Source organism: Candidatus Acidianus copahuensis, assembly GCF_000632495.1.
GTDB classification, from domain to species: Archaea; Thermoproteota; Thermoprotei_A; order Sulfolobales; family Sulfolobaceae; genus Acidianus; species Acidianus copahuensis.
The window spans coordinates 57672-115342 of sequence record NZ_JFZT01000015.1 but is presented as its reverse complement, the minus strand read 5'-3'; the positions used below and the strand labels follow the sequence as shown (position 1 = coordinate 115342).

Here is a 57671-nt window from a genome sequence, read left to right as displayed (position 1 = left end):
CCTCAAGTACTTTGTTAAGCTCTCTTGCGTCAATACCCATTAGCCTCTCGTCGTCAAAGTTAACCCTAGCATAGATCTTATTCCTTGATAGTAGGACAGCTAGTACGGACTTACCACTCCTTCTCAAGCCTGTTATTAGTAGGGTGTTAGGGTGATCAAGTATTTCTTGTAGTTCTCAGCATCCCTTCTGATTATCTTCTCTCCACTGAAGAGCTCCTTTAAAGCGTCTTCTTGATCGCTAGAATTTTCTTTATTTCTTCAACTTCCATAATTGAATGATTACCTAATGTTGTATAAAATGTTTGCAGTAGCAGTGCAAACTTTTACGGTAAAGTTTGCAGTAACAGTGAAAAAGCTTCAAGATTCCAATAGAATATTCACAGGTAACCGTGAATATTGGGCGCCTATGTTTTCAAAAGCCCCTTATATTAGAATAACACTTCATTATAACGATCTCCGACAACAGTATCACTTCACATTTATTAATATAAAAATTAGCTTAAAGATACTCCTTTCGTCTCAGGTATAACAATCAGAGTTATCAAAGAGGAGGATAGGGCTATTATTGCATATACAGCTAACAAAGCGCCCAAACCATAATTACTTAACAAAAGGGGGAAAGCAGTAATGCTTAACGCTGCGGACAGTCTGTCCGTAGCAACGCTTATAGCTTGTCCAGTTCCCCTTATTTTGGTTGGGACTAATTCTGGGGCCAACATAGCTGAACCTATAATTGATGCCGGCCCTATTGCTGCAAATAAGTAATTTAGTAAGTAAAAGGAAAAGCCGAGTATAGCACCTATTCCAGTGAGCGTTACGGACGAAATCTGACCAGTTCCAGAGAGATTTATTCCAAACAGAGATGGTCTCATTAAAAGAAGTGAATACATAAGAAGCCAAATGAAGACTCCTGCATAGCCTATGACTATTAAGGGCTTCCTCCCTATCCTATCGACTAAAGAGATACTAATAAATTGACCTGGCAAACCAGCAAATAACTGTGCGGCATAAGTAAAAGCTATTGGAGTTAACCCTAGATTAGCTGCTATAGTAATTGGACCATAAATTGCGAAAGTAGAAGAATACATATCGTAAAGTAACCACAATAAGGATGCAACGATTATGAAACCAGAAGAGGTCAATAATCTCTTCTTAAATGGCGTTCTATCAACCTCTACAACTACATTTCCTACTTCCTTCTCCAATCTTTCAAGTTCCTTCTTGATAGGCTTAATCTTTGTTAGGAATTTATACGTTTCTGGAATCTTTCTTCTCAGGTAAAACACTGAGAACGCAGGAATAGATCCCGCAAGGAAAACTAACCTCCAAACTAATGAAGGGCTTACATTAGCGATTAGAAGTATTTGCTCAACAAAGGCCGCTGCCACAGCTCCTAATCCCCAAAGAACTGCAAAAGTTACTATCATAACCTTTCCTCTATTCTTTGGGGACGAGTTTTCAGCGGCTATTATTGGGGATAAAACGTAATCTGCACCTATACCCATACCGAGAATTAATCTAAAGAGGAGAATCTGAGTGTAGTTCTGGGAGATCGATTGTCCTATAATTCCCAGAGTCATTAGAAAGACATCAAGCCCATACATGAACCTTCTTCCTAACCTATCTGAAAGAAATCCCATGATGATTGCTGATATTGCAGCTCCGTAATAAGATCCAGCGACAAGTACTCCTTCCTGAATCTTAGACATGTGAATTGATGATTCAAGTAGATAGAATACTAAAGATATGGCGTAAAGCTCATATCCGTCAGTAAACATTCCCATACCTGCAGTAAGAACATTTTTGATCTCAAAACTTCTAAAGCTCCACCCTCCCTTCATAGGAATATTAGTAAATACCCATAGCTAATAAGTGTATCTATTATAAGTAGCTACTATGAAATATTTTAACTATTATATAATTATTTATCATAGATTTTACGAGATCATTTTCAATTTAAGTTTAAAATACTTCCTTTGGAAACTACCCCATTTAAATAATATCGATAAAAATATCTATTATATATTAACAAATAATCTAAAACTACATCGAGTGTACAACACGAAAGTCACTTTAAATAATTTCTTTGTTTAACTTCTGAGGGAGTATATCCTCGCATTTTTTTAAGTGAGATTCTATATACTTTTTAGCTACAGGCATTAATGGACCTGAATACCATTCCTCCACTCTTATTTCTGAACCGTCTCTCATAGGAAGAATAACAAATCTCCATCCTATATTTATTCTAAAACTTACAAATTTATTATAGATCACGTATGATATTTCATATCCTTCTCCAATATTTTTCCAGTCTTGAATTGCTTCAACTGTCCACTTAAAGATTGCCCACTTAAGTTCAAACACGTATCCATTCTCTCCTTTCCTAATTCCCTTTAGCTGAGGGACAAAACTTTGAATTACTGATGGATCCTGAAGGATCCTAAACGAATCCTTTGAGGATAAATTAACGTCTATTCTTTTATACTTTGAATAACCTTCCTCTACTTTAATCTCAACATTTTTCTCTTTTACTATAATAAACTTTACATAATCTTTTTCTTTCTCAATAGTGTAATTAAGACCTAAGCTTTTACACAGGGAAGGTAGAGTGACATCAATGGCGGGTTCGTGATCTGTTAGCACTATAAGCTTTCCGTTTCTCATCTTTCGAAGCTCCTTCGAAGCCTTTAACTCAGGTATTGGACATTCATCACCTCTTACATCAATAACTTTTTCTTCACTCATTAATTAAAGATCTTTATTTGCTATAAAAATTTTTGTACTAAATATCTGATACTGAATAAATAACTAAAATGAGTTTTGATTAAATTTGCATATAAATCTTTAAACTGCTTCCTTCGATAGTTTTATTCACCTTATGTCTAAATACATCCTTCTGAAATATCATCTATTTGCTTATTTGGTGTATACGATATCATTTAAGAGTTCACCATGAACTATAACTGAAAACCTCTTCTTTTACCTTTAATTCCATAGGTTAAAGTCAATACGTCTACCTCTATTCAACGATTATTAATCAGGTTTTATGAAGCACTTATATTCGATTATGATATTGATTAAAAACGTTAGAAATGTCTTTCTCATTACCTATAACTCGAACTGGAAAGTCAAATATAGTTCCACCACCTCCATGGTATTATGGAGTTACGTATATAGGTGTTCACGTAAAGTTTTCATCAGTTAATGACATAGTTCCGGAGATGTTTGATCCTGAAGGGGAAGGTTGGATATACATTGCGGAGTTCATCTCTACCTCTGAACATACATGGGAATACATGTATGCCGATCCTGAATTAACGCAGTACATGGAAGGGGCTATAGGAGTAAAAGTAAATTTCAGAGGAAAGAGCTATCTTTATTATCCGTTTATGTGGGTAGATAAGGACTGGGCATTAGTAAGAGGTTGGATTGATGGCTATCCTAAGAAGATTGCTAAGATATCTATGACTAAACTTCATCCACTTCTACCTAAATACAACAAGCCAGTTCGTGAGTTAACGTTAGGAGGTTATGCAGTGAGAGGGAGCGCAATTATAAAACTACAGGTAAGCCTAACAGAAAAGGTAGATAAAACTCCAATCCAGTCCTTCGGACCCTTAATAAATATAAGGAGATTTCCATCGAGAGGAGATGGAGAAGACGATGTATATGAGATTGTCAGCCGTGTAAGAGACGAGAGTGTCATGGGAGAAATATGGAGGGGGGACGGCAAAGTAGAATTGAGAGGTTCGATAAATGATGAGATAAACCTTGAGCTTGACAAAGTTTACGGTGGTTACTATTTTACTCAATACTTTAAGGTTACTACGACTACCCTACTAGAGAAAATTCCTGCTAAAAAGGCCTAAATTTTGATTTAATATAGTGTAGTAAGAACGCATTAAGGAAACGCATTACAGGAGGAAATCAGCTAGTCGGCATCAAGATTTTTACCCATAATATATCTTGAATACATTCGCAATAAAGAAAAATATATAATCATTTCTCTCAATAGAGAAATATAAAAATAATACTTAATTAAAATCGATACAAATTTTACATACCACATATCAGTTTATTTTCTCAAAATTTATATTAAGTTATTCTATTTATTTACTTTCTTAATTAACTCAAAATACATCTTTACAGTTTCCCTTCCTTTATCCGTTATCTTTATTATAGTCCTGGGTCCCGCAACAGTAGGTACTTTCTTAACCACTATTAAGCCTGCCTCTTCCAATACTTGTATATGTAATGAGATGGAACCCTTTGACTGTCCAGTATATTCTGCTATTTCACTAAAAGTCATCTTCTCAAACACGTATAATCCTATCAATATACCCAGTCTTACAGAGTTTGAAAGCACTTTATTATTGAGAAATTCCATCAGCTTCTTCACATCTTCACTCAATTTCCTGCACCTCTAGTAGCGACATCACTCCAGCATAGATCCATGCTATGCTTACTACTAGATATATTGGCGTAAACAGACAACCAAAGGGCATAAAGATAAACGAAACTAACGCTATTACATCATAATATCTGGGTTCAGTATATCTATATCGAGAAAAAAGAGCTACATAGATGTTGTATGTAATTACTGCAACATAAATGTAGGAAAATATAAAGTAAAACTTTAGATTTCCACTAACCGAGGAGAGGAGAAATCCTGAAATTAATCCAATATAAATTAAGGTGTAAGCTAAAATAGTTATTCGAAACTTCTTTTTATCTATCTTTTTTCCATATATAAATGTTAAGTAATCTAGATCTATTTTATAAAATAATTTTATAGTCATATAAAAAAATGGAATCAATGGTATAGAAGTAATTAAAATATAAACTAGGCTAGTAAGTTGGACGTTAAGCAAACTAAGCGTTGAAAAGATTATATCGAGTATTAGGGTGTATATAGGCCATATAATATAATATAATCCAAAGTTTTTCCTCGCTTTCTTCTCGATAATTGTTTTAGCTATCCGTTTACTCTCCTCTATGAGATCTTTATTATTCTGACTAATCAGGAATCACCCTATAAATCCTGTTTAAACTCCCTAAACTATCAAATCTCAGGCCTTTATCTCCCTTAACTAGAGATATCTTTTTCCCGTTAATGTCGAAGGAAATTAGCGATTCAGGCATTTCTCCCTCAACAATAGAAGAGGAAAGTACATCATTGACCTTTACTGGACCGTATATTTTACCAAGAATTAGAAAATATAAATTGTAATTAGAAAAGGACTTTAACATATCTATTTCATGTGTTACGAAAAAGCCCTCTTCTCCATACTCCTTTATCCATCTTACTACTACAGACCTTCTGGGAGCATCGACATTCTCAAACGGTTCATCTAAGATAGCAATTTTAGGTCTTGATGCAAGAGCCAGAGCATTTCTTACGATGAGCGATTGCCCTGCTGATAATTTATAAAATTGCTTATTTAGGACATCCTTTATGTTGATTTCCTTTATCATACTCAAGAAAAGCTCTTCATCTATATCCTTGAACTCGGAGTAAAGGTAAAGTATATCCTTTACTCTTTCTCCAATCGAAAATGCTTCTGGAATATTCGTTGAGAGTTTTGTAAAACCTTTAATTTTTCTTAGCTCATTACCATCAATAAAAATTTCCCCTTCGTATGGCAACATTCCACAAATTGACTTTATTAGCGTTGTCTTACCCGAACCGTTTGGACCTAGAACAACTCCTTTTTCTTTAGTTATTGTCATACTTATGTTGTCAAGTATCTTTTCATCTAAGGTCACTGAAACGTTTTTTAACTCAAGCATACAGAGTTATATAACTTTAGAGTTTTAAATATAGAGTTGAGTTCAAAATCTGAACTTATTTTACAACTTAAATTATTGGAAGACTTAATCAAACCATGAAAAAATTAGTATTGTACATTGTGAAAAGGTTTCTCACATCTAAACCATTAATCGGATGGGGTATTCTATTTACCTTTTTTTGGATATTTGTTGGTGCGTATTTAGAGTCATCTTCCCTAAATAGTGTTCCAACTTCCATATTTAAGGAAGCGTATTATACTTATACAACTAGTTGGTTTATGTTCGCAATTATATATTCCTTAAGTGGACTGGCAACTACAGTATCGTATACTATAACTTATCAAACTGGTTCCCTTCCTTTCCTATTCAAATTTGGAAAGTTAACCCCACGTAAATACTTGGCATCAGTGTATGTTGGAATGGAAATAGTATCATTAGTTATTGGTTTATTAATGACAGCATTTACAACTATTTTATTTTCCACAAATGGTAAAGGTGTATTTGTCTATCCAGCCAATATACCAATAACAATTTTGGCAATACTCCTAGCCGGTTTCTTTATGACGTCTTTAGCCTTCCTTCTAGATATTGTAGTGATAAAATATTTGGGATTAAAAAATCAAAATTTTGTAAGTTTTATACCACTTATTCTTGGCTTTATTTTTTACTTCTTATACATATATTCAACGTTTAAGAGCGCAATACCAGACTACCTTTCACCATTTAATGCGTTGATGCTCATTGCAGGCATCGGATTTTACGGAAAGGCATTACCAGTTTCAATGGGACAGTTCACTGCAGGAATGGAAACAAGTGTTCCCTCAGTCTCTTTGACATACTTGGTTGCTTCCGCGTTGATTTGGGGAATAGTACTCTCTGTAATAGACACTGTCTTGATAAAGAAGATTACGTTAAGGAATATAAATGAAGGGAAAATATTCTAACCTTATTTTTTGACTTCCCTCTAATTTACTGCTTTTTTTGGTTGAAAATATGCCTATAAGAATTTCTTAGGTTCAACCTGTAGTAAAATTTACTTTACTATATATAGATCCTTTTAAGACATGTTTAAGCTGAAGTTATATATCCTATTAAGGATTCACACGTAGTTTTAAACCACTAATAATTAAACACTCCATATCTCCCTAGTGAAGAATACGGTATTACCGTGCAAATTAAAACATCCCGAGATAAGAAAAGTAACAAAAATAGAACGAAGTCAAACTATTTCAGCAATTTGCACTGTATAAAAATTCATAGTATATTATATTTTAAAGAAAAGTTTTGAAAAAATATTAAAATGTGAAATATGATTAATGTTTATGGAAACAGCTTCTCTCGAAAGGACAAACCTTTACGATCAACAGTTGAAGATTCTCAGGAGAATAGGAGAGATAATGGGACTTGATGGGGATATAGTTGAGTCCCTTTCTATTCCAGAAAGGGTCATACAAGTTAAAGTTCAATTAAAAGGAGATACGATAAAAACATTTATTGGATGGAGATCCCAACACAATTCAGCTCTAGGTCCTTATAAGGGAGGAATAAGATTTCATCCTCAAGTTACCAAGGAAGAAGTAATAGCTCTCTCCATGATAATGACGTGGAAGAACTCAATCATGGGACTTCCTTTCGGTGGAGGAAAGGGAGGTTTAAGGATAGACCCTTCAGTCCTAACTCTTCCAGAAACTGAGAGAGTAATAAGAGAATATGTAGCCCAAATGTACAAATATATGGGCGGTGATTTCGACGTTCCAGCTCCAGATCTGAACACAGATGGACAAATTATGGCGTGGGCTGTTGACGAATACATCAGACTTACAGGTAAGAACGATTTCTCTTCATTTACTGGAAAACCTACAGAACTTAACGGAATTTCAACTAGATCCTTTAGTACTGGGCTTGGAGTAGCTGAAGTAACGAAAATTTATGCCGAAAAATTTATGGGAGGAATTGAGGGAAAGAGGATAGCGATTCATGGGTTTGGTAACGTTGGATACAACTCCGCCAAATTTCTTCAGGAGATGGGAGGTAAAGTTGTTGCAATAAGCGACGTTAATGGAGGAATATTGGATTGGAATGGATTAGATGTAGGAAAGGTCAAAGAATTTTCTGATAGATATAAGACAGTAAAAGATTTTCCTGCAAAACAGATTAGTAACGAGGAATTACTAACTTTAGATGTGGATATACTTATACCAGCTTCAATAGAGGGAGTAATAAACGCTATGAACGCTCATAGTGTTAAGGCAAAGCTAATTGTAGAGGGAGCAAATGGCCCAATCTCAGTAAAAGCTGATGAAATTCTTAAAAAGAGAGGAGTGATTATAATCCCTGATATCATAGCTAACGCAGGTGGGGTTATAGGAAGCTACGTTGAATGGGCTAATAACAAAATAGGAGGGATTATTGAGGAAGAAGAGGTAAAGAGGATTATACGCAATAAGATGAGGGAAGCCATGGGAAGGGTGATGAAAACTACGGAAAAATACGAAAGTGATTATAGGACAGCAGCAATGATTAATGCTGTTGATAGAGTAGTTAAATCTGCAAAGCTAAGGATGTAGTTTTTATAGAAATTTAAGTTATTAAATAGTAACAGTTAAATATATCATGTTATCTTGACCAACCTATTTGCAATGGTGACGTAGTCCCACGATTTTTTATTCTATGTATCAGCAGTTTTATTAGGATAGAATTAATATGATCAACTTACATTTTTAAAATTTTACTATTTTAAAGTAATTCTTGTACAGTACCATCTCCTTTATATTATCCTCTATTTGTAGGGACATAAATTGATCTACGTTATCTTTGATACTCTTAATACCAGGGGATATCCAATCTGAACCAAATAGCGATCTGTCATAAATTTCCCTAAATCTTGGAAAATATTCTAATAGCTTTTTTGGAGGTATACCCGCAATGTCTAGGTAAATGTTCTTATGCCGTCTCAAAAGGAAAAACGCTTCCTCCATCCAAAATGGTCTACCACCGTGAGCCATGACAATCTTTAGTCTGGGAAAATCCACAGCTACGTCATCCAGAAAAATAGGATCACCGTACTTTATCCTTGCCCCGGGAAAGATGCTAGTCCCAGTATGAAAAGTTATTGGGAAACCGTTAGACTGGGCATAATCATAAATCTCTTCCAAAGCTTCAAGTTTTCCCTCCTCTTCCCTGTATGCGTTTGGTTTGAAAAGTTGGTGAACTGGGTGAAGTTTTATCCACGAAGAGTTATACTTACTCCTGTACTCCTCAAGTTTCTCCACTGGTTTTTTGTCTAAAAGGGGATTTGCTGACATTACCGGCATTAATCTATCTGGATAACTGGAACAATATTTTCCGACCCATTCAATTAGTTTATCGTCAAAACCCATAACATAGGGAGAGGAATAAGACATTACGTTAATCTTTTCTACTCCCCACTGATCCATAATTTTAACAAGTTCGTCAGGGGATGAAATGACCTTACGGTAGATGTCTAAGTTAAAGGCCTTATTTTCGAAGATTGTTTCCCCCACTTTTTCCTTCATCATCTCAGAGGGAATTAAATGTACGTGGACATCTATTACCTTCATGAATAGAGATTTGTATTAAGGTAAAAAATTTTATCTTCCTAACACAAGTTACGACAAGATATCAAATATTGGTAAAAATTTACCGTCTTTGTTCTCTACAACAAGTCTAACTTTATCTCCAATCTTAACTTCAGTCATAACGTTCGAGTATAGCCTAAATCCTTCGTTCACCTCAACTATGGCGTAAACGACGTTCTTATCCTTTCTGTGTAAAGTGGTCTTAGAGAATATTTTTCCTTCTCCTAAACTTTCCTTGACTTCTACTTCTCCCGAGCACTTAGGGCACAAATGTCTCGGATAATAAAAGGAATAGTTGCAGACCTTGCATTTAAGATATGGAAGATGTCCTCTCTTAAGGATATCTTGGTATTTTTCTTCTATTTCCCTTAACCTCATTTCTTCTCACCTAAAAGCAAAGACACGGAATGTGATCTATTCCACCCGCCTATTCCATTTATGAACACAGTCTTTGCCCCCTCTACTTGATGGCCCTTAGCCATTCCGTTTAATTGAAGAAGGGCTTCCTCTAGTATTACTCCTCCGCTCATATAAGCTGGCTGGCCTAAATTTAGACTACCCCCGCCTGTATTGACTGGGATATTCCCCTTGTAAGTTAAATCGTTTTCAGCAGATAATTTTCCTCCTTTTCCCTTTTCAGCTAGACCTATATCCTCAATTTGAAGCATAACAGTAACCGTGAACGAGTCATATAGCTCAAACGCATCCACTTTATTCAACTCTATTCCCTTAGAGCTTTCTATAGCAGGAGTGAACGTTATTTCCTCCCTTTCTGCTGGGATATCAGACCAGTGAGCCTCACCATATCCTAGTATGTCTACATCGTTCAAGTTTTTTGCCCTCTTTCCGACTATAAAGACGTGAAAACCATCGACTGGGTAAACGATCTCCAACAAGTGAAGGGGATCTGCTACTGCTGGAGAACCAAGTACATCTTCTACTTTAATTTTCTCCTTATATAACGCTTTCTCGTTCCCCGAAGCGTTATATCTTTGATGGACAGCAATTGATGCTCTTTCCTCGTCTGTTGAACCGTAAAGATGTTTATGCCTTTCTGCAACTAGCGCATAATCGGTAACTGGGTTTAGATCGTCGTAAACTCTGAAGTAATTGTCAAAAGGAGTTATTGCCACGTCAGGAAAAGCTTTGTCAATACTATCAACGGTTATTCCCTTTGTTCTTACATCAGATCCTTTACCTCCAACTATACAAATAACGTTGGTTGCATCTCCTGCCTTTATAGCCTTTTCTGCTCTATATACCATCGCTAACGCTGATGGACCTCCAAAATCAACAAACTCTAGGAAATTTCCTCTTATTCCTAGATATTGCCTAATCTCATCTAGGAAGAAGTGGTTGTGCGCTTTTCCGTCAAACGTACCTGTCAAGTACGTCGCTAATAGACCGTCAATGTCTTTCTTTTCTATTCCAGCAACATGAAGAGCGTCATCAACTACGTCAGCCATTAGCTCAAAAGTAGAACCTTCATATTTCTTGAATATTTTTGATGAAAAACCCGTTATCACCTCATCTCACCTTAAGGCTCTTTCCTTCCTCTTCGTAGATTCTTACCTCTCTTTTCCTGGTTTGGTTTAATGGACTTTTTAAATCGTCTATCTTCCAAGAACATTCTTGGCATTTTCCCTGAGATGTTGAAAACAGTACTCATACTTGTCACATTGTAAGACCTCCAGAGACACTAATTACTTCACCGGTTATGTACGAAGCCTCTTTGGATGCTAGGAAACCTACTAAATTAGAAACATCCTCAGGAGTTCCTATCCTACCCATAGCTATTCTTTCTATGAACTTCTGTCTCACTTTTTCTGGGACGGCCCTAGTCATTGGCGTATCAATAAATCCTGGGGCTATAGCGTTTACTGTAACGTTATATCTCGCGAGTTCTTTAGCCAAAGTCTTTGTAAATCCTATAACCCCAGACTTAGCTGCAGCGTAGTTAGCCTGACCTATATTTCCTAACCAGCTCATTGAAGAGACGTTGATTATCCTTCCGTAGTTTCTTTTTATCATTCCTTCTACAACCTGTTTTGTCATATTGAACATACTATACAAATCAACCTTAATTACTTCGTCCCATTGCTCATATGTCATTTTGACGAATAGTGAATCTCTATTTATGCCAGCATTATTGACAAGGATATCAATTCCTTCTATACCAAGGGATTTAGTTGCTTGAAGATAAAAGCTTTGACAAGACGAAAAGTCAGCAACATTCAATTGTAGGCCCAAGGCCTTTACGTTAAATCTTTCTGATATTTCCTTGGCAACTTTACTTACTTCGTCTCTGACATCGCCTAAAATTACATTTGAACCTAGTGAGGCCAATTTTTCTGCTATTCCTCTACCTATCCCGCTTGCGCTTCCCGTAATCACTGCGTATTTTCCGTCAAGTCTATAGGGAATTTCCATGGTAAATCCCGAGTATGGAAGAATTAAAATCTTTATATTTACATATCAGTCAAACAGGATGAAGCTACTACGGAATAAGTTTATAAATTAACGTTTTCTCTATATATTTTGTTAAGATTTGCATTTATAAGTATAATCGGTTATTTAGATTCATGATAAAGGAAATTAAAACCTACAAGTTATGTTATGAAGGGATAAACGAAGAAAGGGATGCATTAGCTATTAAAGGCTTAGCAGAACATCCCATGGAAATCGTAGTTTCAAAAATCGAGACTTCAGACGGTCATATAGGTTACGGCGAATCGCTAGCTTATGGTTGTTCAGATGCAGTTCAAGTTACAATAGAAAAAATATTGAAGCCTCTACTTCTTAAGGAAGATGAAGAGCTTATTGAACATCTATGGGATAAGATGTATAAGGCAACTTTAAGGTTTGGTAGAAGAGGAATTGTAATTGCGGGTATTAGCGGAGTTGACATAGCCCTTTGGGATATAATGGGGAAAAAGACAAAGAAGCCTATTTATAAATTGCTTGGTGGTTCTAAGAGAAAAATAAAGGCCTATATAACTGGGGGCTACTACTCAGAAAAGAAGGACATTGAGAAATTAAGGGAAGAGGAAGCGTATTACGTTAAAATGGGATTTAATGGAGTTAAAGTAAAGATAGGGGCTAAAAGCATGGAAGAGGATATGGAGAGATTAAGATCTGTAAGAGAAGCAGTTGGTGAGAACGTTAAAATTGCTGTAGATGCTAATAACGTTTACACCTTTTATGAGGCTCTAGAGATGGGGAGAAAACTAGAGAACTTGGGCATATGGTTCTTTGAGGAACCAATACAAACAGATTACCTCGACCTAAGCGCTAGATTAACTGAGGAGTTAGAAATTCCAATTGCTGGTTACGAAACTGCTTATACAAGATGGGAATTTTACGAGATAATGAGAAAGAGGGCGGTTGACATAGTCCAGACTGACGCTATGTGGACTGGAGGGATATCCGAGATGATAAAAATAGGCAACATGGCTAAGGTCATGGGATTTCCACTCATTCCACATTATTCAGCAGGTGGTATATCGCTTGTAGCAAACTTGCACGTAGCAGCTGCTCTAGGAACTGAATGGATAGAGATGCATCTAAGAAAAAATGATCTTAGAGATAAAATATTTGAGGAAAGTATAGAAATAGATAGTGGTAGATTAGTTGTTCCAGATAGACCAGGTTTAGGATTAACATTAAGGGAAGAAATATTTGACGAATATAGGTGTAACTCTTAAATCATTTTTATCTAATCCAAACGCTTCCTAACTGGATTTCTACAAGTATCAATAATGATTTTATATGTCACTTGGCGAGATTTCATTATTTTCAAGTACCTTACTATGTCCTCTGATCCTTACAAGTGCATGTGATGTTACTTTACATCCTGGAAATATATCCATGACGCTACCACACAAGGACTACCGCTAGGATCTCTGAGCTCCGGATACACCACAACACTTGTAAGCTCCAGGCTAATTATTATCCTTCTATCATCAGCCCTTATGATAGTCTCTGGCTTACTAACGACTTCCATATTCTCTAATACCTTCCCTTTATGACTAAGTATATTTTGTGGATTGCACATCTCTCCAGGTTTAATTTTATCGCTATCAGCAGTCACAATGGTATTAAACATGACACTGTAGTGATCATCCCTCTTTATTAAGTGAGTTGGTATAATAAATACTCTTATTTTGAGGTTCTCGTCATTAGTCCTACTTAAATATACACCTACCTTAATACTCTCTGTCTCGAAATCGAGTAAAGAGATACTCATGGCTCATCATAAAAGATATCTATGGCTACTATTCTACCATCCTTATCTCTCCAGATCTGTACATTAGCATCATGAGACTCTGCATTAAAAGGCTCTCCCCCAAAGCTTATGTAAACACCATCATCAAACTCCCTAATCTCAACTTGGTAAAAGTTAGAGCTCATGTTCATAGAATAATCTAGGTCTGCTGACGATGATACGTTACTTAAACTATACATAAGTTTTCCTCTGCAAAAACAATATTAAATGTTTTAACCCTCAAAACATTCGCTATATATATATATAGCTTTAGCGTCTATGACGCTATTGTATTTACGTTTGACCTTCCTTCTCATAGTGCTACCTTATCATGATTAACTAACTAGTCGGGACGTAATTAGCGCGATCTATTAAGATTTTATTAACAAGTGATAAAGTTAGGATGAAGAGAATCAAAAGTCTACCTCTTATGAACATTGATTTTTCTTTCTTTGAGGCGAACATATTATTTAGAGATATTTAAGTTAAGAATTGAAGACATAGTTAAAACTCTAAAGAGGACTAGGTATGAAGTTATCATTGTTAAAGAAATGAATAATAAGTCCCTTTTCATACCACTCTTTCCTAGACTTCTTATCTCCTTTGGTGGATTTACCTTTTTCAGCTTAAAGAACCTTATATGGATATATTGAAAGATAAGGAATATACTCAATCCTAGACCCGATGATAGTACACTATCTTACACATAAAAATCCATGATCTGGGATTTGGATATTAAGTTTTTACGGACATTTATTATCATGTTCGCAAAACTCAAACTACATTATTATCTAGTAATTTAAATTATTCAATAATATCAATATCATTTTTTAAATAATTTTACCTTTCATCGCCGTCAGGGAGTCTGTTCTAATAATTTTCATTTATCTAAATGAGTTTAAACATTTACTTTCATTTATCTCTCTACAGAATTATTTAGTATTTTTCAATAGTATATTTATGGGCAGAACACAACCCTCTTTCACTACTGCAGTAGACGCAGAATTAGAGAAGCTAATTAGATTAAGCAAGAGAGTGGGTAACCCCTGTTTTCAAAACGTAATTCTAGAGGCATCAAAAAGGGTTAGATATTTTCAGAACTCGATGTATGATGAAGTTACAGATCCACAGGAGGTCGTCCTCCTAGCAATTATTTCCGTGTTAGCTGAGGGACTATACAATGGAAGGTTACGTTGTTGATGCCCTTCCAATCCATGGAGGGGTAACGCTTGTCCTGGATGGGTTCAGAAAGTTAAAAGTGAAGACTACTTTTCCAATCTACGTTATTACACGTGATCCTGAAAAGGTGATGGAACATCCTGCAGTACTTTACTACGAGAAAGAGAAATGGAAGGATCTGGACGGAAAGGAAGTAGCGCTTTACAGGTTCGAACTCTCAGATATGGAAGCTTACTATTACATAAAGAAGAGATTACAAGTAGTTAACGAGATTCCAACTGTTATGTCTCAAACGTTGTCAAGGATAGGTGCCCTTCCATTTAGAAAAGTAAAAGTGGAAGGTAAAGTAGAGGAAATGTATCCGGAAGAATTTCCAACGATCTCTTACGCCTTTATTACGCCAACGAATTGGTACGGTCCATCTCCAGAAGGCAAGACGTATTTTGCCATAGTTAATGGTAAGAGAATACAAGGTAAGCTAGACGATCTTGATTTAAGGGTAGATGTGGCGGAATGTTATGGTATTGCTTGCGATAAAGTAACGGCATCAGTTAAGATAAAGAGCAAGAGCGCTCCAGTCTCGATAAAGGGACTAATAGAGTGGTCATTAGTTAGCAAAACCTTGCTGAGAGAATTGGAAGGCGCGACGATAGGTAAAGTGTTAACAACAAATGAGGCTTGGATAGCGTTAAAGAGAAAGGTTATAATACCTAAGGTGGTCCCGAGAGTTGAGAAATTGAGAACGTTAAACGATATAATAGCATCAGATAAAGGCGGACTTGTAGTGTTTCCAAAGCTCGGCTGTTATGACAATGTTTCACAACTTGACTTTTCATCAATGTATCCCTCTATCATAGTGAAGTATAACATTTCTGCAGAGACTGTAGATACTTGCGAAGATCTAAAGACAGAGATAGGTCATTCTATTTGCCTTAAAGAAAGGGGAATAGTCCCAGAAGCTTTGGAGTGGTTAGTCAAGAGGAAGGAGGATCTAAAGAGAGTAGATGAAGAGAGATCTGATGCGATTAAGTGGATACTCGTAGCGTCCTTTGGTTACCTAGGTTATAGGAACTCAAGGTTTGGAAAGATAGAGGCATATGAACTAGTTACCTACTTTGCTAGGAAAACTCTTAGAGAGGCTATAGAACTTGCCAGAGAACATAAAGTGGATGTCTTACATGGAATAGTTGACTCCATGATAGTTAAGGGCGATAGAGTTGAGGATCTAATAAACGATATAGAGAGTAAGACAGGATTGAGAATGAAGGAGGAAAAAATGGATTGGGTTATTCTATTCCCTAGAAAGGATGGGATGCCCTATCCAATGAGGTATTTAGGCAAACTAAATGGAGGAAAAATGAAGGTTAAGGGTTTAGTGAGAGAGAACATGCCTAACGTTATAAAGGACTTCCTAGAGGAGGCAGTGGATCGCATGTCTAAGGCTAGAAATTGTAAGGAAGTAGAGGAGATAAGATCGGAAGTCGAGGAGATCATGGAAAAGTATAAGACCAGGATAATTAATGGAAGGAAAAAGCAAGATTATGTAATGTGGGTTAAAGGTATCCCTTACATTAGAGGAGTTAGAGGATTTTACATTGCAGAAAGAGGATATCTAGGCAGAGATGTTAATTATTACTTAGACTTCTTGAGGAGACAGTTTGAGGTGCTTTATGGTGTTGTTAACGGGGTTCCCAATCCTAGATAGACTAATTAATAAGGATGAGATTGTTGAGTTCTATTCTGAGGACTATGAAACAATTTCGCAGTTCTATCATAGGGTTATAGTCATCTCTTCTCCAGTAAACGTAGTTATAGTCTCAGAGAGAGGAGGGCTAGATCCTCTTCTTATCAAGAGATTTCAACGCATATTCGGAAGGACAGATGAAATATACATTAGGAGAGCGTTTAAAGCTGAGGATGTGAAACCTACAATTGAGGCTATGAAAGGAGACTTAATTGTTATTGACCCTTTTCATCACAGAAAAAAGTACTCCGATATTGTCTCAGCAATAAGGCGGATTGCTGGAAGAAAGTTTATCTTTAGCGTTATGAACAGAGAAACTGAAGGATCGACTTTCGGTCTTCACTCCGATCATTCTGTCATAAAACTAGAAAGAACAAAGAGAGGCTTTAAAATCAAGATAATAAAAAGCGTAACTGTAGGGGAAATTGAAATCCCTTTTGGTACATGGGAAATTTACGGAAAGGCTGAGGAGGGATTAACCAAGTGGTTAGTATAGTTTCACCTTAAAGGATATAATGCGTTAAGAATTCGCTTTCTCTAGGGAAGAGTTTATCCATTTAAGACGCATTATTACTTTCTCTATAAGTTATAGCGAGTCACTTCACTCTTCATTAATTGACCACTTGATTAGGATCGAGGTGAAAGACTGTCTATGGGAGCGTTTACGTGTTATCCTCTTGGTAAAATGCTTAAGGGAGGATGTTACACGGTACCATTTAAGACACTTCAATACACACCTAGTCTTCAAGATAAAGTATTTAAATGTCGATAGAGTAATCTATTATCATGGTTATACTCGTTTCTCCCAAAGCCGATACAAGTGAGGTGCCCTATTCATTTTTCGGAATCGAGGGAATTCCCCTCGAGAAGAAGTCTAATGGAGCATATTCATAGAACGTCAGTAAATGAATGCCCAGTGTGCAATAAGCAGATTAAGGCAGGGACAATACAAGCAGTAATGAAGCACGCGTCAATGTGCAAAGATCAACAGCATATGGAATTCGTAGGCAAGATAAGATATATACTAGAAAGAAAGGAAGTAGTTGTTGAAAACTCTTAACCTATTTTTTCTACTTAACTTATGCAGGTTTCTTTGGATGAAGTTAAAAATCTCCTAGACGAACTTTTTTCTTCAAGAGGAGTTGAGAATTACGAAATAATCACCCTCCACTTTTTAGAGGCTGAGTTAAGGGGACACTCCTCTCATGGACTTCAGAGGGTAATACCTCTAATTAAGGGAATTGATCTTGGAACTATAAACAGGAAGTTGGAATTCTCAGTTGAGAAGAGGAGTAATACCACTTTATTGATTGATGCTAAACATAGCATAGGAATACTATTATGGTCGAAGCTAATAGAGGAGGAGAAGTTTGACACAGTCAAAGTTATTGCTGTTAGAAACGCATCGCATATAGGTTTTCTTGGATTTTATACAACAAGGCTAAACAGAAAAGGTTTAGTCTCATTAATGTTTGGTAACGCTGAGGCGGGAATAGTAAAACCTGGAAGTGGAAAACCTATACTTTCTACAGCTCCAATAAGCGTTGGAATCCCTCCAAACTATGTCTTAGATATGTCACTTGCATCTACCGCAAGAGGGAAGATATTGGAGGCAAAAAGGAAGGGAGAGAAGTTAAATAAAGGAATAGCTGTAAACGAGGAAGGTAAGGAAACGGAGGATCCAGACGAGGCCTTAAAAGGAGGTATCCTACCAATTGGCGGGTTTAAAGGTTTTCTATTGGCGTTAACTGTTGATCTCCTCACTTCATTTCTAACGGGATCAGCTATTGGTGAAGAAGTTACTGGCGTTCTTCACACAGAAAGGCCTCCTAATAAAGGAGAAGTCCTTATTGTTATAAATCCTAGTTGGTTCGAGCAGAACTCTTACGCGTTAGTAAATGTAAAGAAATTCATGGAGGAATTCCCAGGAGAACACGGCGAAGTTCTAATGAAAGAAAGGACTGAAAAAGGATCAATAGAGATTGATGATGGACTTTGGATATCTTTAAAAAATCTCAAAATGAGAGGGTGATTTTCTTTGAAAAGCTTAATATATTAAGATAGGGATTTTCTTCTCTAAAATGGGATAAATGATCCACATGTTGCTAATAGTAACTTATGATCAACATGATAATGCTGATCCGACAGAGGTAAAGATCTTTGTAAAACGAAGCGCTATAGTTAACGTTAAGTTGTTAAAAAAATTCTCTAACGAAGACAACATTTCAGAGATCGTATCTCTCACTCAAACCTTAGGATAACTAGGTAAACATAAGGAGTATTACCAAAAAACGAATCAGTTTCCTTTTATATCTATTTTTAAAAATTAATAAATATGGTTATTAAGGAAATAGTTTACAGGAACTTGACATCTTACGAGGTAAGGGAACCATTTGAAGGGGAGTATTGGCCATCTCAGATTTGGAAATGTTTAAGGGAACAGTATTACAACAGAGTTTATCCAACTCCCCTTGGAGTTGATTCAGCTAGATTTACAACTTTAGGTAACGTGTTGCATGATCTGATAGCGGAACTTTTATCAAAGGAGAATTCGATACAAGTTATAAGCGAAATACCGATAAGGATACCCCATCCAACAAACAACGAAATAGTTATTTCTGGAAGGGCAGACGATCTAATAGTTGTTATGGTCTCGAGGGATAGGTATCTCGTTGAGGTAAAAACTATAGATGACTTAAGAGAGAAACTAAGGAAGGGATATTTACCTAGACTAGATCATAAGGCGCAGATTAACCTTTACATGAAAGCCTTTCCAAAATCAAAGGGTATTCTACTCTACGTTGATAGGTCAGACTTTGACATGGAGGAAATCCCAGTTGAATTTGATCAAGAGCTTTACATAAAAACAATGGAAAGAGCTTCCCTACTTCATGAAGCTATAAAAAACAAGGCTTTACCCAAAGCGGAGGCAAAGGAAAAGGATGATATGAAATGGCAATGCAATTTCTGTATACATAAAGCTAGGTGTGATAGGGATCAAGGCTTGCCTTAAAATGCAAGGAAAATTTTGAGGCACAAATCTCGAAGTGTAACGTAATGGGTGTATTAACCATGGATTGCGTTTAGAGTTGGCCTAGAAATATTGAATTGAGATGACAGAAACGTCTGATCTTTTCTCTCTTTATTGGCAAAAAGATCATGAATCACTTCCGATATCGACTATAGGAAAAAATAAGATGTTCTGGATAACTTAACCATATGGATGTATATGAAGCAATAAAAAAGAGAAGAGATATTAGAAGTTCCTTTAAAAAAGAACCAATTCCTGATGAAGTACTGTCCAAAATATTGTTAGCAGCTCATCTAGCTCCTTCAGTTGGTTATTCCCAACCTTGGAATTTCATACTAATATATAGCGAAGATACAAGGAGAAGGATTTTAGAGGAGGTTATGCGACAGCGAGAAGTGTTTAAAAACAAACTTGAAGGAGAAAGAAAGGAACTTTTTTCTAACATTAAGATAGAGGGAATCCTAGATACTCCCCTTAATATAGCCATTACATGTGATCCATCAAGATTTGGACCAAACGTACTAGGTAGACATACAATGCCAGAAACATGCGAATTTAGCACTGTCCTAGGAATAGAAAATATGTGGTTAGCTGCGAGATCTGAGGGGATCGGGATAGGTTGGGTGAGCTTTATGGATAAAGAAACGATAAAGAGAATCTTAGGGATCCCAGAAAATGTAAAATTAATAGCGTATTTATGTATTGGATACGTGACTAGTTTCCCTGAAAAACCAGAGTTAGAGGAAAAAGGGTGGGGAAACAGATTAAGGCTATCCGACCTTGTTTATGTAGATAAGTGGGGAGAAGGAGTAAAAGAGGATCTTAGGAAATCCCTAGACAACGTGAAGATCTAGTTTTTCCTTTTTTTACAAATGGGGTTCTATGCTAGAGATTTTGAATATTTTTAGGCATACATCAGATATAATTTAAAGCTTTTCGGTCTAAATTGGTTAAGGATTTAAATTATTACTCCTCAAGTGTTTATTCATAGAGAGCATGACAAACAAAAAGAAAAAAATTAAGAAAAAATTATATCTTTAATTAATTTAATTATTATCAGAATAGTAGGATCTTTGAGAATAGGCCTACTCTTTTTTCGCCTGCATGGACACCTGTTGCATGCCCTGGATTAATAAATATGTATTATGCAGAAATGTTTACTGGGAGAAGGCTACTGAGATTATAGGAAATTGATTGGTTCAAACTATTTTAGAATAATTTACGTTCATGATATGGTAATCAAAAATGTCGAGATGTAAATGCAACTATCCAATCTCTTTAGGAGACTATGCGTCCATAGCTACGGCTAGGGTGAATAAGACCAAAGCTGTTTTAGAAAGGAGAAAGAATTAGAGAGACTCAATATAGATGGAGTGGAACTGGTTAAGTCTGAATTTCTAAAACTGTTTCTTTGAGGTAACTCTTCATTGAAAGCTTTAATTTCACAATTAAAGGTATCTAAATCGTTTGTCTCTAGAGGGCTAGGTTGTTCAGTGTATTTCAAGGTATCCTCTGAAACTTTCTCCTCACCCGCACCTTTCTAAGTAGTACATCTAACTCCTGAGCCGTTCGTAGGATGTCGAGATCAACTGCACGGATCACTTAGGTACTCTCCTCTCAACGTTAAAATCAAAATACTGATCATCGAATTATAATGAGGAAAAGATTTGTATTTTTAAGGGAACCTTCAATACTCGATCTTCCTCTTTCTTAACTTCAGAGAGAGGGAAGCATGTTGAAAAATCATTTTTTATATTTTGTTTCTTTTGGCTAACTATGAAATGGGAAACCTTTGGGCCAGAATGGTTCGGTCCAGTAATAGGCACTATGGTTCTTTCTCTTCTTTCATGGATTTTTTCTCAGATTGGGGTTTTTCCTAATATATTCTTTAACTTAGGGAAGATCATATTCTTTATAGGTTTTTTACTCTTCTTAAGTATTTTATTTCTTTGGATACTTCATTTTTTTAAGGCGAAAACCAATGATTTCTCCTCTCTAAATAGGACAAGCTTTACAGCTTTTTTGGGAGTTTTAGGATATATTATTAGTTTTTTCTACATAACTTACGTTAGTTCTTCCTTTTCCCTTCGATTCATATTCCTCACTATCTTCATACTAGCCGTAGGGGAAGTCCTAGGGGTAAACCTCCTTTTATGGTATAAATTATTTTCAGGTGAGTTCGATTCTTCAGATATAACCTATGCTTCCTTAGTTCCTTCAATAGCATTAGCTTCTAACTCAATATTGAGCGATCCCATGCTTCCTCCCTTATCTCCGTGGTTTTTACATAATATGTTAATAAGGGAATTTCTTTATTCAGTCATCCTATTTACTACTGGAATCGCGTTTTTTCAGTTTGTATTCCTTGGTTCTGCTTCCCTCCTTAACGTTGCTCGAAAAGGAGAACTCACCACGACTATGATCCCAGTTGGAGCAGCGTCAATTATTTTAATAAATATAATTATACTCCCTACACTAGGATTCTTCAACTTTCCTAAAAGTATAGCCTTTTCAGCCTCATTTATGCTATGGGGATTTGAGGCCTGGAACATGGTTTTGAGTTTAATTATTGCAGTAAAGAAGCTGGGTAAGACTAATCCAAATATGGGCATATGGGCATATGTATTTCCATTAGGAATATCTTCATTTGCTGACTTCCTCTTATACCTTTACACTAAAATTTTGATATTTTATTGGACAATTCCAATTATATCAATAGCAATAGTAGTTCTTTATGCATATGCGTGGCATAATACTATAAGGATAATTAGAAATTCACGGAATTAACACGATAAACATAGCTTTTCCGGTATTTTTTAATTTTAGATATTTATATAAAAATTACTTTAATTGATAAAAAAGACTCAAAAGAAGGATATGTCGTGTTTAAATTACACTTAAAAAACGTGGCTCTGCATTGCCAAAAGCTAGTCCATAGTTGACCAGATGAGGGAGCGTTATATGAAACAATGACTTTCTTATCACTTATCATAATCTTGATATCTTTTACTTAGATTTTATAATGGAGACTTTTGCTGTAACGATAAGAAGATTCCAAGAGGCTTAAATGGGAACCAATAAGTCTTAGATCTTCATTGGACTTAACGCTTAGATCGCGTATTATGACTTCTATTACTAAAAACCGTTCTGTTTTTTCTCACGATAATCGAATCTATTAGTAGCCCTACACATGAGAAAACAAAAATAAATGACCCAGAAGTAGGCCCTAAAAAAGGTAAAAACAGAACACTAAATATCATCAAAATTGACGACATTTTTAAGATAGAACTATTTCCAGAAGATTTCCATATTAAGAAGCCAAAGTACAGAATACCTATTGAAAAAAGTGAAATTGCCACTATCCCCAAGTAAAGCAAATACCTCGACTCTACTAATAGAGAAAAAAGACAAAAAGCGATGGAACTCAATGAACCAAGTAGTATTAATAAGATACCCCTACCTTTCTTATTTGGGAACGTTTTACTACTTTCTATAAAACTAGAAATTCCAATTAACGCCATTGAGATCATCATAAAAATGGAGAATGGGAACCCTAAGCTTACGAATTTTCCACCTAGGAGGTAATTCACGTAAGAGGCAAAACTTGAACCGTATATAACAACGTCAAAAAACCCAAAAACGCTTCCAACAAGCATTAGGATGGAAGAGATCAACTTCATGCTATATGAAAGTCAGGAATAGTTAAAAAACAATAATGTAATTAACGGAAAAGCGTTTGTAAAGTAAAATTCTTAATCTATATCACGATATAAAAAATATGGATATCTTTGAAAGATTCCGCGTTGCTATGAATGAAAGAAGAGTAGAGGACATAAACTCCATTCTTAAGGAGGTAAATCACTTTAACCCAAGCGAATTCAATTGGGTATCTGATATAGTTGAATCGTATCCCAAGAGTAAGAAAGCGGTTATATTGGTAGATCTGGATAACAAAAAAGAGGAGAAAGCGATCACCTACGGAGAACTGATAGAGGAAACCAACAGATTACTTAACTTCTTAAGGAAAGAGGGAATAAAGAAAGGGGATCCTATTTACATAATGACTCCAGTTGTTATAGAACAATGGGTCTCTCTAATGGCCGTAATAAAAGGGGGATTGATTGGAGTTCCAACAGCTATTAATTTGACTCCCTATGAACTTAATTATAGATTCCATGATCTACCACCAAAAGCCATAATAGCTGATGTAGAGAGCGCAAAAAAAGTGGATGAGACAAAAGTAAAAACATTAAAAATATCTCTCGGAAAAGTTGACGGATGGCATAATTACGACGAGATATTTGGGGAGTCCAACAACGCTACACCGGAAAGGACTTCACCGAAGGATCAGATATTAAATTACTTTACGTCTGGAACAACCGGGATGCCGAAAAGAGTTCTTCACACGGCTGTAAGCTATCCTGTGGGAAATTTGTCAACTGCCTCTTTCATTGGGATTAAAAGTGATTTCATTCATGTAAATTTAAGCGCACCAGGTTGGGCGAAGTTTGCTTGGAGTTCCTTCTTCTCTCCATTCATCATGGAAGCCACAGTGCTAGGAGTAAACTACTCAGGAAAGTTAAAAGTTGACGATTACCTCTCAGTTGTGGACGAGTATGAGGCAAACTCCTTCTGTGCTCCTCCAACGGCTTGGAGACAGTTCGTAACAACGGATTTGAGAAAATTTAAGTTAACCAAATTACAGGAGGCAGTTTCCGCGGGGGAACCTCTAAATCCCGAAGTTATAAAATCCTGGAAAGATGTATTTAACGTCAAGATAAGGGATTTTTATGGACAAACTGAAACAACGGCAATGATAGGCAATTTCCCTTGGGAGGACTCCATTCCAGGTTCTATGGGAAGGCCTTCCCCTATGTACGACATTCAACTAGTTGACGATGACGGAAATGTCATCAAGGGAGGAGAGGTAGGACATATAGCTATTAACCTTCAAAAAGTTAGACCTATAGGGCTATTTCTAGGATATTCTGATGAAGAGAAGAATCTGAGCGCTTTCAGAGGTTCTATGTATTTTACTGGGGATAAAGCTTATGTGGAGAATGGGAGATGGTTCTTTGTAGGAAGATCTGACGATATTATAAAAACCTCTGACTATAGGGTAGGTCCATTTGAGGTTGAAAGTGCACTGCTAGAGCATCCAGCGGTAGCGGAGGCAGCGGTTGTCGGTTATCCTGATCCTACAAGATGGCAAGTAGTTAAGGCCTATGTCGTATTGAAGCCCGGCTATACTCCGTCTAAAGACCTAGCCATGGAACTTCATGAACACGTAAAGAAGCTTCTCCTATCCTATAAAGCTCCTAGGAGGATAGAGTTCGTTGAGGAATTACCAAAAACTATAAGTGGGAAGATAAGGAGGAAAGAGTTGAAGAAAAAAGAGGAGGAAAAATTCAAGGATGGAAAAATTGGTGAAAACGAATTCGTAATTTAGGTTATCAAGGATCCACTCCAGAAATGAACTTACCGTTGTTCATAAGTGTTGTATCTATCAATAATTGTTATTATAAGAATATAAAAAATTAGATACTCCATCAGCAGATGGAAAAATAATATCTAACTTCTCTGAAATTACTTTAGCTTTTATTTTGACTTAACCTCAATTTAGATATTAGTAAAGCTATAAATGGAGGTAATATCGAACCTAATAAAGTAGCGTATAGATATATTCCAGAAATTGAGATAAGGAAAGAGACAATACCATAACCTATCATGATCTCGCCTATTGAGACTATAACGTAATATCTTATCCCTTTGTATAAAAGTAGAAGGGACGGAAAACCTAGAGAAAGGGAAACAAACAAGGATATACTTGAAGGATCTGCAGTTAGATTATAGAATGAAGAGTAATTGACCATAGTACTTAATATTGACATAATCAAAACTCCAGCCATAATTAATGGGAAATATAGTCTAAACTCTGATAGGACGTTCTTTAGCGACAAATATTCGACCAAAATAAGGGAAAATAAGCCTATACTACTCATTTCTTTGGCGAAGACTGGAGGAGAAAAAAATGAACCCAAGATTGTAAAGATACTAGAGACCGCAAATGCTGGCCATATTACCCAGCTATAGGAACTTTTTCCCTTGACATAAGGAACTAACGTTATGCAGAGGAGAAGAAGGCTTGTGGAGATTATCCCAGAAGGAATCTGATAGGAAAAGTTAGGCATAAACTTCCAGCCAATAGGTAAGGAAAAGATTATCTCCAAGATTGCTGTTCCAATAAGGAAATAATAACCGTAGTTGCTTAACACAAGCAAGGATGAGGCTACCGCCATCGCAATTATTAGAGAACCTTCATATGGAAATGAGGGAAGAAGCCAATATGCGATATAAACGAAGGTGTAAACGACGTAGAGGAAATAACTAAATATCCAAGAGAAGAGCTGAGCTAAAGCCCAAGTTTTATATTTTGAAAGGTAGCCGAAAAAACCTTTCCCAGACCACTCCTTTCTTATAAGAAGGTAAACAAGAATGAATACGTCGAGGATCAAGGGAATAGAAAGTAAAGAATTGATCAGTCCTTCGTGATTTACTTCAAGACTTATTGGCTCGACGCTATTAATCGCGAAAGCTAATAAAATAATGGATCTCTTGTCCATTTTCTTTCCTTTTTTGTGTTTCCTTATTAATTTTTTCCCAGATGAGCTTTGAGGGAAAAATGCACAAGACATTGCAAAATTGATAAATAGTTAAGTTAGGTCGTAACCAACGTGGTTATTAAGATTTTGTCGGCAATCGACGCTAAATAATTCAGTTATTATTTATACAACATCTTATCATAAGTTCTTGGCCTCAAGTTCTCTATAATTTAATAGTCAACGAGTTTTTCTAGTTCTCCTGAACATCTCTTACATGAGAACTATATTCAGATCCTTCGTCTTTTACTTCTCACTCTTTCTAACCTTTTATTAATGAGTCTGAAAGATCGAAAGGTATATGCTGTTCATGAAAATATTGCATTAGACCTTCATTGGACTGCGGGTACTAGAATAATGTAAATACTTTTTATAAAGAGATTTGGGAAAAAATTTTTTAATATGATAATTAGAACTTATTTCATGAAAAAACCTTTAACCCTTCTAGAAATTGCTTTACTAGTTATCTCAGCCTTGGTAATAATTGCCGGAGGAGTTTTCTTCGCTATTGGTATCCCCCATACAACTCATACTACTCCTACGTCTTCAACTTCTTCTTACTCCACTTCGTCTAGTTCAACGTCAACTCAGTCAAGCTCCACGAGTTCAAGTAGTCCGGTGTGGGGAGGATAAACTATTCCTTTTAAAGGCAACTTATTTTTCTTTTCCCGTTCTATTTTGGAACGCTCTTGTCAATGCTTATGAACAATATTTAATACCTCACAACGAATTTGAATCATGGCTAGTAAACTCAAGATAATAGATTCTCACGTTCATCTAGGACTTGGCAAGATGCCTGAGCACTGTTACGATTTTGTCAAAATCGTGGGTTCACATGATTTTAGAAGAGAAGAAGTACTCCTTGAAGATGACGAAGTAATTGTTGAGAAAGTGGTTTTAGTCCCTTCCTACCCATGTGGTAGTTCGTCCTGTACTGACGGTTTTTACTCTCAAGTTAAGTGGAGAAGTACAGATGAAAGATTCCTACAATATGGAACTTTAAATCCTAACTGCCAAATCGACGTTAAAGAGGAATTGGGTTTTCAGTATGATTTAGGAATAGTGGGAATAAAGCTTCATCCCGTTCATCATTTCTTTAAACCAAATGCGTATAGGGAAGAAGAAGGTGGATTAAAACAACTAGAGAAAATCTACGAATTTGCACAGGATCATTCTTTACCAGTTATAATTCATACTGGGACAAGCGTTACTTCGTTAGCTAGAAACAAGTATGGCGATCCAATATTTATACAGGATATTGCAGAAGACTTCCCAAAGCTGAAGATCGTCTTAGCGCATTCTGGAAGACCCTTTTGGACAAGGGTAGCGACATACTTAGCAGAAAGTTATAACAACGTTTTCCTCGAGATCTCATCAATACCTCCCATGAAATTAAGGGAATATTTACCAAACCTTGAAAATCTAAAAGATAAGGTAATTTATGGAAGCGATTTTCCTAACTATAGCGGTCAAACTATATTGGGCCATGCAAGATCTACTATAGATTCCGTCGGATATAATAGTTCTGTAATGAGAGACAATTTTTTAAAACTCATAGGGAAATGAAGGAATTCGATAATATCCAGTCTTTCTAATAGTTATAACGGTTAATCCTTCTGTAGAAGAATTAATGAACTATAATGTTATTCCTTATATGTTAGCTCATTATTCCTTATTCGCTGCAGGTTCCTTGCTTGGCTATAGTAGTTCAAAGAAAACCACTTTTGCAGTTATTCCTGGAATATTTCTAGGAATTCTTTGGCATATCCCCTTTTTCTTCAATCTAGGTGTAACCTTTTTATGGATAAGAGGTATAGAGGAGTTTTCACTTGTCATAGGAGGTTACCTTTTGGGAGTATCGTTGCATGACCTCGGATGGAAGATAAAGACGGCTTTATTGGTCCTTTGGATGTTAGGAGATACTTTTCTCTCAACAACTCTTATGATCTCCCCTGCTCTATATACTAAGGTTTATCCAATATCTCAGCCCTATATCTTAGGCATAATTATGTTTCTCTTAATGAATATTGTTGTAGTCTCAATTCTTCTTGAGTTTATGTATAAGAAAATGTTAAGCGAAGAAAAAGAGTTCGAGAAGAAATTATGAAGAAAATTTTTTATAAAATAATGCTAAAATAATTTCATGCATGAGGAAAAACAACTAGAGGATAACCTATATGAATTCCTTCTTAACATGAGTAGAAAAGAGGAAGAGATAGACTTCAGTATTATTAATTTCTTTGGGGAAAAACTCAAAGATAGAGGAATAAGTCTTCCGGACATAAGGAGAGAGACAGTAATTGACGATATCGATATCGTTAGTCTTGGATATCCGTTGACTATAATTTACTATAAAGACGATTCTTACATTAATGTCTTCTTACCAAAAAACTATGCCGACTCTTCGACGATAGAGCAATTATTAATTAGGCTTAAATATATTAAGCAAAAATTTTCAGGAAAAGTTAGAGGCTACATACTATGTCTTTCAATCCCTGAAAAGTACAAGAGGTTAGCTGAGAGTTTGGGAATAGAGGTGTTTACTGAAAAAATTTTAAAGTGAACGAGATAGAAGTATATAATTACTGTTTTTTGTTAATACTAATTTCAATCGGGAAATTATAGATGATAATGTAGTATATCTTTTCCCATTATGAAAGAAAGTAATTTTTCCCTTTCTTCAAGGTTGTTAATAACTAGGTCTGCATCACCCAAATCTTCCCTAGAATAAACCCCAGTTGCGACTCCAATGGTGTTAGCCTTATTCTTTTTTCCAGCCTCAATGTCTCTAGGTGTATCTCCTATTACGTATACTTCTACTTCTCCATATCTTTCTATCAATCCTTTAATTGCCTCTCTCACTACGTCCGTTCTATCTATGAATTTATCTCCGAATCCTCCCACTTCGAAATCAATTTTTGCTGAACTAAGTCTCTTTACTGCAACGTCTCTACAATTTCCTGTTACAATCCCTATTTTAACGAATTGCTTAAGCGCGTTGATTGTCTCTCTTGAACCGGGAAGTAGATTAATATCTGATGGATTAAAATATTCCATAAAGTAGCTAACTAATATCTTAATTGATTTATCTAAATCAACTTTAACTCCTGACAAGTGCGCAGCTTCTTGGATTATTCTTCTGTCAGTCATTCCATGAACGTTAATGGACGAAAGATCTGACGTTAAATTAAGTTGTTTAAAAAGTGAATAAAATGCCTTTCTATGAGCTTGCGATTCTCTCATAATCGTATCGTCTATATCAAAGAGAACAGCTTTCATGAATGTAGATTTACAGGATAGGTTATCAACTTTTCGCAATAATTGTGTATTTGTCGGCAGTGTAGTCGATTGATAGTAAAGTCTTAATAACTTCGTTAATAACGGACGATTTATCAATTTTGAAACACTATGATCTGGTAAATGGACATAGAGTTAGAGAACAACTATTGTCAAATTAACTAGTATAGAGATCGTCTCAGCTTTTCATATCAAGTAAAGCGATTAACTATATCCATAATCGCTTCCAAGTCTTGTTCTGTCCTGTAATCCCCTGTTTGCCCTCGTGGACTCATTGAAGTGAACCTAAAAGATAGTATCCAATAAAACGTGTTATATAACTCACGTGCTAACGTTAACTTTCTATCCTATTTCACTCATCATAAGTGCAAAACTTAAGGTCTACAATAATCACTATTATCTGAATAAGGATTTTATCTCTTTGTGGTTAAGAGTAGATGTAATAAGGATGAAAGTCTCCTTATGAAGGTATATAAAAATCGCTTTTCCTAAACATCTTTATAAACTGTGATTCCATTTTAATAGAGATCTCGATGAGTTAGTTCAGACTAATGAACAAAGTAACCTTAGCTGTTAACTCCTTGATCCCATAACCCATACTCGCATGTAACAAAACGGTCTCGCAAAACAGAACCTCAACAGTATAGGATTAAGTATGGAGATGAAGCAGTAAGATCGATGGGTCAAGATGTTCGCATTCCACGTAAGGATCAATTCGTCCTTCGCTCATGAATGGAATATTTACCCCCTCTCTACCCCTAACCTCTATAGAGATAAATCTTCCTTAACTTTTAAGAATATACTAAATATTCTATACATAAAAATTTAACTTTTTATAAAATAATTTAAATTATTTTATTCCACCTTCAATTCTCCTGTAGGGTTTTCAGAATCATAGGCTGGAATTATGGTATAACAGTTATCCTTTAGGTAAGCATACGCATTAATGCATTCGTATATATCCTCGGCTATTCCAATGGGTAAGTTTTCCTCGAGATTTCTCTTTACAAAGGCTGAGTCGGTAATACAAATTCTCTTTCCCTTAATCTCAGCTATTATGGACATAGAGCTTCTATGATGGCAACCAGTCCACTTTACGTGTAACCCGTCAAGTAGTTGTCCATCTTTTATTAACTCAATTCTATTCCATGCATTCTCAAAGAGATTTTCCCTCACATATCTTGGAAGATATATATCCCTATTTAGAAATGGAGATTGCCTTGGGTTAACCACATCTTCAAACCACCCTCTCTCTGAAAAGTATAGCTTGGAATTATTAAAGAGATTTATCCTCCCTATGGTATAGTCCTGGACTGGAGTTATAAGAACACGGGATATATCATCTGTTGAAAGACCTATTTGCTTTAGCTGGTTTTCGACCTTCTCTTCTTCCTTAAAACCAAATCTACATCTCTCTCCGGCCCATTCTTTTAGGAACTTATTTCTAAGGTATAAGTCGTCGGGTAATCCTGTATTTATTAACAGATATCCATCATCTGTATTTACTAGAAAGGAAAAGAAGGATAGCTTAACCCATGAGTTGAATTCCCTCATCCAAAACACTTCCGGACCTGGGACTTCTCCGTGATCTCCTACCTTCATGATCCTGATCGATTTAATCATAATAGACAGTAATAGAGGAAACTTAATTAGATTGACGCATACATGTTAGGTTGTGATCTATTCTGGTTGTTCGATAGAATATTCCGTTAAGTAGTATGGATAATATGATGGCATCAACGTTCTATGAAAGCTGAATCCAAGAATTTCAATTAGTTCATGTATGCAAGGTAGGGTTCTTGTCATTAATTAAGACAAGAATACCAGTTGTTCTACCTCATGGTCTAATCTCTTTGAGGCCTTTACTGAATTCTCGTCTTAAATACTCACGTTTGCACTCTAACTGTCCATCAATGTTTATCTAAAGTTTCAAGTCATCTGTGAAAATTGAATCACTAAAACGATAAAGTAGTTATGCACTTTTCTGCTTATGACCAAGAGTACACCATGATTGATCTTTTCACGTCTGTGAGAGATCTTTACCTAGTTAAGATCAGCATTATTGTCTTAATCCCTACGTTACGACTTTAAAACTTTACGTCATCCCTCCTCTTTATGGAATTCCTAACCAATCTCCTAATAACACTTACGTACTACTCTTTTCCGATTTATTTCACTTTATAAAAAATTTTATAATGAATTTTAGTCAAATAAAAAAATCTTATTCTTTTTTATAAAAATCTCTTATTACTTCTTCCAGGGATTTGCCCTGAGATTTCGGACCAAATAGCATAGCTAATATAATACTTACTACGAAGAATGCTGTTGCTACAGCTGCGATCGCAGAATAGCCTATAATCGCGATTATAGATGGTACGAAGATGCTCCATAGACCTATCGCGAATCTCATCCACGCCCATACAAATCCTTGAGCGGTATTTCTTATTTCGGTAGGAAATAATTCTACTGACCATAGCCTGTTTATTGGCCATAGACCTACTCCTTGTCCAAAACCGAATAGAACTACGTTAGCCATCGCAACTCCTAGTATAGTTATTGGTAAAAATATGGGAATTGCAAATCCTAATGCGCAAATAGCCGCAGATATAGCATAGGTTAGATTTCTATCTATCTTATCTCCTAACGTCATGTAGACAACAATTATAGCTATTATAGCTGTAGCGAACCAAGCTATATCTATTAGATCATCTAATGCAGCTGATTTTATTCCAGCATCATTAGCTATATAAGGTAGGAAAAATCCAAAAGTACCCGCAGGAACTCCCCAGAAAATATAAAGTGGAATCATTAGCGCTAACCCTTTCCAGTACTTAAAGAGTTTCGTCCAACTAAATTCTACCTTCTCCCCTTCTTCTGCTTGCGCTCCTGATCCCAATTTGTTCAATGCATCTTGAACAACTTGTTTTTTACCCTTAATGTATGCCCACCTAGGAGACTCTATTATTCCCCTTCTTAGTAACCACGTAATAATAGCTGATGCAGTTAAAATGCCGAAAAGGACTCTAAAGGTATTGACTCCAAGGGGACTTGAACCTATTGCAGCTAGTAAAACCACTATTGGACCAATATACCAGAAAAGGTTAGTGAAGCTCATTAACCTACCCCTCCCTCTCTTAGGGGAAATTTCTGCTATTAAAGCCCAAGATGTAGGCACATCTATTCCTACTGCAAGACCCATAATAATATACCCAGCAATTAGAGTAAATGGATTAAGTGAAATGGTAATAATTAAGGCGCCTATTGCGTAAGCTATAAGGTCATATGTATATATAGCCTTTCTACCATATTTGTCCCCTAAGGGCCCAGCTATTAAAGCTCCCAGCCAAGCTGCAAAAGCATTGGGACTGAGAGCTGCAATTACTCCTAAGAAGAGAGAAGATAACTTAAAGTATGTTACCCAATAAGTTACAGAAGCAGCACCTGCGACTATGGAACCGGCATCTAAGAAGTCGCCCATAGCGGTTAACGTGGCCCATTTATAATGTCTTCCAGAAACTTGTGCATCATCGAATGCCTTGATAGGATCTGACTTTATACTTCTATCATCCTTATTAGATTTAGTCCCTTCCATTACTCTCATTCTTCCTTTGTTATATTTTAAATAGAGTCCAAACAAGTATGGAACATAATTATTCCGTGAACTGTCTTGACCTTTAGAGCGGTCTTACTACCTCACAAAAACTCCACATGCACTAAGGTAACTCCGAGCAGCGGGGAAAACGTTAAGAGAACCAACTAAATCAAGGTCAGCAATGAAACTACAGATTTCACAAGCAAAGTCCTCTGTGAGGAATCTCACTTTTAACGTAACTCCGACTTGAGCAAGTCCTAGAAGTGTAGGCTGGGTTAGCTAGTTTGAACTCCTTACAGTGTTTCTCCATCTGCTACTTTCTGTATCTCGTAAAAACAACAAGCGGAGGAGACGAGAAGATTTTGATATCATGTTTCTGACATATTTCTTTCTCTAGGAACCTCTTTAACCCTTTGTGAAAATGATGATCAATATTTTCTTTGCTGTCCAGAGAAAAGTTGCTGGTATTCTATCATATTCCCTCAGATCTAGGACTATCTGTCTTAGATCTGTTTCGCTTAACCCTTTTTTATCCATAAAATTAGATTGATGCCCACCAGATCGTGTTATACAGATTACGTGCAAACTTGCTTGGTTTTTAACTCTTGATGTCTCTCCGTTCATATATGAACTAAATCGGACTACAGTAGATACCTATTAATTATATACAACGAGTCAAGAACTTGTTAATCCTAATTTGTGCTTTATCATCCTGGCCTTAAAGGCTAAGCCTTCAGTTATAAAAAGAGAATCAAAAAATTAAAGCAACTAAATATACTATTTATCACGAAATCTGAAATGTATCTTAATCTCATTTTTAGACTTATACTTCTCTTCCATATATTATACTATTCTAGGAAGGTTCAAATCCACTCAATTATTGGCTTTTTCAGGTTATCTTTACCTCCCGCGCTATATATAATTATTAATAGAAGAATTCTTTAACCATATAAACTATATCGACATATGGTTTTGAACCTCAATTTCGTTACTATCGCTTTTTGGATAGAGCATGAGAATTGCTGGAGTAAATTAACCACTGAGCATAACGTAATAATAAGAACAATAATCGCAAAGCCAAAGAGGAATCCAGACTTCATATTTGGTATGGACGAAATTAAGGTTGAAAGATTAGAGAACTTTAAGTCCTTTCTAAAGGCATTCAAAAGGGAGAAAACTGTTCTGGAACTGCTAGGCATATCAGAGGTAAACAAAAGAAAAGGTATATACAGGGTAACTTTCAAAGAGAAATACGATAACATGATAATGTCGACCCTAAACAATTACCTCGTATTTTATATGAAGGATTTGGTCATGGATGGAGTAGAGAGATTCATTGTTGTATTACCTAGAGATGAGGCAGATCTCCTCAAAAAAGACCTGGAAAGAATAGGGGATATAAAATACTTTAAGGTAAAGCCAGCTAAACTAGAGGAACTGCAGATATCTCCATTTGACTTGACAGATAGAGAAAGAGAAGTTATATATAACGCTATAAATAAAGGCTTTTACGAGATACCTAGGAAAATAGGATTAGAAGATCTGGCGTATTCCATGGGAATAACGAAACCCACGATGGAGGAGTATCTGAGAAAGGCAGAAAATAAAGTAATGAAAAGGATGTATAAGGAAGTGGAGGAGTTTACAGATTTACTTTGGAGTTATGACAAGCCTAGAACTGACCTCCCCTGAATCCAAGCTAGAGAGAGCTGAGTTCACATCATCCAGAGAGTACTGTGTAATAATAGATCTTACTTTTCCCGCCTCCGTTAATTTAACTACATCATTTAAATCATTTATTGTTCCATAATTGGATCCAACTATCGCTTTATCCCAAACAACTAAATCAAAGTTAACAGCCTCAACTTTTCTCCCCTCCATGCCCACAACTACAGTTGCCCCTCCTGGAGAAAGAGCTGAAGTTAGAGTTGAGACGCTTTCTGGTGTTCCGACCAGATCAATTGCAACTGATGCTCCTTCCGGTCTTACCCTTTTTACAAGGTCTTCCAATTCCTTTAATTCTATCGCGTAGTCAGCTCCTAATTTCCTAGCTAGCTCCCTATGTTCCTCTTTCCTAGATATGGCTACAACTGTAACGTTAAACAGCGACTTGAGAATTTGAATAAGGTAAATTGCGAGACCACCTATTCCATTCAAAAGAACCAAGGCATCACTATGCTTAGAAAAATAAGGTATGGCTGATCTTACAGCGCCCATGGACGTTGTTCCTGCATCTGCAAGAGGTGCGGCATCTTTAGGTGAAAGGCTACCTAGTTTAACTAACCATCTGTAACTAGGGACATACATGTACTCGGAAAATCCTCCGTTTGTATTCTGTCCTGGAATAACTTGGTTCTTGCAAAGGCTATACCTTCCTTCTCTGCAATATCTGCACGAGAGGTCCCCCCAAGTAGCGTAAACTATTACGGGATCTCCTTCCTTTAGTCCTACAACTGAATCTCCAACGGCGTATACTCTTCCAGCATTTTCGTGACCCAAAACAATGGGAAGCTTAAATCCAGGTCTAGCCTCAACTCCCCTCCAAATTCTCAAGTCCGTTCTACAGACACCAGCTCCTTCTACTTTTAGGATAACAGCTTCACCTACAGGATCTGGAATCTCGATATCTCCCATAGATAAGGGTTTTCCATATTCTGTTAGAAGCGCAGCCCTCGATTTCATGGAATTAACTTGTGTTGGCTGTATATAAAATATGCTAACCTAACAAGTATGGGAAAAAAGCAAAAAATCCGGGAAGGAAAACTCTATCATGAAGATCCAGGACATTCAGATACTTAGGATAGAAAAAATTGAGAGAGATAACTTTCCATATGTAAAACCTACGGATTACTACTTACAAGTCCTTGGAGAGACATCTCCATTTAATTCCGCTTTCATGGATGAGGTGTGTTTTCTAGGGCTTAAGAGCGAAAATGATGTAATCTCCATAGTGGAGACGTCAGTTCAAGCGTGTAGATTAGCTGTTGATATTTCTAAAGTAATTAAGGGATTAGATCTCTCTAACAGAAATATGATTTGGGACTTGCTTTATAGGTATACCCTTCCAATAGGAAGATCAGGTATAATCCTTCACGCAATTTCTGCTATAGATCTCCTTATCCACGATTCTTATGCAAAGGAGCTAGGAATACCTGTATACAATTTACTAGGGGGAAAGACAAGGGATAAGATCAGAGCTTATGCAAGTCATCTTCATCCCACTGCTAATGAAGAATTGGAAAAGGAGGCATTAAGCTATATAGAACAAGGATTTACTGCAATGAAGATGAGGTTCTCTTCTGGTCCTTCAGATCCATTGGGAGTTGAAAAGAACGTTCAGTTGGTGAGAACAATAAGGGATGCAGTAGGGTATGATGTAGAGTTAGCTGGAGACGCTTGGATGTCGTGGAATTTGAACTTCTCATTAAAGATGGCTAAAAAGCTAAGTAAATATGAAGTCACGTGGATTGAAGAACCGCTTCTTCCTGATGATTTCGATGGCTATAACTACCTAACTAAGAAGACTGAAATTTCAATAGCTGCTGGAGAACACCACTATTACCTTTATGATTTTAAGAGGTTGTTAGACTCAGGAGTAAGAATCCTACAACCAGATTCCTTATGGGTAGGCGGAATTACGGCAATGAAGAGAATTTCTGGAATGGCAGAAAGTTATGGTGCAATAATAATTCCTCATACCTCAAATATATATAACCTTCATTTTATAATTTCTGAGCCGGAATCTGTATGTACAATGGCAGAATACTTAACTAGATATAGATGGTTAGAAGATCACGTTAAAAATCCTCCGAGACCAGATAGGGGTATGTTCAAGCTCGAAGAACTCAGTGGATTTGGTCTCAAATACTCTTTTTCGTAGTTCCTCCTTCTAACGGGAGACCATTATCGATAAACATTGAGTTTTCGCTAGACGTTTTTCCTTTTTCTGCGATCATGTATTTTACTGTACTTTCTCCGAGAGAGTTTTTCCTTCTTTTGTATAAAACGTATACCACATCACCGAGAAGAAGGATAAACGAAACAATAACGAAAGTTAGATAAGGTTCTACTAGATCGCCTAGAATTCCTTGATAAAATGTATATATAAATAAAATCATTCCTCCTATAGGTATTATTAATCCAGAAAAGATCTTTCTGAACTTAGAGAAATTCACGTTATTTTTCCTTAAAAAGGCATAAAGGCCAAATTCTGGAACAAAATGATGAAAATACCAGAGTATTGTAGAAGATGTTCCTGCGACATAAAACGCTAATGCAACTGTCTGGGAAGAGTATCCATAAGTTCCAAGAAGGAAGAATGAGGTTAGACCAACCGTGATTAGAGCGATTATCAAGTTCATTGTTGCAGATCTCAGTGGAATACCCTTCTCATTAATTTCAGATAACCATTTGCTCCTAATGAAACCATCTCTAGCCATAGCCCATAAAAGTCTTGCCTGTGATCCTCCTCCACCGCCGAAGGCTATTAGAGAGACTACAATGATAAGAAAGTTCAATCCAAGTAATACTGTCTCTGGAACGAAGTGGGACCATGCCACCAATTGAGGGAGAGGAGAAGAAGAGACAGAGTTTAGTTCGCTTTCTGGAACTGAAGCTAGTTCCGAATACGCGCTGAGCGCAATTACTATGGCAGATATTGAAAGCCCTATATATATTGCTCTCCATAAATCATTTTTAGCTTTTACTCCTTCTTCTGCGTAAAAGAGAGAAGATCCGTAACCAGTAAATGTATAGAATCCTAGTACTGCTGTTGCAAGGGCTATATTTGTAAAGGGGACAGATGTAGGATTAAGGAATTGCGGGCTATTATAAGGAGTTTTAAGGATTATATAAACTATGAAACCTACAATAACTGCTAGAGTTGAGAGAATTGTAAATGTTAATATCCTTGAAAATACCTCTATGGGCTGTATAACCATTAAGTAAGTTACGAGCAAAGTAAGCGTTACTAGAACACCCCAAATCCAAACAGGTAATAAAACGTGAAAGATAAGATAAATTGTATCAACTGCGAGCCAACCTATGAAAAACGCATTTGCAGTTTGCCAAAAAACGTAGAAAAAATAATTTGCTAAAGCAGTAAACTTTCCTGCAGGAATACCAAAACCTATTTCCGCAAGACCGTAATATCCACCTGCAAATTCCACAAGTCTTGTATACTCAAGAATTGGAATCGATACTAAGACAAATAACGCGTAACCAAGAATTACTGGCCATATTGCAGCTGAACTCGCGTTGCTAATAAATGGAGCAACCTCTATTGGACCTATAATGGGAAGAACTCCTGCTACAGTTATAGAAACCATTCCAAGAAAACGGATAGAGTTTTTCCTTAAATGAGGCATAAGAAATATTGCCATGATATATATTTAAACTTTCTTAGATTTGTTTTATGTAAAAAATCAGTGTTAGATAGGTAATGCTATTGATGCGATAAAAGCGTCTTTAAGTTAAGAAATTTAAAACGAACAATATCATATTTAATGCAGGATTAAGTAGCGCATTCAATTTTTTGGTAAAGTCTATAACCCTGTGTCCCGAAATGGATAGAGGTAATGGGTGAAGATCCAGATCAGGACTGAACGAAAGGATGTAGTTCTAAACTTCTCTATGCCAGCAGGAATTCTCAAACCTTAGGGCTGGAAGGAGGTCAGATATAATACCTTTTATATAACTTTTAACTCTCTCAAAACTAAAGATTGCAACATAACTTCCTTCAAAAAGCTTTTAATATAGTAGAATGGGCGCTGGTTCGTGGAATAAAACATGTAAAAGTCGAGTAAGTTCGTACATATTCTCTTATTAATTCTATTTCTTAAACTTTTAATGAGTTACTTTATTACTCTTAGAATATAATATATTGTTATGTATATTGGTACTATTTCCCTCCGACATCAAAACGACTGGACAGAAATTACCGAAGATATTTGCCTAAATATGAGAAGTAGTTTGGCTGTATCTAATCCGTCAATTGATACTAACTTTGAGGACTTTGTATTTAATGCTCCAAGCAAAGACATTGCATTTCATCTAATAAGAACCATTAAAAAACATAAAAATATTTACAAAATTGTATCTTTTAAAAGAATTGGCAGAATGACATATGAAATGTCATTTTTAGGCAGTTATTCCAATTCTATAAGAAAAATAATGTTAGATAACGGTATAATGGTCAAGTTTTTAATCGTTTATGACGGTCTAGAGAAATATAGCTTTATTGCGCCAGAATGGATAAATTGGGATAATTTAAAGGGCGAATTAAGGGGCGTTGCAAGGATCTACGACCTTGACGTTAAAAGGGTTAACTCGACTACATCTTCAGATCTAATGTCTTTGTCATTAGAAGATGAAGAGACTCTTCTACTAGCTTTTAAAAGAGGATTTTTTGACGAACCTAGAAAAGTTGATTTAAACGGTTTAGCTTCAGAGCTTGGACTTTCAAAATCAACTGTTAATTCCAAGATTAAAAAAGGAATTCGGAAAATACTTTCAGTATATTTCAGCGGAATAAGTGCTAAGGATGTAAAATAAATAATAGTATCTATATGTACCCATTTTCTCTCAGAACTTTTATTTTATTTTAATTGAAGTATATATTCATTAAATACTCTAATAAAATGTATAAAAATAGATCTAATATAAATACTTTACTCTTACATGTAGGTAGATCTAGGTTTCTATTCACTTAATCTAACCTAAAATAATTTTATAACGTGATAATATATAAATTAAGCTCTTTTAATTGTTAATTTTTTATAAGAAAGATTCATATACAAGATCTTCTATTAAACTAAAAGGGGAATGTAACCTGTCTGTTCTATACAACTCTTGAAAAGATTATATTTCACAAAGTAAGTATATTACATAACCTATTTGAGAAGACTTAAAAACCCCTGTATGGAATGCACCATAGGGACATAAAAATGAGAAGAAAAGGGAATAGAAAAGCGTTATCAAGTTTACAGCTAGGTATTATAATAGCTGTGGTTGTTATCATAGTAGTTGCTGCAGTTGCCGCAGTTCTATTAATCCCACATAAGCCCTCTGTTCCTGTAACTTCAACTACTGTTCCTTCATCATCTGTTACTTTCTATACTTGGTGGGCGACTGAGGGAAAAATAGCCCTCCAACATGAAATACCTGCTATTCAGAAATCTACAGGGATTACTCTAACTCCAGAAATAGTACCTGGCGCTGGAGGGACTAACGCGAAGTATGCAATCTTATCCCTTATAGAGGCAGGAAAACCTCCAGCAGCATTTCAAGTTCATTACGGACCTGAGATGGCAAGCTATGTCGAAGCTGCTCCAAATGGAATCAATTCCTTCGTTAACCTCACTTCAGTAGCTATAAAAGAGGGATTAACTACAAATGCAGTGCCTGCAGTATTACAAGCTGGCGCTTTTAATGGTACTATTTTGTCTTTACCTGTGGACGTGCATAGGGGTTCATTAATATGGGTAAACATGAATGTTCTAAGAGAGTATAACTTGCCTTTTCCTTATAACTTAAGTACGCTTCAATACGACACAATGCAATTAGTAGAACACGGATTTACTCATCCATGGATGATTCCTGGAGCTGATGGTGGTTGGGATCAATTAAATGTATGGGAAGATATATTTCTATCATTGGCTGGTCCACAACTATATAACGAAATGATCTATGGAACGATTAACTTTAACAATGCAACTGTTCAGAGCCTGATAAATGAAACCACGAATATATTTCTAAACTTTACAGCCTATGATTATCCAGGATGGCAATCCTTGACTTGGACTCAAGGTCTTTCCTACTTAGTTAATGGACAGGTTGCGTTCCAAGTTAACGGTAACTGGCTCACAAACTACCTTTATGATTTTCTAAATACTACTGCATATCCTCCATTACCTCAATATATCAATAATAGTAGTGTAAAAATAATAGAATCTCCATTCCCTGGAACACAACATTATTATGCCCTAGTTATCGATTCTGTAGGGATTCCTGTAGGTCCTCAAGAGAGTCAGGCTTTAAAAGTTGCTGAATTCTGGAGTTCATATCAAGGACAAGAAGTCTGGACAAAGTGGAAGGCGGTTACGTTCTGGAAAAATGGGACAGATTGGTATAACACTCCTGCACAATGGTACGACTATCAAGCTTTACTTCATACTCCAGAAAAAGATTTCGTATATCAGTTATCTGATGGAGGTCTATTCGATAGCACTTTTGGACAAATTATAGGGGACATATTAACGCTACAGGAGGTAGGAAAACCTGACTTTAGCGTGTGGTATGGACAGCTTCAATCTGTGATGCATAATGAACAACAGGAGTGGTTGGCCGCAGCAAAACTAGGATTAGGATATCTAGGATTTAAGGAACAGCCTTTTGCGGGATATTATCCACCATGGGTTACTGATCCATCGGCATACGGCCTAGATCCAGCAAATATGCACTCAACTGTTCAGACTCAAGGATACAGCGTTCTGTTACTATTTCCAACAATCCTAGTTCCAGTCGCTTTCGTAAGTAAACTATACCTTTAAGATATATTTTTTTAATATTTTTTAATGGGTGTAATTATGAAGAAGACAAGCTTCCTCCTCATATTACCTACCGCAATATTTGGAGCAATACTGCTCTACATTGTTTTTTATAATGTGGCAATCTCGTTTACGAACTGGTCATTACTTCACCCAATTCCTTCCTTTTCTGGTATTTCCTCTTATGCAAACGTTATACATTCGTTTTACTTTCCTACTTCTCTTATTCATTCACTAGAGTTGAGCGGATCAGCTGTAATTTTTGGAAACATCTTAGGAATAGGAATAGCAGGCCTACTTTACTTCCTTTCCTCAAATAAAGCTAGGACGTTTTTTCTCTCTATAATAATTCTTCCCCTAGCTATATCAATGGCAGTTAACGCTCTAATTTGGTTATGGTTATACAACTATAACCTAGGAGTAAATTGGTTATTTTTAAGGCTAGGTCTTCCTTACGTTCCTTGGCTCACATCTACTTCCATGATGATGCCTAGCATTATAATTATAGCAATTTGGGCATATACAGGACTTCCAGCACTCTTTTATCTTGCGTCTTTCCTAGGAATAGACAAAAGCATTATAGAGGCAGCTAGACTGGACGGAGCTAGTTCGTTTAAGATATTGAGAAAAATCTTGATCCCAAACTCAGCAAACGGTTTCATTGTGTCTACAGCCCTCCTTTTTCTATTTACGTTTAGGATATTTAGCATTCCATATATTCTTTCTGGTGGTCCTACTAACATATTTATGCAGACTCTCGTTGTGTTTTCCTATTATCTCTTTACAACTGAGTTCTTCGCTCAGGCCTCAGCTCTCTCTACAATAATTATTTTAATAGCTACAGCAATAGTTATTCCATATGCGCTTTACGGTATAAAGAGGTGGATTAAAAAATGATGAGAGAAAGGAGAGTGTTGTCCCCTTATACTAAGTCAGTCCTTCATTATATAGCGCTTACAATTGTGAGCGTAATTTGGCTTATTCCCGTTTACGCAATGATAATAAATGGTTTTAAGTCAAATCTAGAAGTAGCATCATCTCCAGTACTAGTTCCTCCCTCTCACCCAACTTTATCTCCGTATATGGCCGTAGCTCACGTGTTAGAGACTCCTATAATTAATAGCTTAATTGTTGCAGTAATAGCCTCTTTACTTTCTACAATACTAGGTTCGATGGGGGCGTACTTCTTTTACGTTCTTTCTAACTCTTACTTTAGAGGTTCAGGTATGTTAAGCAACTTTCTCTTCTCTTTAATAGCATTAGGTACTTTCATTCCCTATGAGGCTACGCTCATACCTCTAACAAGGTTTATTGTAGACATAAACTTACTAAACTCGTATCCAGGACTTATTGTTTCTATGCTCATATTTTACATTCCAACGGCAGCGCTTCTTATGTCCTTATTTGTTACTGTAGTCCCTAAGAGTCTTATAGAGGCAGCTAGGCTGGACGGAGCTGGAGATGTAAAAATATTTTTCAAGGTTATTCTCCCTCTAGTTATTCCAGGATTCATCTCTACATTAATCTTTATCATTATAGAGTCATGGAATAACTTTTTCCTCCCTCTAGTATTAACAACTACTCCGTCAATGAGGTTGGTTCCCGTTGCGGTAGAGGCGTATACTGGAGGTTATGGTACATTATACAATGAGACATTTGCAGTAGCGACTTTAGCTAGTCTTATACCTTTAATAATATTTATATTTCTTGGTAGGTATTTTATAAGAGGTTTGGTTGCACTAGGAGGAGCTGGTAAAGGTGTTTAAACATGGTTGAGATATCTGCTAAAAGCGTATATAAGATATTCTCAAAAAAGAAGGGAGAGGTATACGCGCTAAAGGACATAAACTTGACGATAGAAAGCGGGGAAAAGTTCGGGATACTTGGACCTAGTGGTGCAGGAAAAACCACATTTATGAGAATAATTGCAGGGTTAGAGGCTCCAACTAAGGGTGAGCTTCTTTTCGATGAAAAAGTAGTTGCCCGAAATGGGAAAGTAATAGTAGGACCTGAAAGCAGAAATATAGGCATGGTATTTCAAAACTGGTCGCTATATCCTAACATGACAGCGTTTGATAACATTGCTTTTCCGTTAACCAATATGAAGATAAGCAAAAGTGAGATGAGACAAAAAGTAGAGGAAGTTGCAAAAGTTTTAGAGATTTCTTCTGTGTTAGAGCATTACCCAAGGGAACTGTCTGGAGGTCAACAACAGAGAGTAGCCTTAGCTAGAGCTATAGTTAAAAGTCCTTCAGTCCTCCTCTTAGATGAACCTTTCAGCAATTTAGACGCAAGAATCAGGGATAGTGCAAGAGCACTAGTCAGAGACATAGCGGAAAAGTTAAGGTTAACAGTAATTGTGGTAAGTCATGATCCGGCTGATATATTTTCCATTTCAAATAGAGTCGGAGTGATCTTCCAAGGGGAACTAGTTCAGGTCGGAAAGCCAGAGGAAATATATAATAGCCCTAAGTCTTTTCACGTTGCAAGGCTGATAGGGGAAATCAACGAGCTAAAGGGAAAGGTAATTGAAGAAGATGGGAAGAATATCCTCAGTATTGGTAATTTAGCGATCCCAATTTCAGGCGGATATAGGGGAGAGGTTAAGGTTGGAATAAGACCAGAGAACCTAAGATTGGAGGAAGAACCAAGAGAGGAAGGTTGGGTTGAAGCTGGCAAAGTGAGAGTAAAGATAACGACTTATGAAGGTGGACACTTTAAGGTTACTTTAACCCCATTAGGAGACGACCAAGAGATTATCGTTTTTATGGATAAAATACCTAAAGAGGAAGAGATGAAATTGTTCGTGAGACCCTCAAAGATAATGTTTTTTAAATATTAGAAAGGGGAAAAAGTCATTATAAATAAACTATTTTTTCCAAGGAGTTTATGTAGGTCGGGTAATTATTTTTTATAATCTCCTAGTCTCTGGAAGAGAACGGGATATAAATAATTACTATGATTTAACTGATGGAAGTAATTTGATTATTCCTAATCTTTTGTATTGAATACTCTACAGAAATAATTCAAAATTAAGCTACATCTACAGGTAAAATTATTTCTTTGCCTTTTCTAAACATATTCTTAATCTGACGTCCTCACCGCCCTAAAGGCTACTCCTGAGTCGTTGTCGTTTTCCTGGCAATATCTGCTAAGTCTTTTTTTAAGCATAAAGATATACGCCTTACTTCCAAAGATTTCTTAACTATAGTCATTTCCAGATAAGTTAGGTGAAATAGTTATATTTTTGAATACCACATTACAACCATGGCAAGATTGTTTTTCGAAGGAAATTTGGAACTCCTTAAAAATAAAACGATAGGAATAATAGGGTATGGAAATCAGGGGAGATCTCAGGCTCTAAACTTAAGAGATAGCGGATTAGACGTCATTATTGGGAACGTACGTGACAATTACGCCGATCTAGCTGAAAAAGACGGATTTAAAGTTAGGTCAATCCCTGAGGCAGTTAAGGAGTCGGACTTCTCCTCTATCCTTATACCTGATGAGGTAGCTCCAGACGTTTTTAAATCCCATATCCTTCCTTACTTAAAGAAAGATCACGTTATCCTCTTTTCCAGTGGTTATAACATAGCTTTCAACTTCATTGATCCTCCTGCCGGTACTGACGTAATTATGGTTGCCCCTAGGATGATTGGAGAAGGAGTTAGAAAAAGATATGAGGAGAATATGGGTTTCCCCGTCTTAATTGGGGTAAAACAGGATTCTTCTGGAAAGGCACTGGATTACGCCCTTTCCTACTCTAAAGGTATTGGCGTAATGAAAAAAGGAGGGGTAGCGGTTGAGTCCTCGTTTGAGGAGGAAGCCCTAGTAGATCTCTTCAGCGAACACACATGGGCTGGTTCGATGCTTTTCCTCTTTAAGGAATGCTTTGACGCGCTAGTGGAAGAAGGAGTTTCACCAGAGGTGGCACTACTAGAGCTATACATGTCAGGAGAGGTAGCAGAAATAGCTCAAAGAATAGCTGATATGGGACTCTTTGATCAGTTAAAGCTTCATTCAACCACAAGTCAATATGGACAATTCGTATATGGACCGAAATATATGACAGATGAAATTAAAAAAATGTTAAGGCAAGCAATACAAGAAATAAAGGATGGAGAATTTGCAAAGGACTGGACATTAGAGAGAATCGCTGGTTATCCAAGATTAAATTCTATGTGGAAAAATGTTAAGGAGTATAGGATAAGTAAGGAAGAGGAAAAAATGAGAAAGATCTTGAAAGGAGAAAAAGAGGGTTAAAACTATCCTTTTTCTATTTTATGGTTACATCGATTTTAGGTGAGTTCTTAACTTTTTTCTCTAACGATCGTTATTGAGTTCGTTATCAACTGACCTCCTCCCCGCTCTAAAGGGCGAGGCTTTCAGTTGTAAATTAGCACTTAAGACTTAATTGCAAGTGATCAACTAGACGTTATCGACGCTGAATTAGATTTAGTTCGTGAAACTGTCTTTTACTCTAGTGTAACAAAAGGTTTTTATAGTGTTTTAGAAAATTTTACGATTAATCCCGCGCTAATGTTGTACATTTCACAAAGATGTGATATCTAGAGGGATCCTTGCCGTTGATAGGTGCCTTGATCCCACATTGGAGATATAACTATTGCGAATACACCTGGACTGGAATTATGGGAATTAGGACTTCCGTTGATGCGGAATAACCTTGTGATGAGAACAACTCTATCTGAACCTCGACGTAATTATAAGAAAACGACGATAAGTCTTTCTCTAAACCATGAAGTGAATTGTTAAGAAGTGTAGATGGAAGTACAATTGAGGTTATGGGAATTGCAACACTTAACGTCTCATTTAAAGCTGACTCCGGACTAACATTAATCTGCTTTTCTACATAAACTCCTCCAAATAAGGTGGTTCCATAAGATTCACCTCCTGAACCAAGGAACGTACCGTAGAGCTTGACTGTTATACCAGCTTTATTGAATACAATAGATGAGTTTGTAGGATTAGCTATAAGTAAGTCTAATCTAACCTTTAGTGGAGTTATCAGGAATCCACTTATGTTAGCGTTACTGATATCAGATGGGGAGGAAGCAGAGATTGTATCAGGGGCGAAAAATCCTCCAGATATTCCACCACTAAAACTACCATTTATTTTTCCTGAAAAATACTTAAAGCCTTGATCCAGAAAAGGATCCAGAATATTATTCGAACTTAATTCAAGTTTTCCATTATTTGTTGATATATTACCTTTTCCGCTTATAGCAATAAAATCTATCTTAGAGTTGTCTCCAACAGACTTTATAGCTCCATTTAAATAGAGTTCTTGGGGGTTTGCAAATATATATAAGAATGAGGAATAGAACGGTTTCACCACTAGCGAAACAACATAGGAACTTAATTTACCTATAACATTTATATTATTAAATGAGACATTCACGTTGCTTAATTTTCCTTCTACTGAATAGTTAGAGTAATAATATCTGAAAAACTGATTAAACGTAATAGGGCTTATACATATACTTCCATTACCTATGATAGTTGCATTTTCATTTACTAAGTTTAAATTAATTGGCTTATCTTTAATGCTTTCAATTGTGCTATTTTGAAATATCACCTTTCCGGAAAAACTTCCTGTAACGGTTGCGTTAACTATAGTCAGATCTATTTTTCCATTTTTGTTAGATGTTATGTTTAAACTGGTTGGAGAACTTAGTAGATTTATAGCTTGCGATGGAGAGGACATTGAACCGCTAAAATATGCATCATTTAAAGTACCAACTAAACTAGCGTTGACTTGAGCAGGATCTAAGTTTACGTTTTTCATATAAACGGCAGAATTAGAGTGAAATCCCTGAATTAAACCTGAATATGAACCTGAAGTTAAATTAAATGATGCATCATCAAAGGTTCCATCAAGAGTACCAACAAACGTTAAATTTCCTTGTAATATATCTCCGTTTTGTAATATAGGACCGTTGTATAGAACGTCACTGAACGTTATAGGCTGACCGTTATTAACCTGAAAAATTTCCGGGTTATATAGTGTAACACTACCGTATTGTCTAATGAGGTCAGCTAAATTTTCGTTAGGTATTACCTTAAAGCTTGGTTGTGATAACACTTTAAATGAAGAAGGGTCTATCTCAACTATTGCTATACCATTCCCATGCAGTGGATGAACTTGAACAAATACTTCCCTTTCAGGTAAAGGGCAGATTATATTCCCATACTGAGTTATTGCACCTATGATGTTTCTTTGACTTAATTTTATAGCAGGGAAACCGTCAAAGGAAAAGTTTGCATTGGTTGGACTCACGTTTAGAGTATAAGGAACAACTCTTACTCCGCCCGAGTTTTCTATTAACGCTTTTATTGAAACGGGTATAGGGATCTCTTTTGAGAGGAAAACGAATAGAAACTCGTTTGAAGCGTTTACGAAAGCGATATCTGGAGACGTTAGAGTGCTAGGGGTGAATTCTTCATATTGGTATTCAGCGTCTCTAGTGTAGGCATTAGCAGTAACCTTTTCTTGTTGTTGTATTGAACCTAGACTACTTAACTGACCTCCTCCCCGCTCTAAAGAGCGAGGGTTCCCCTCAGAGCGGTTCATAGGTTTTGATCCATACGTTTCACCCTCATAGAATCATAGCTAGCTGGTACTACCAGCCCCGATCCTCTCGTCCACGTATAGACCAGTGGGGTGGTCTTACCCCAACTTATCCCTATCCCTCTGGTGGTGGTTCCCTCAACACCACCATCATTAGGACTCGGGATTATGGATATATTAAACGCACCAACTAGGTCTGCGTTAAATACTTTGTTAGATGTTGTACACTTAAATAAACCCCTTGTAACTCTTTTCCCGCATCCATTGCCGTGGATGGGACAAGTAGTTGAAGTATATGCCTCGTTAACAAACTCAACAGTTATTCCGTGTTCTTCAGCAACGTTCTTCAACTTTTCCATAACTTGTTTGTAAGACCATACGTTAGCAACTAGAAAGTTACCCTTTTTCTGACTTATGTTCTTTGGATAACCAACCTTGATTAGAGAAACACCTTTGTTATACAGAAACTCAGCAACTTTCCTTACGGTAGTATCTATTATAGCGTTTAACTTCCTCTTCCACTTAATATATAATCGCCTTATTTTACCCGAAAATGGCTGGTCATACAAGGATAACAACTTCTGTTTCATACTTATCAGTTTCATGAAGTAGTACGAGATAGACTTCAACACTCTAGTCTTGATTAACACTTGTGTACCGTCAGAGACATAGACAGCAAAGAGATTGTTTATTCCTATATCTATCCCACCTACTAAATTACCTTTTAGTGTTAGTGGTACTTTCACCCATTCATCATTCTTTCTATCAAGTCTTTCACTTGCCTTTAAGGTAATGTGTGCATACCACTTTCCTAATACGTCATTATATATTATTTCCAACCTCCCTTGTTCCCCTCTATAGTAAATTTCCCCATTGTATTTTATTGCCAAGTCCTTGAATTTCCCTAAATGGCGTAGTTCAATCTCTTGTTTCTCTTCATCTATTCTATATTGGTCTTTCCTTAACACTATTATCAACTTCCTCTCCTTCCTGTCTTTCCAATAACCAGGTGGGTTTACGTCCTTGATAAATGGTAGTAGTAATTTTTTCTCTTTCTTTGCCCTTAACAAGGAAAAGAATGAACTCCACGCCTCATTGTTCTTGTTTAAAACTTGTTGTGTTGTTATTGTACCTATCATGTTCTTATACTCATTATACCACTTGTTATAGGTACCCTTGATATCAACACCACGTTCACCGTTAAAGAACTGTCTTCTCCTTTCATAGTTTACTTGGTTCCATAGTTTTGAACACAAGTTTCCTAGTTCTTTTAACTCCTCCTCTTGTTCTTTTGTTTGAATTAGATCTACAGTTATGGTGCGTCTTAGGACTGGCATGGTAGGCATAGGGACTGATCCCTTACTACTCTTCTTAGGTTTACCCACCGTACCGTCCTCATTAGGAGTTACTCTCTAACTTTTATAAACTTTTTTTGATAACATCCCCGCTCTAAAGAGCGAGGCTTTCAGTTGTAAAATAATGTAGGAACAGCAACTGCAATTATTAAGATTAATATAATAAAAAATCCTATAACTGTAGATAATCCTTTCATAGCCATAAATAACCCACCTCTATGTAGCTTGAAGACCCAAGCTGAGGAGTAGAGAGTAGTATCTCTACAAAAACTGGATCACTTCCTGAAAACGTTACTTCCTGCACAGAACCAGTTGTCGTGTTCCAGATTGGAACATTTCCTTGAAATTGAACTTGAAGGGATTCACTGTATATTATGGCGCTTTGCATTTCTTTTGGATATGTCCCATTTACTCCTATCTTAAAACTGTTTGCAAATGAGGGAGTAACCTGTGAGTTGCCAAATAAAGAAGGAGATAGATTAAACACTAATAGAGAGTTTACCTTGATAATTAAAATCTGATATGGTAAAGATGACTGTCTTTTCTTTACCTAAAGAGAAAACTTCTGTTTTCTGAATATAAAGACCTTGAGAAACCTGTTGTGCTAAAGACCTTACTTGACCTTGGGCTTGAACGTGAGCAAAGTACATACTTCCAATGGAAAATACGAGAATACCAATTATTACTGTTACAGCTATTAAGATGAAAGATGAGATAGCATTCTCCATATCTATATCAAATCTAATTAGAATTCAGTTATATATAACCTTTGCGCAAAATGAACAAGATATACCAAAGAGGGAAAACAATTACTTTAATATTTTCTTGTAGATTTTAAATACTTTTAGTTACCTCCTTTTGAAAAAATATATAAAAAACCAGAATGGAATATGCTAACACGAAAGATTAGTTTTAAATAGATTATTTAAAAGATTTAAATCCATGAAGAGAGAACGTCTATATCTCATTACCTTTATATTCCTCCTGTTTATGCTAACCTTCTCTGCAGTTCATCACTTACCTCAGTCATATAGTGAATCTTTAAGGCCAGGCATATTTGCTATTTACAATGGAACAACGGATTACACCAACTTCCACAAAGAAGCTAAGTTGATCTATATTCAAATAATAAACAATTCATACAGTAACAACACGGTTAAGGTAGAAAATATTATAGTAAACAGGGAAACGTGCGAAGCCTCTCCTCCTACTTATAGTATTATGAACTCATCCGTTCCTCTAACATTTTACTTTATAAACCCTGGTCTGTTAGGAATGAACATTTCAGCTGACGGCGAACTATTCTCCTTTGCAGGAAAAAGTAATTCACTATACATGTATAAAACGAGATCTCAAGTTCAATCAGGTGTGTATATTGTAGGTATTTATTTCTTTAATCAATATGGAATAGCTGAGAAAGTATATTTCCTTCAGTATGGGGCTGACAACGTATTGGCGAGTAATACCACGTGGACATTATGGAAGACAAACCTAATCTATAACGAGGCTTTTCCCAATCTTCATATAACTTTTGGAAAACCGGTGAAGTTTTCGCCAGATTCTTTCCAAACTACTAAAAAACTAATAATGGAAGACATATTGGCTGTAGGCCTATTATGTATAATTCTTATATTAATATTTAGAAAATAAATATTTTTTGATGGACTATTTAAATTTAATTTAGGTATAATCCTGGTTTGATAGTTGACATCGTGAAGCGGTTTAATGCTCTATGGATGCCATTAATACCAGTTTCGTTATACTGCGATTTTTAGTTAGATTTTTTAGGAGACTACATAGCAAACGGTAACATGAGTCCTAGAGTGTATGGTAAAACTGAAGTTACAAGAAAGTCTTTGAGGTGTTGGTCAGAAAAATGATAGGAAGTTAAACTCATGAGTATACTTCTAAGGACTGGTTTCTCTACGCTCGTTTTGGTGGAATGGGTGGGTTATCCCTCCAATGGATAGTGATGATAGGCTTTGTTCAGAACGTGATGAAGCCTAAGGGTTTCACAGATATGACAACAAGTCCGTAAAACCAAAACCCCTATGGGCAACTTCAACCATTTCTTTACATTTTGTCTGGATACCTAAATATCGCAGAGACGTCTTAGTTGGTGAGATCGCAGAATATACTAAAGGGGTCTTGAACTCAATACTTAAAGAGCTAGGCTGTGAACCAATAGCATTAGAAGTTATGCCAGACCATGTTCACGTTTTCACCTTATGTCCCCAAAGCATGCTCCCTCATATATAGCTAGGTATCTGAAGGGTAAGAGTTCAAGAAAGATATTGCAGAAGTTTCCAGGGATTAAAGCAAAGACGAAAAGCGGTAAGTTATGGAGTAGGAGCTATTTCGTAGCCACAGTAGGTAACGTTACTGCTGAGGTAGTTAAAAAATACGTGGAGGAAAAGTGGAAAAATGAGGAGGACTAGTGTTATCAAACTAGTAACAGATAAGGAAACAGAAAACAAACTAAAGGTGTTATGCTCACTTTCAGCTAAACTGTGGAATGAGGTGAACTATGAAAGAAGAAGGCAGTTCTTCTCTAAAAAGGGAGTTGATCTAAAAGGTACATATAAGATGTTTTACGAGAAGTATAAGAAGTTAATAGGGTCAGCTACAGCTCAACAAGTGCTAAACAAGAACAACGAGGCATGGAACTGACGTCCTCACCACCCTAAAGGGCGATGGTTCTCTTCAGATGCGGTTCATAGGTTCCACCACTCTGGGGTCGCACCGACCCCTCACTGTGGTGGCTGTGGGGGGCGTCAGAACTCCCCCTACGCAATAAGTTTAAGCGGGCAATAGAATCCCTATCAGCTTGAAAACCACACTTCTTACACCTAAACGTCCTGTGCCCGACCTCAACCATTTCTTCACCGTCATAAGGACAGCGAGTAGAGGTATAGCGTGGTGGTACCTTGATAACAGCTATACCGTGCTTAAACCCTTCCCAAGATATCCAGGACTGAAGAGTATAATATGCCATGTATTGAAACCTTTCCCTCCATGACTTCTTTAGCCCAGGTTGCCTCTTGTTCAGACCGTTTAAGTCCTCTAGTATAATCGTATCCTTGCCTAGCTTTTTGGCGTAGTTTACGATCCTAATAGCTTCTTTTCTAGCCCAATCAACAAGAGCATTGTGTATGTTCTTGTACACTCCCCTTATCCTTAACAACACCCTCTTTAGAGACCTCCAAGATGGGTACTTCTTTTGAAGGGTCGACACATACTCCCTCTTCTTCATTAAATCCTCAACGGGCGTCTTATCCCTCCTTTCATGTTTTTCGTCGCCATACACGACCTCTCTAACGTTTATGTCTACAGCTATGGCATTGCTTGACGGTTTAGGTAGTTTGGTTTCTTTCTCATAGCTTATATGCAAGTAATATTCGTCACCCTGTTTCACTAACCTTGCTTCACCTCTCTTCCATCCATTAACTTCATCAAAAGTCTTTGGGTACCCTTCAACAATTAACTTACCATAAGATGAGGTCTTAACATATTCCTTAGTTACCTCTTTAATATCGTCAATCTTCAACCATATAACGTCTTTTCTTAACCTAGGCTCTCTTCCTTTGTTTGGGTTGTTCATCCAACTCTTAGCTATTGCTTGTCTTATACAAGCTATAGCTTGGTAAGAGGTGAAACCAAACTTTTCTCTTAACTCCTTGTACCATACTTGTTGTACTGTGTTTAACGAGATTGTAGATTCACCATTCTTGTTTTTGCTCCACTTATCCTTGTTCTTCAATAACCACTTTAAAACTAGATTTGTCGCGGTCTTCCATTTTGAGAAGTTAATGTCCCCCTCTGGGCTAACCTTAAGGACAACAGTCCTGGTTAGTACCCCTTCATCGGAGGACATACAAGAACTATATAGCCCAGAGATTTAAAATGTTTGACCCCGCCCTAAAGGGCGAGGCTTGAGTTGTTGTCATTCTTTAAGTTACTGCAAAAGAAGAAAGACAAGGAATTGCCACAGTTTATCATAAAAGTAAACCCTCCTGGGTACAAGAAAGAGAATAAACAGAGGAAGTTATGGACAGTCCTTAGAAACGACCAATATGAGATAGAGGATGACACATTAATCCTAAAAGGGTTAGGTGCGATTGGTAGAATTGTTGTAAATTTAAGGGAAGAGTGCATATTAAGGGGAAACAGGGTAGGTTAGAGATAATAAAAGACGGTGACTCGTGGTATGCCCACATTAGTTTCGAGGTAGAAGAGAAAGCGGTAAGGAAGGAATGGCGTAAGATACCACTTAGCCCTAAGGGAAATTTAAATGCAGGGATCGATATTGGTATCAACAACTTGTTAGCAATTTATACAGAAGACGGGAAGGCTAAACTATTTAACGGTAGACCGTTAAAAACAATTGCATTTTATTATAAATACAGACTGGCAAGATATCAGTCAATACTTAACAAATATGGCGTAAAGACTTCTAAAAAGTTAAGAGTGCTTGTCCAAGTTGTTGTTACACAGTAGACGGACTTTGCTTGTTCCAATAATAGTCTACTGAAAAGTAGGAACACCTAGATCCTGAAGTAACCCCTCTACCTTCGATAAAGCGTCGTTAAGAATGAAGCGGTAAGATGACCAAAAGGTCTGGACAGTTCATAAGAAATAGTTGTACACATTAAAGGATATAGATTTTGTATAGATGATCTAAAATGTCGAACTACTTGCTCCATTTTTTATTTCATTTAAGTTCAAGTCTCCTACTCCTTTAACTTCATGCTAAAACTTCAAGATTGAAGAGGCTTGTTTTATTATCTGATAAAACAAAATATGATTACTTCAAATAAAAATAATGATTATATACATAAATGTATGCACTAAAGAAAATTCTTAAAATATACAAAATAAAAAATTATTTTTCCCCCAGATATTTATGTTATGTCGTACCGATTACAGTTACAGGGAGAGTCTGACCATTAGATAGAGTTAATGTTATGGTATATGTGCTACCTGGTAGGATACCACTTTTATCGCTAACAGTAAAAGAGTAAGTTCCTGTCCCAGCAGTAATAGTTGAAATATGAGGTGATACACTTCCACCATTAAACGTAGCTGAGACAATTGTTACAGTCCCGGTTGACTTAAGAGTAACACAAGCTACTCCATTAGTAGTTATCGTCCCACTTCCTATTTGGGTAACTGTAGGTGAAGAACTGAAAGCTCCGAAGAACCCGAAGGCTAGACTAACTACTGCAAGAGCTATGATAACAGATGCTATAACTAGGATTAAAGCAGTTATTGCTCCTGATATTCCTCTTTTCCTTTTAGCGCTTATTTTTGATCTTTTTAAAGACATCATATCCATAAATCGATCGGAGTTAGTTCTATATAAACTTTTATGATTATTCTTCATCTGACCTCCTCCCCGCACTAAAGTGCGAGGGTTCACGCTAGTACGGGGAGGTTTAAGGCTACATCCTTTTTTCGTTCAGCCCTGGGCTGGGTCTTCAGCCCGTTACCCCTATCCCTTTCGGGACTCAGGGTTATGAGTTTCACTAAGATATTATACGCACCGACTAAGTCCGCGTTAAACACCTTGTTAAGTGTCGTACATTTGAATAGTCCTCTGTGTATCCTTTTACCACAGCCCGTTCCATGTATTGGGCATGTTGAAGAAGTGTATGATTCGTCAACAAAATTAACTTTAATACCATATTCCTCTGCGACCTCATAAACCCTCTTCAACAAATAGTTGTAATGCCATAAATTCACGGTATAGAAGTTCCCATTATCTTGGGATATTTCCTTAGGATAGCCGACATAAACCGTTGAAACGTTATTGTTATAAAGCCAATCAATAGTCCTCCTAACTTGAGTATCAATGAAGTGCTTAGCCCTCCTAACCCATGTGTTATAGGGTGCTTGTTCTCTCAGAAAGATGGGTTTGGCTTTACGGACATTTATTGTCTTGTCCACGAGGCACTGAGCTTCGTAACGTTCTGAGCCAGAGCCCATTAACCTGATCCGCACCTTAGCGGGATAACCCCACCTACCTCACAGAAGCAGGTGTGGGAAAACCTGTACACTTTAGTTCTTTACCAATCTTTCAAGTTCCTTATTCGGGTCTACAAACCCACATTTACAACGAAATAAAATGAAAAATACCATTATGGTGCCAAAGACGTTACCTGAGCATAAGCTATCTAACTTTCCTTTTCTTTCTTAACCTATTTTTGTACAATTATAAGATACTAAATAGAAAGTTTTTCTGAGATTTGATGGAAACATACTGGAAGGGTGAGTGAGGAGTAAGTCCTAAAGGACTGAAACACGTTGAACAACTTAAGGATATCTCTAGGGACAAACTGATGACTCATTATTCCTAGGAATAGCTCGCTTTTTGTTAGTTTTACAAAAAGCTTTAAAAATATCATGAGAATAGTCTTATAGGACTAGTCTTATGAGACTATATCTCAAAAGAAAAGAAGAAGACAAAATACGAAAAATAAAGGCCTGGACTTTGATATATGGACGTAGGAAGACTGGTAAAACTACACTTGCTAAGAAATACATAAAGGCCGACTGGTATTTCCTTGTTACTGTATCTTTGAGAGCAGTAACACAAGACGATAAGGTAATAAAATTAGAAGATGCCTTAAATGAAGCAAAGAGGATTATAAGGTCTGGTGGAACTGCAATAATCGATGAGTTCCAAAGACTACCAGACGACTTTTACACTATAATATCTAATTGGGAAAGAGAAGGTATACTAGTAGCAGTTGGGTCAAGTTACAGTGTATTAGAGAAAGTATTTGACAGGAATAGTCCACTCTTAGGTATGTTTACACCCATGGAAATAGATATAATTTCTTATGAAGATGTCCTTTACCAGTTAGGTGACCCGTTATTATCAGTCATCTTTAGGGATCCTTGGATCATTCCTTTTATCGATAAATATGAGGAACTACTGGAGAAAGTGAAAGAGTTTTCTCTCATAGCAAAAGGATTAATAGGAGAAGTATTTAAGGAAGAGGAAAGGCAACTTACTAACATTTACTATAAGATCCTTCTCCTCTTGGGTGAAGGTATATGGAAAACCTCTGAAATTGCTGGTATTATACAACCAAAGGGCAGGGAACCCACTATATCGTCAATGGTAAATAAGCTGGCCAAGATGGGATTAGTACAAAAGATCCCAACTTTATCAAGAGAAAACTTCTATAAAATAAGGTCACCTCCATTGTCTCTAATATTATATGCTGAAAGTAAATATTCAGTAAGTGAGACTGAGTTAAAGGTCGAAACATTACCTATAGGTAGAGAAGTACAGTTCAGCATAGGAGAGATGCTAGCAAAATACTTTAACGGGGAACTTTATTATTCTCCAAAGGAAGACATTGATATAGTAATTATGAAAAAAAGAGTACCAATATGGGGTTTTGAAGTAAAGATGGGGGAAATTACTAGATCTGAAGCCCTCAATGCGGTAAAGAGGATAAGTAAAGTAGCTAAGAATGTGGGACTGATAAGCTTGAGAGAGAAGCCCCCAGAGGGCTATGCAGACCTATCTTTGGGACCTGATGAACTAAAAGAGATAGCGGGAAAACTATTTAATAATAGTTAGAACCCAAACTTATTCTCTTCGAAAAGAAAAACAACTACTTGAGTATATACACATAATACGTTAACACTCTGCTTTAATAGGAAGTTTCTGCACAAGGTGATTAACTCTACAAAGAGAGGGAAAGAAAAAAACAAGTCTATATTCCTGAACTTAAGATATCCTAATACAACTGGCAGGATCATCCAAAGGACAGCCATGGAGGCAAAAGTTATTATAAAAAGGATTAACGATAACCTAACGAAAGTCATCTTAAAATTGCATAAGACTAATCTCATTTCTTTTCACCAATGACCTTAACAAAATATTGACAAAGGCTATCTAGATCACGCTATAGGTATGGAGCTTTATTTTTATTAACAATGATTCTTGAGAAAACATAAATGTATTCATTATTTAGTGGAGACATAGACCTTTCGAAAGACTTTCAATCCA

The 57671-nt window shown here is 36.5% G+C and carries 57 protein-coding genes and 1 pseudogene (1 of these 58 only partly in view); 31 read left to right on the top strand and 27 right to left on the bottom strand.

Annotated elements, in window-relative coordinates; genetic code table 11:
• The 3 genes from CM19_RS01320 to CM19_RS13505 all read right to left on the bottom strand — a co-directional run.
• Positions 1-127, bottom strand: partial view of an ATP-binding protein gene (locus CM19_RS01320; RefSeq protein ID WP_048098633.1) — the 5' portion only. 218 nt of this gene lie to the left of the window's left edge; only the first 127 of its 345 coding nucleotides appear in the window; the start codon lies at positions 125-127; the stop codon falls past the left edge of the window.
• Between the two features lie 367 nt (positions 128-494).
• Complete coding sequence (locus CM19_RS01315; protein WP_048098632.1) at positions 495-1841, bottom strand: MFS transporter; 1347 nt, start codon at positions 1839-1841, stop codon at positions 495-497.
• Positions 1842-2073: 232 nt separating this feature from the next.
• Positions 2074-2745: a sulfurtransferase TusA family protein gene (locus tag CM19_RS13505; protein WP_048098631.1), complete on the bottom strand. Its 672-nt coding sequence runs from the start codon at positions 2743-2745 to the stop codon at positions 2074-2076.
• Between the two features lie 347 nt (positions 2746-3092).
• Between CM19_RS13505 and CM19_RS01305 the strand changes: the two genes are divergently transcribed.
• Positions 3093-3869, top strand: coding sequence for an acetoacetate decarboxylase family protein (locus CM19_RS01305; protein ID WP_048098630.1), 777 nt, complete (start codon positions 3093-3095; stop codon positions 3867-3869).
• A 236-nt stretch (positions 3870-4105) separates the two neighbouring features.
• Here the strand turns inward: CM19_RS01305 and CM19_RS01300 are convergent, their stop codons facing one another.
• From CM19_RS01300 to CM19_RS01290, 3 genes are all read right to left on the bottom strand, one after another.
• Positions 4106-4411: a transcriptional regulator gene (locus tag CM19_RS01300; RefSeq protein ID WP_048098629.1), complete on the bottom strand. Its 306-nt coding sequence runs from the start codon at positions 4409-4411 to the stop codon at positions 4106-4108.
• Entirely contained in the window at positions 4404-4799 is a 396-nt protein-coding gene (locus CM19_RS01295) for a hypothetical protein (protein ID WP_150111344.1), read from the bottom strand. Before CM19_RS01295 ends, CM19_RS01300 begins: the two co-directional genes overlap by 8 nt.
• A gap of 217 nt (positions 4800-5016) precedes the next feature.
• A complete protein-coding gene (locus CM19_RS01290) occupies positions 5017-5790 on the bottom strand; it encodes an ATP-binding cassette domain-containing protein (protein WP_048098627.1) in 774 nt (257 codons plus the stop codon).
• Between the two features lie 95 nt (positions 5791-5885).
• On the opposite strand from CM19_RS01290, the gene CM19_RS01285 reads away from it, so the two are divergent.
• Complete coding sequence (locus CM19_RS01285; RefSeq protein WP_048098626.1) at positions 5886-6734, top strand: hypothetical protein; 849 nt, start codon at positions 5886-5888, stop codon at positions 6732-6734.
• Positions 6735-7112: 378 nt separating this feature from the next.
• Positions 7113-8357 carry a Glu/Leu/Phe/Val family dehydrogenase gene (locus CM19_RS01280; RefSeq protein ID WP_048098662.1) on the top strand — a complete coding sequence of 415 codons (1245 nt, stop codon included), beginning with the start codon at positions 7113-7115 and terminating at the stop codon, positions 8355-8357.
• Positions 8358-8510: 153 nt separating this feature from the next.
• Here the strand turns inward: CM19_RS01280 and CM19_RS01275 are convergent, their stop codons facing one another.
• The 4 genes from CM19_RS01275 to fabG all read right to left on the bottom strand — a co-directional run bounded on the left by CM19_RS01275 (position 8511) and on the right by fabG (position 11819).
• Complete coding sequence (locus CM19_RS01275; protein WP_052349401.1) at positions 8511-9371, bottom strand: amidohydrolase family protein; 861 nt, start codon at positions 9369-9371, stop codon at positions 8511-8513.
• Positions 9372-9419: 48 nt separating this feature from the next.
• Positions 9420-9767, bottom strand: a complete 348-nt coding sequence (locus tag CM19_RS01270; RefSeq protein ID WP_048098625.1) for a Zn-ribbon domain-containing OB-fold protein — start codon at positions 9765-9767, stop codon at positions 9420-9422.
• Complete coding sequence (locus tag CM19_RS01265) at positions 9764-10915, bottom strand: thiolase family protein (RefSeq protein ID WP_048098624.1); 1152 nt, start codon at positions 10913-10915, stop codon at positions 9764-9766. Before CM19_RS01265 ends, CM19_RS01270 begins: the two co-directional genes overlap by 4 nt.
• Before the next feature lie 148 nt (positions 10916-11063).
• Positions 11064-11819 (bottom strand): 3-oxoacyl-ACP reductase FabG, encoded by a 756-nt coding sequence (gene fabG, locus CM19_RS01260; protein ID WP_048098623.1) that lies wholly within the window; start codon positions 11817-11819, stop codon positions 11064-11066.
• Positions 11820-11971: 152 nt separating this feature from the next.
• Between fabG and araD the strand changes: the two genes are divergently transcribed.
• Positions 11972-13093, top strand: coding sequence for an arabinonate dehydratase (araD, locus tag CM19_RS01255; protein ID WP_048098622.1), 1122 nt, complete (start codon positions 11972-11974; stop codon positions 13091-13093).
• Positions 13094-13230: 137 nt separating this feature from the next.
• Here araD and CM19_RS01250 read toward each other — a convergent pair whose 3' ends face one another.
• Both CM19_RS01250 and CM19_RS01245 read right to left on the bottom strand, forming a co-directional pair.
• Entirely contained in the window at positions 13231-13635 is a 405-nt protein-coding gene (locus tag CM19_RS01250; protein ID WP_048098621.1) for a hypothetical protein, read from the bottom strand.
• A complete protein-coding gene (locus tag CM19_RS01245; protein ID WP_048098620.1) occupies positions 13632-13853 on the bottom strand; it encodes a hypothetical protein in 222 nt (73 codons plus the stop codon). Before CM19_RS01245 ends, CM19_RS01250 begins: the two co-directional genes overlap by 4 nt.
• 760 nt (positions 13854-14613) lie before the next feature.
• Here CM19_RS01245 and CM19_RS01235 point away from each other — a divergent pair.
• From CM19_RS01235 to CM19_RS01200, 8 genes are all read left to right on the top strand, one after another.
• Complete coding sequence (locus CM19_RS01235) at positions 14614-14853, top strand: hypothetical protein (RefSeq protein ID WP_048098618.1); 240 nt, start codon at positions 14614-14616, stop codon at positions 14851-14853.
• On the top strand, positions 14834-16537 hold the full coding sequence (locus CM19_RS01230; RefSeq protein WP_048098617.1) for a DNA polymerase domain-containing protein: 1704 nt from the start codon (positions 14834-14836) through the stop codon (positions 16535-16537). Before CM19_RS01235 ends, CM19_RS01230 begins: the two co-directional genes overlap by 20 nt.
• Complete coding sequence (locus CM19_RS01225; protein ID WP_048098660.1) at positions 16506-17072, top strand: hypothetical protein; 567 nt, start codon at positions 16506-16508, stop codon at positions 17070-17072. The genes CM19_RS01230 and CM19_RS01225 overlap by 32 nt, the downstream gene beginning before the upstream one ends.
• A gap of 381 nt (positions 17073-17453) precedes the next feature.
• Positions 17454-17636 carry a hypothetical protein gene (locus CM19_RS01220; protein ID WP_048098616.1) on the top strand — a complete coding sequence of 61 codons (183 nt, stop codon included), beginning with the start codon at positions 17454-17456 and terminating at the stop codon, positions 17634-17636.
• Between the two features lie 21 nt (positions 17637-17657).
• The gene (locus tag CM19_RS01215) at positions 17658-18608 is read left to right on the top strand and encodes an Ldh family oxidoreductase (RefSeq protein ID WP_048098615.1); all 951 of its coding nucleotides are present in this window, start codon (positions 17658-17660) and stop codon (positions 18606-18608) included.
• Positions 18609-18911: 303 nt separating this feature from the next.
• Positions 18912-19589 (top strand): CRISPR-associated protein Cas4, encoded by a 678-nt coding sequence (locus CM19_RS01210; RefSeq protein WP_048098614.1) that lies wholly within the window; start codon positions 18912-18914, stop codon positions 19587-19589.
• 206 nt (positions 19590-19795) lie between these two features.
• A complete protein-coding gene (bluB, locus tag CM19_RS01205) occupies positions 19796-20461 on the top strand; it encodes a 5,6-dimethylbenzimidazole synthase (protein ID WP_048098613.1) in 666 nt (221 codons plus the stop codon).
• Between the two features lie 922 nt (positions 20462-21383).
• On the top strand, positions 21384-22394 hold the full coding sequence (locus CM19_RS01200) for an SLAC1 family transporter (RefSeq protein WP_048098612.1): 1011 nt from the start codon (positions 21384-21386) through the stop codon (positions 22392-22394).
• A gap of 314 nt (positions 22395-22708) precedes the next feature.
• Here CM19_RS01200 and CM19_RS01195 read toward each other — a convergent pair whose 3' ends face one another.
• On the bottom strand, positions 22709-23287 hold the full coding sequence (locus CM19_RS01195; RefSeq protein WP_048098611.1) for a hypothetical protein: 579 nt from the start codon (positions 23285-23287) through the stop codon (positions 22709-22711).
• Positions 23288-23385: 98 nt separating this feature from the next.
• On the opposite strand from CM19_RS01195, the gene CM19_RS01190 reads away from it, so the two are divergent.
• Positions 23386-25056 carry an AMP-binding protein gene (locus tag CM19_RS01190; RefSeq protein ID WP_048098610.1) on the top strand — a complete coding sequence of 557 codons (1671 nt, stop codon included), beginning with the start codon at positions 23386-23388 and terminating at the stop codon, positions 25054-25056.
• A gap of 142 nt (positions 25057-25198) precedes the next feature.
• Here the strand turns inward: CM19_RS01190 and CM19_RS01185 are convergent, their stop codons facing one another.
• Positions 25199-26230, bottom strand: a complete 1032-nt coding sequence (locus tag CM19_RS01185; RefSeq protein WP_150111343.1) for a hypothetical protein — start codon at positions 26228-26230, stop codon at positions 25199-25201.
• 459 nt (positions 26231-26689) lie between these two features.
• On the opposite strand from CM19_RS01185, the gene CM19_RS01180 reads away from it, so the two are divergent.
• The 4 genes from CM19_RS01180 to CM19_RS01165 all read left to right on the top strand — a co-directional run bounded on the left by CM19_RS01180 (position 26690) and on the right by CM19_RS01165 (position 28829).
• Entirely contained in the window at positions 26690-26899 is a 210-nt protein-coding gene (locus tag CM19_RS01180) for a hypothetical protein (RefSeq protein WP_200869378.1), read from the top strand.
• 105 nt (positions 26900-27004) lie between these two features.
• The gene (locus CM19_RS01175) at positions 27005-27832 is read left to right on the top strand and encodes an amidohydrolase family protein (protein WP_048098608.1); all 828 of its coding nucleotides are present in this window, start codon (positions 27005-27007) and stop codon (positions 27830-27832) included.
• Between the two features lie 28 nt (positions 27833-27860).
• Positions 27861-28373, top strand: a complete 513-nt coding sequence (locus tag CM19_RS01170) for a DUF1404 domain-containing protein (RefSeq protein ID WP_048098607.1) — start codon at positions 27861-27863, stop codon at positions 28371-28373.
• Between the two features lie 36 nt (positions 28374-28409).
• Positions 28410-28829, top strand: a complete 420-nt coding sequence (locus CM19_RS01165) for a hypothetical protein (protein WP_048098606.1) — start codon at positions 28410-28412, stop codon at positions 28827-28829.
• A 56-nt stretch (positions 28830-28885) separates the two neighbouring features.
• Here CM19_RS01165 and CM19_RS01160 read toward each other — a convergent pair whose 3' ends face one another.
• The 4 genes from CM19_RS01160 to CM19_RS01145 form a co-directional block, all read right to left on the bottom strand.
• Positions 28886-29545, bottom strand: a complete 660-nt coding sequence (locus CM19_RS01160) for an HAD family hydrolase (protein WP_048098605.1) — start codon at positions 29543-29545, stop codon at positions 28886-28888.
• Between the two features lie 873 nt (positions 29546-30418).
• Positions 30419-31186, bottom strand: coding sequence for an MBL fold metallo-hydrolase (locus CM19_RS01155; RefSeq protein WP_048098604.1), 768 nt, complete (start codon positions 31184-31186; stop codon positions 30419-30421).
• Between the two features lie 598 nt (positions 31187-31784).
• A complete protein-coding gene (locus tag CM19_RS01150) occupies positions 31785-33164 on the bottom strand; it encodes an MFS transporter (RefSeq protein WP_235185586.1) in 1380 nt (459 codons plus the stop codon).
• A 396-nt stretch (positions 33165-33560) separates the two neighbouring features.
• Positions 33561-33779 (bottom strand): hypothetical protein, encoded by a 219-nt coding sequence (locus tag CM19_RS01145; RefSeq protein ID WP_048098603.1) that lies wholly within the window; start codon positions 33777-33779, stop codon positions 33561-33563.
• Between the two features lie 342 nt (positions 33780-34121).
• On the opposite strand from CM19_RS01145, the gene CM19_RS01140 reads away from it, so the two are divergent.
• Positions 34122-34847 (top strand): helix-turn-helix domain-containing protein, encoded by a 726-nt coding sequence (locus tag CM19_RS01140; RefSeq protein ID WP_048098602.1) that lies wholly within the window; start codon positions 34122-34124, stop codon positions 34845-34847.
• On the opposite strand, the gene CM19_RS01135 is transcribed toward CM19_RS01140, so the two are convergent.
• A complete protein-coding gene (locus CM19_RS01135) occupies positions 34806-35837 on the bottom strand; it encodes an NAD(P)-dependent alcohol dehydrogenase (protein ID WP_048098601.1) in 1032 nt (343 codons plus the stop codon). The two genes, CM19_RS01140 and CM19_RS01135, sit on opposite strands and share 42 nt — an antisense overlap.
• Positions 35838-35925: 88 nt before the next feature.
• On the opposite strand from CM19_RS01135, the gene CM19_RS01130 reads away from it, so the two are divergent.
• A complete protein-coding gene (locus tag CM19_RS01130; RefSeq protein WP_048098600.1) occupies positions 35926-37035 on the top strand; it encodes an enolase C-terminal domain-like protein in 1110 nt (369 codons plus the stop codon).
• Here the strand turns inward: CM19_RS01130 and CM19_RS01125 are convergent.
• Positions 37016-38521, bottom strand: a complete 1506-nt coding sequence (locus tag CM19_RS01125) for an APC family permease (protein ID WP_081801173.1) — start codon at positions 38519-38521, stop codon at positions 37016-37018. The two genes, CM19_RS01130 and CM19_RS01125, sit on opposite strands and share 20 nt — an antisense overlap.
• Before the next feature lie 520 nt (positions 38522-39041).
• Here CM19_RS01125 and CM19_RS01120 point away from each other — a divergent pair.
• From CM19_RS01120 to ilvC, 6 genes are all read left to right on the top strand, one after another.
• A complete protein-coding gene (locus CM19_RS01120) occupies positions 39042-39707 on the top strand; it encodes a helix-turn-helix domain-containing protein (RefSeq protein WP_081801169.1) in 666 nt (221 codons plus the stop codon).
• Positions 39708-40099: 392 nt separating this feature from the next.
• Positions 40100-41704 carry a glucose ABC transporter substrate-binding protein GlcS gene (gene glcS / locus CM19_RS01115; RefSeq protein ID WP_048098598.1) on the top strand — a complete coding sequence of 535 codons (1605 nt, stop codon included), beginning with the start codon at positions 40100-40102 and terminating at the stop codon, positions 41702-41704.
• Positions 41705-41740: 36 nt separating this feature from the next.
• A complete protein-coding gene (glcT, locus tag CM19_RS01110; RefSeq protein ID WP_048098656.1) occupies positions 41741-42598 on the top strand; it encodes a glucose ABC transporter permease GlcT in 858 nt (285 codons plus the stop codon).
• Positions 42598-43467 carry a glucose ABC transporter permease GlcU gene (gene glcU, locus CM19_RS01105; protein ID WP_048098597.1) on the top strand — a complete coding sequence of 290 codons (870 nt, stop codon included), beginning with the start codon at positions 42598-42600 and terminating at the stop codon, positions 43465-43467. The genes glcT and glcU overlap by 1 nt, the downstream gene beginning before the upstream one ends.
• A 2-nt stretch (positions 43468-43469) precedes the next feature.
• Complete coding sequence (glcV, locus tag CM19_RS01100) at positions 43470-44543, top strand: glucose ABC transporter ATP-binding protein GlcV (protein ID WP_048098596.1); 1074 nt, start codon at positions 43470-43472, stop codon at positions 44541-44543.
• 425 nt (positions 44544-44968) lie between these two features.
• Positions 44969-45964, top strand: a complete 996-nt coding sequence (ilvC, locus tag CM19_RS01095; protein WP_048098595.1) for a ketol-acid reductoisomerase — start codon at positions 44969-44971, stop codon at positions 45962-45964.
• A 358-nt stretch (positions 45965-46322) separates the two neighbouring features.
• Here the strand turns inward: ilvC and CM19_RS01090 are convergent, their stop codons facing one another.
• The 4 genes from CM19_RS01090 to CM19_RS01075 all read right to left on the bottom strand — a co-directional run bounded on the left by CM19_RS01090 (position 46323) and on the right by CM19_RS01075 (position 50373).
• Positions 46323-48293: a hypothetical protein gene (locus CM19_RS01090; RefSeq protein ID WP_048098594.1), complete on the bottom strand. Its 1971-nt coding sequence runs from the start codon at positions 48291-48293 to the stop codon at positions 46323-46325.
• Entirely contained in the window at positions 48290-49675 is a 1386-nt protein-coding gene (locus CM19_RS01085; RefSeq protein ID WP_052349400.1) for an RNA-guided endonuclease InsQ/TnpB family protein, read from the bottom strand. Before CM19_RS01085 ends, CM19_RS01090 begins: the two co-directional genes overlap by 4 nt.
• A 163-nt stretch (positions 49676-49838) precedes the next feature.
• Positions 49839-50132, bottom strand: coding sequence for a hypothetical protein (locus tag CM19_RS01080; RefSeq protein ID WP_048098593.1), 294 nt, complete (start codon positions 50130-50132; stop codon positions 49839-49841).
• Positions 50125-50373: a hypothetical protein gene (locus CM19_RS01075; protein WP_048098592.1), complete on the bottom strand. Its 249-nt coding sequence runs from the start codon at positions 50371-50373 to the stop codon at positions 50125-50127. Before CM19_RS01075 ends, CM19_RS01080 begins: the two co-directional genes overlap by 8 nt.
• 214 nt (positions 50374-50587) lie before the next feature.
• Here CM19_RS01075 and CM19_RS01070 point away from each other — a divergent pair, with 214 nt between their 5' ends.
• The 3 genes and pseudogenes from CM19_RS01070 (at position 50588) to CM19_RS01060 (ending at position 52315) form a co-directional block, all read left to right on the top strand.
• A complete protein-coding gene (locus tag CM19_RS01070; RefSeq protein ID WP_150111341.1) occupies positions 50588-51295 on the top strand; it encodes a hypothetical protein in 708 nt (235 codons plus the stop codon).
• A gap of 417 nt (positions 51296-51712) precedes the next feature.
• Positions 51713-52083: pseudogene (tnpA, locus tag CM19_RS01065) on the top strand (IS200/IS605 family transposase).
• Positions 52070-52315 carry a transposase gene (locus tag CM19_RS01060; RefSeq protein ID WP_048098590.1) on the top strand — a complete coding sequence of 82 codons (246 nt, stop codon included), beginning with the start codon at positions 52070-52072 and terminating at the stop codon, positions 52313-52315. Before tnpA ends, CM19_RS01060 begins: the two are co-directional and overlap by 14 nt.
• A 13-nt stretch (positions 52316-52328) precedes the next feature.
• On the opposite strand, the gene CM19_RS01055 is transcribed toward CM19_RS01060, so the two are convergent.
• Positions 52329-53519 (bottom strand): RNA-guided endonuclease TnpB family protein, encoded by a 1191-nt coding sequence (locus CM19_RS01055; RefSeq protein WP_052349399.1) that lies wholly within the window; start codon positions 53517-53519, stop codon positions 52329-52331.
• 66 nt (positions 53520-53585) lie between these two features.
• Here CM19_RS01055 and CM19_RS12455 point away from each other — a divergent pair, with 66 nt between their 5' ends.
• The gene (locus tag CM19_RS12455) at positions 53586-53825 is read left to right on the top strand and encodes a hypothetical protein (RefSeq protein WP_052349398.1); all 240 of its coding nucleotides are present in this window, start codon (positions 53586-53588) and stop codon (positions 53823-53825) included.
• A complete protein-coding gene (locus CM19_RS01050) occupies positions 53795-54142 on the top strand; it encodes a transposase (protein WP_052349397.1) in 348 nt (115 codons plus the stop codon). Before CM19_RS12455 ends, CM19_RS01050 begins: the two co-directional genes overlap by 31 nt.
• Before the next feature lie 409 nt (positions 54143-54551).
• On the opposite strand, the gene CM19_RS01045 is transcribed toward CM19_RS01050, so the two are convergent.
• Together CM19_RS01045 and CM19_RS01040 are read right to left on the bottom strand one after the other, a co-directional pair.
• Positions 54552-54971, bottom strand: coding sequence for a DUF973 family protein (locus CM19_RS01045; protein ID WP_420804700.1), 420 nt, complete (start codon positions 54969-54971; stop codon positions 54552-54554).
• Positions 54972-55060: 89 nt separating this feature from the next.
• Complete coding sequence (locus tag CM19_RS01040; RefSeq protein ID WP_052349396.1) at positions 55061-55630, bottom strand: zinc ribbon domain-containing protein; 570 nt, start codon at positions 55628-55630, stop codon at positions 55061-55063.
• Between the two features lie 445 nt (positions 55631-56075).
• On the opposite strand from CM19_RS01040, the gene CM19_RS01035 reads away from it, so the two are divergent.
• Positions 56076-57239 carry an AAA family ATPase gene (locus tag CM19_RS01035; RefSeq protein WP_048098588.1) on the top strand — a complete coding sequence of 388 codons (1164 nt, stop codon included), beginning with the start codon at positions 56076-56078 and terminating at the stop codon, positions 57237-57239.
• Positions 57240-57671 lie beyond the last annotated feature (432 nt).

Bases quoted from the DNA above. Each gene is read 5' to 3' on its own strand.
- CM19_RS01315 (WP_048098632.1), bottom strand. From the start codon at position 1,841: ATGAAGGGAGGGTGGAGCTTTAGAAGTTTTGAGATCAAAAATGTTCTT.
- CM19_RS13505 (WP_048098631.1), bottom strand. From the start codon at position 2,745: ATGAGTGAAGAAAAAGTTATTGATGTAAGAGGTGATGAATGTCCAATA.
- CM19_RS01305 (WP_048098630.1), top strand. From the start codon at position 3,093: ATGTCTTTCTCATTACCTATAACTCGAACTGGAAAGTCAAATATAGTT.
- CM19_RS01295 (WP_150111344.1), bottom strand. From the start codon at position 4,799: ATGACTATAAAATTATTTTATAAAATAGATCTAGATTACTTAACATTT.
- CM19_RS01290 (WP_048098627.1), bottom strand. From the start codon at position 5,790: ATGCTTGAGTTAAAAAACGTTTCAGTGACCTTAGATGAAAAGATACTT.
- CM19_RS01285 (WP_048098626.1), top strand. From the start codon at position 5,886: ATGAAAAAATTAGTATTGTACATTGTGAAAAGGTTTCTCACATCTAAA.
- CM19_RS01280 (WP_048098662.1), top strand. From the start codon at position 7,113: ATGGAAACAGCTTCTCTCGAAAGGACAAACCTTTACGATCAACAGTTG.
- CM19_RS01275 (WP_052349401.1), bottom strand. From the start codon at position 9,371: ATGAAGGTAATAGATGTCCACGTACATTTAATTCCCTCTGAGATGATG.
- CM19_RS01270 (WP_048098625.1), bottom strand. From the start codon at position 9,767: ATGAGGTTAAGGGAAATAGAAGAAAAATACCAAGATATCCTTAAGAGA.
- fabG (WP_048098623.1), bottom strand. From the start codon at position 11,819: ATGGAAATTCCCTATAGACTTGACGGAAAATACGCAGTGATTACGGGA.
- araD (WP_048098622.1), top strand. From the start codon at position 11,972: ATGATAAAGGAAATTAAAACCTACAAGTTATGTTATGAAGGGATAAAC.
- CM19_RS01250 (WP_048098621.1), bottom strand. From the start codon at position 13,635: ATGAGTATCTCTTTACTCGATTTCGAGACAGAGAGTATTAAGGTAGGT.
- CM19_RS01245 (WP_048098620.1), bottom strand. From the start codon at position 13,853: ATGTATAGTTTAAGTAACGTATCATCGTCAGCAGACCTAGATTATTCT.
- CM19_RS01235 (WP_048098618.1), top strand. From the start codon at position 14,614: ATGGGCAGAACACAACCCTCTTTCACTACTGCAGTAGACGCAGAATTA.
- CM19_RS01230 (WP_048098617.1), top strand. From the start codon at position 14,834: ATGGAAGGTTACGTTGTTGATGCCCTTCCAATCCATGGAGGGGTAACG.
- CM19_RS01220 (WP_048098616.1), top strand. From the start codon at position 17,454: ATGGAGCATATTCATAGAACGTCAGTAAATGAATGCCCAGTGTGCAAT.
- CM19_RS01215 (WP_048098615.1), top strand. From the start codon at position 17,658: ATGCAGGTTTCTTTGGATGAAGTTAAAAATCTCCTAGACGAACTTTTT.
- CM19_RS01210 (WP_048098614.1), top strand. From the start codon at position 18,912: ATGGTTATTAAGGAAATAGTTTACAGGAACTTGACATCTTACGAGGTA.
- bluB (WP_048098613.1), top strand. From the start codon at position 19,796: ATGGATGTATATGAAGCAATAAAAAAGAGAAGAGATATTAGAAGTTCC.
- CM19_RS01200 (WP_048098612.1), top strand. From the start codon at position 21,384: ATGAAATGGGAAACCTTTGGGCCAGAATGGTTCGGTCCAGTAATAGGC.
- CM19_RS01195 (WP_048098611.1), bottom strand. From the start codon at position 23,287: ATGAAGTTGATCTCTTCCATCCTAATGCTTGTTGGAAGCGTTTTTGGG.
- CM19_RS01190 (WP_048098610.1), top strand. From the start codon at position 23,386: ATGGATATCTTTGAAAGATTCCGCGTTGCTATGAATGAAAGAAGAGTA.
- CM19_RS01185 (WP_150111343.1), bottom strand. From the start codon at position 26,230: ATGGACAAGAGATCCATTATTTTATTAGCTTTCGCGATTAATAGCGTC.
- CM19_RS01180 (WP_200869378.1), top strand. From the start codon at position 26,690: ATGAAAAAACCTTTAACCCTTCTAGAAATTGCTTTACTAGTTATCTCA.
- CM19_RS01175 (WP_048098608.1), top strand. From the start codon at position 27,005: ATGGCTAGTAAACTCAAGATAATAGATTCTCACGTTCATCTAGGACTT.
- CM19_RS01165 (WP_048098606.1), top strand. From the start codon at position 28,410: ATGCATGAGGAAAAACAACTAGAGGATAACCTATATGAATTCCTTCTT.
- CM19_RS01160 (WP_048098605.1), bottom strand. From the start codon at position 29,545: ATGAAAGCTGTTCTCTTTGATATAGACGATACGATTATGAGAGAATCG.
- CM19_RS01155 (WP_048098604.1), bottom strand. From the start codon at position 31,186: ATGATTAAATCGATCAGGATCATGAAGGTAGGAGATCACGGAGAAGTC.
- CM19_RS01150 (WP_235185586.1), bottom strand. From the start codon at position 33,164: ATGAGAGTAATGGAAGGGACTAAATCTAATAAGGATGATAGAAGTATA.
- CM19_RS01145 (WP_048098603.1), bottom strand. From the start codon at position 33,779: ATGAACGGAGAGACATCAAGAGTTAAAAACCAAGCAAGTTTGCACGTA.
- CM19_RS01140 (WP_048098602.1), top strand. From the start codon at position 34,122: ATGGTTTTGAACCTCAATTTCGTTACTATCGCTTTTTGGATAGAGCAT.
- CM19_RS01135 (WP_048098601.1), bottom strand. From the start codon at position 35,837: ATGAAATCGAGGGCTGCGCTTCTAACAGAATATGGAAAACCCTTATCT.
- CM19_RS01130 (WP_048098600.1), top strand. From the start codon at position 35,926: ATGAAGATCCAGGACATTCAGATACTTAGGATAGAAAAAATTGAGAGA.
- CM19_RS01125 (WP_081801173.1), bottom strand. From the start codon at position 38,521: ATGCCTCATTTAAGGAAAAACTCTATCCGTTTTCTTGGAATGGTTTCT.
- CM19_RS01120 (WP_081801169.1), top strand. From the start codon at position 39,042: ATGTATATTGGTACTATTTCCCTCCGACATCAAAACGACTGGACAGAA.
- glcS (WP_048098598.1), top strand. From the start codon at position 40,100: ATGAGAAGAAAAGGGAATAGAAAAGCGTTATCAAGTTTACAGCTAGGT.
- glcT (WP_048098656.1), top strand. From the start codon at position 41,741: ATGAAGAAGACAAGCTTCCTCCTCATATTACCTACCGCAATATTTGGA.
- glcU (WP_048098597.1), top strand. From the start codon at position 42,598: ATGAGAGAAAGGAGAGTGTTGTCCCCTTATACTAAGTCAGTCCTTCAT.
- glcV (WP_048098596.1), top strand. From the start codon at position 43,470: ATGGTTGAGATATCTGCTAAAAGCGTATATAAGATATTCTCAAAAAAG.
- ilvC (WP_048098595.1), top strand. From the start codon at position 44,969: ATGGCAAGATTGTTTTTCGAAGGAAATTTGGAACTCCTTAAAAATAAA.
- CM19_RS01090 (WP_048098594.1), bottom strand. From the start codon at position 48,293: ATGAACCGCTCTGAGGGGAACCCTCGCTCTTTAGAGCGGGGAGGAGGT.
- CM19_RS01075 (WP_048098592.1), bottom strand. From the start codon at position 50,373: ATGGAGAATGCTATCTCATCTTTCATCTTAATAGCTGTAACAGTAATA.
- CM19_RS01070 (WP_150111341.1), top strand. From the start codon at position 50,588: ATGAAGAGAGAACGTCTATATCTCATTACCTTTATATTCCTCCTGTTT.
- CM19_RS01060 (WP_048098590.1), top strand. From the start codon at position 52,070: ATGAGGAGGACTAGTGTTATCAAACTAGTAACAGATAAGGAAACAGAA.
- CM19_RS01055 (WP_052349399.1), bottom strand. From the start codon at position 53,519: ATGTCCTCCGATGAAGGGGTACTAACCAGGACTGTTGTCCTTAAGGTT.
- CM19_RS01045 (WP_420804700.1), bottom strand. From the start codon at position 54,971: ATGTCTTTAAAAAGATCAAAAATAAGCGCTAAAAGGAAAAGAGGAATA.
- CM19_RS01040 (WP_052349396.1), bottom strand. From the start codon at position 55,630: ATGGGCTCTGGCTCAGAACGTTACGAAGCTCAGTGCCTCGTGGACAAG.
- CM19_RS01035 (WP_048098588.1), top strand. From the start codon at position 56,076: ATGAGACTATATCTCAAAAGAAAAGAAGAAGACAAAATACGAAAAATA.